We start from the raw sequence: 57,356 nt of genomic DNA on the forward strand, positions 1-57,356 counted from the left end.
GCGAAGGTCAAGGCCGCGTTCGCGCCGGCAGAAGGCGAAGAGGCCAAATACACGTCCGAACAGATCGGCACCGTGTTCAAGGAGCTCCAGGCCAAGGTCGTGCGCTGGAACATTCTCGACACCGGCTCGCGCATCGACGGCCGCGACCTGAAGACGGTCCGCAAGATCGTCTCGGAAGTCGGCGTCCTGCCGCGCACGCACGGCTCGGCGCTGTTCACTCGCGGCGAGACCCAGGCACTGGTTGTCGCCACGCTCGGCACCGGCGAGGACGAGCAGTATGTCGATTCGTTGACCGGCATGTACAAGGAGAAGTTCCTCCTGCACTACAACTTCCCTCCCTATTCGGTCGGTGAAACCGGCCGCATGGGTTCGCCGGGCCGCCGCGAAATCGGCCATGGCAAGCTCGCCTGGCGCGCCATCCGGCCGATGCTTCCGACCGCCGACCAGTTCCCCTATACGTTGCGCGTCGTTTCGGAGATCACCGAGTCCAACGGCTCGTCGTCAATGGCTACCGTCTGCGGCACCTCGCTGGCTCTGATGGATGCCGGCGTGCCGCTTGCCAAGCCGGTCGCCGGCATTGCGATGGGCCTGATCAAGGAAGGCGAGCGCTTCGCCGTGCTCTCCGACATCCTTGGCGACGAGGACCACCTCGGCGACATGGACTTCAAGGTTGCCGGCACCGCCTACGGCATCACCTCGCTGCAGATGGACATCAAGATCGGGGGCATCACCGAGGAGATCATGAAGATCGCCCTCGACCAGGCCAAGGATGGCCGTCAGCACATTCTCGGCGAAATGGCCCACGCGCTGTCCGGCGCACGTGCCGAGCTCGGCGAGTTCGCGCCGCGCATCGAGGTCATGCACATCCCGACGGACAAGATCCGCGACGTGATCGGCTCGGGCGGCAAGGTCATCCGCGAGATCGTCGAAAAGACCGGCGCCAAGATCAACATCGAGGACGACGGCACCGTCAAGATCGCCTCGGCCAATGCCAAGGAGATCGAGGCGGCGAAGAAGTGGATACACACCATCGTCGCCGAGCCGGAAGTCGGTGAAATCTACGAGGGCACGGTCGTCAAGACCGCCGACTTCGGCGCTTTCGTCAATTTCTTCGGTCCGCGTGACGGCCTCGTCCACATCTCGCAACTCGCCAATGACCGCGTCGCCAAGACCTCCGATGTGGTCAAGGAAGGCGACAAGGTCTGGGTCAAGCTGATGGGCTTCGACGAGCGCGGCAAGGTCCGCCTGTCGATGAAGGTCGTCGACCAGGCCACCGGCAAGGAAATCGTGCGCGACAAGAAGAGCGAAGGCGAAGAAAACGCCGCCTAAGCTGATCTAACTATGCAATCGAAGCGGGCGCGCCGGAAGGTCGCGCCCGTTTGCGTTTCAACAACAGCCTTGCAGTTCAAGAGTGGTGAATGTCCGCCGAGCCGCTGAAAACGCTTTTCCATCCGTTCGAGGCCGGTGCTGTTTCCCTGCCACGAAAGGATGAACGCATACTCTTTCTCGGTGCCGAGCCCGGCTTTCGCTTGCCGGAAGGGTTTGATGCCAAGCTTCATCTTGTCCAAGGCTTCAGGCCGCACTTTCGCGCCTTGCAGGCGTCCGGCTTCGCGGTCACGCCGCAGGTCGAAGGCGAGGCTTTCGACGCGGCATTTGTGCTCGCTGGCCGCCATCGCGGCCAAAACGAGTTGCGCGTTGCCGAAGCGGTCGAGCGCGCAGCACCAGACGGGTTGATCGTCGTCGCCGGCAGCAAGGACGATGGAATCGCCAGCCTGCGCAAGCATGTCGGCGCCCTTGTGCCGCTCGAAGGCCACCTGCCGAAGCATCACGGCATTGCCTTCTGGTTTCGCCGGCTGGCCGATACCGTTGCCGCGGCAACGCTTCGCACCGCCAATCCGGACTTGGTGGTCGAGGACCGCTTCCGCACGGCCCCAGGCATGTTTTCCTTCGACAAGATCGATGCCGGATCGAAGCTGCTGGTCGAAAATCTGCCCAACGATCTGCGTGGCAGCGTTGCGGATTTCTGTGCCGGTTGGGGCTATGTCGCCGCCGAAGTCGCCGCCCGCTCACCCGGCATATCGGCGCTTGACCTTTACGAAGCGGATTTCGAGGCGCTGGAGGCGGCCAAGGCCAATGTCGGCAACACAGGCGTGGAGCCACGTTTCTTCTGGATAGATCTTTTGAGCGAACCGGTCGAGCGCCGCTACGACGTGGTCGTCATGAACCCGCCCTTTCACCGCAGCCGGGCGACTGAGCCGGAAATCGGTGCCGGCATGATCCGCGCGGCAGGCAAGGCGCTGAAGCCCGGCGGCCGGCTGTTCATGGTGGCAAACCGTCAGCTTCCCTACGAACCGGTGCTGGCGGCCGCCTTCTCCAGCCATGCGGAGCTCGCCCGCGACGGCATGTTCAAGGTCTTATCGGCGCGACGCTGAAATCCTGCGGGGCAAGCCGGCGATACGTCGCTCGCGCTATTCCCGCCCGCCGTCGGTCTGCTTCAATTCGTCAAGCGTCGGCATGGAAACGATGTGATAGCCGGAATCGACATAGTGGATTTCGCCGGTGACGCCGGAGGACAGGTCGGACAGCAAATAGAGCGCGGAGCCGCCGACTTCGTCGATCGTCACTGTACGGCGTAGCGGCGAGTTGCGCTGCTGGTAGGAGAACATGTGGCGTGCGTCGGAAATCCCGGCGCCCGCAAGCGTCCGTACCGGTCCCGCCGATATGCCGTTCACCCTGATGCCGCGCGGGCCGTAGTCGTTGGCGAGATAGCGGACGCTGGCCTCCAGCCCCGCCTTGGCGACACCCATAACGTTGTAGTTCGGCATGACACGGACCGAACCGGCATAGGTCAGCGTGATCATCGAACCGCTATCCTTCATCAATGTGGCGGCGTGACGGGCGATCTCGGTGAAGGAGTAGCAGGAGATCACCATTGTGCGGATGAAGTTGTCGCGGCTCGTGTCGGCGTAGAGGCCTTTCAGCTCGTTCTTGTCGGAAAAGCCGATGGCATGGACGACGAAATCCAGCCCGCCCCACGCCTTCCCCAAAGTCTCGAAAGTCGCGGCGACCGACACGCTGTCCTCGACGTCGCAAGGCACCACCAGGGATGCGCCCAATTTCTCGGCGAGCGGCTTGACCCGGCGCCCGAAGGCCTCGCCCTGATAGGTGAAGGCGAGGTCCGCGCCATGTTCGGACAGTTTGCGGGCGATACCCCAGGCGATCGAATGATCGTTGGCAACACCCATGACAAGCCCGCGCTTGCCCTTCATCAATCCGTCCATGGTCGGCAAATCCTTATGCGGAATAGCGCTGGAAAATCAGCGTTGCGTTGGTGCCACCGAAACCGAACGAATTGGACAAAACGGTGTCGATCCTTGCATCGTCGATGCGCTTGCGCACGATCGGCATGCCCTCGAATTCCGGATCGAGGTTCTCAATGTGGGCGCTCTCGCCGATGAAGCCGCCTTGCATCATCAGGATCGAGTAGATCGATTCCTGCACGCCGGCGGCGCCCAGAGAATGGCCGGTTAGCGATTTGGTCGACGCGATGAAAGGCATCTTCTCGCCGAACACCTCGCGGATGGCGCCCATTTCCTTGGAGTCGCCGACCGGCGTCGAGGTGCCGTGCGTATTGATGTAGTCGACCGGCGAGGACACCGTTGCGAGCGCCTGCTTCATGCAGCGCGCCGCGCCTTCGCCCGACGGCGCCACCATGTCGTAGCCGTCCGATGTCGCGCCATAGCCGACGATCTCGGCATAGATCTTGGCGCCGCGTGCCTTGGCATGCTCGAGCTCTTCAAGAATCAGCACGCCGGCGCCGCCGGCAATGACGAAACCGTCGCGATCGACGTCGTAGGCGCGTGAGGCGACCGATGCTCTGTCGTTGAACTTGGACGACATGGCGCCCATGGCATCGAAGAGATCCGACATCGTCCAGTCGAGATCCTCATGGCCGCCGGCGAAGACGATGTCCTGCTTGCCCCACTGGATCAGCTCGTAGCCATTGCCGATGCAATGCGCAGACGTCGAGCAGGCTGATGAGATCGAATAGTTGACGCCGTGGATCTTGAACCAGGTGGCAAGCGTCGCCGACGCGGTCGACGACATCGCTTTTGGCACCGCGAACGGTCCGATCCGCTTGGGGCTGCCGTTTTTGATCGTGGTCTCGGCCGCCTCGACGATTGCACGGGTCGACGGTCCGCCGGAGCCCATCACGATGCCGGTGCGCTCGTTGGTGATGTCGGCCTCGTCGAGGCCGGCGTCTGCGATCGCCTGGTCCATTGCGACATGGTTCCAGGCAGCACCCTGCGACAGGAAGCGCATGGCGCGACGGTCGATCATGCCCGATGGGTCCAGCGTCGGCGCACCCCACACCCGGCAACGGAAGCCATGCTCGGCGAAAGAGTCGGAGAAGCTGATGCCGGACCTGGCATCGTGCAGCGAGGTCTGCACCTCGTTGGCATTGTTGCCTATCGACGACACGATGCCGAGACCTGTGACTACGACCCGTCTCATTCGCAACTCCTTCCAGCGCGGACCCCGAACCTGAAATCAATTTCCGGAATGGAACCATGCGCAAAATTAAAAGTGCTACAGCGTTCATCAGACGTCCAAGACGTCGTACTGTAGGGTCTTCGTTCAGACGGCGGCCGATTGCTTGGACAGACCGACCTTCAGATCCGTTGCCGCGTATATGGGCTCGCCATCTGCCTTCAGCCAGCCATCGGCGATGCCAAGCACAAGCCGACCGCGCATCACTCGCTTGAAGTCGACGCCATACTCCACCTTCTTGACCGAAGGCGTGACCATGCCTTTGAACCTCACCTCACCGGTCGACAGCGCCATCCCCTTGCCGGGTTCACCGAGCCATCCGAGATAGAACCCCGTCAACTGCCACATGGCGTCCAGGCCTAGGCATCCTGGCATGATCGGATTACCGATGAAATGGCAGGCGAAAAACCACAAATCCGGCTTGATATCGAATTCCGCGCGGATGAAACCCTTGTCGAACGCACCGCCGGTCTCGCTGATCTCGGTGATGCGGTCGAACATCAGCATCGGCGGATAGGGCAGCTGCGCATTTCCCGGTCCGAACAGCTCGCCGCGGGCGCAGGCAAGCAATTCCTCGTAACCGTAGCTGGATTTCGAACCCGCCATCAATCTCGTCCCCGTGATCGTCCCGGGCGATAGGCGCCCTTGTCGGTGGTTTCCTAACACAATCTGTTTCAGGCCGGAAACCGGCGCTTGCGCTTAACCTGCCCGTCTGCCCGGGTCAATGCGCGCTATTGATCGCATTCGGTCGACAGAATATATGTCAGGACACGTCCAGTTTCGGCAGATGCTCAATTTCTGCCATTTTGGACCTGTCTGAGGCGGAACTGTGAGCGCGACGGATAGATGGATCTGGGTTGCCGGAAGGATAATGTCGCTGTGGACAAGCGGGTTCGCGAGGCCGGTCTGAGGCCGACACGCCAGCGCATCGCGCTGGCAGATCTGCTTTTCGCCAAGGGCGACCGCCATCTTTCGGCCGAGGAACTGCACGAGGAGGCGCTTGCCGCCGGCGTGCCGGTGTCTCTGGCCACCGTCTACAATGCTCTGCACCAGTTTACCCAGGCCGGTCTTCTCCGCATCCTTGCCGTCGAGGGATCGAAGACTTATTTCGACACCAACACCTCCGATCACCATCATTTCTATATCGAGGGCGAAAACAGGATCTTCGATATCGACAGCGGCCCGGTGACGGTTTCCAACCTGCCGGAACCGCCGGAGGGCATGGAGATCGCCAATGTCGATATCGTGGTGAGACTGCGTCCGAAACGCTGCGACTGACCGGCGCCTTATGAAATTCCTGGATTTGACGCTCCGGCTCGAATGGGTCGCCGTCGCGGTGGCGGCTCTTGTCTTCTATGCAATCGCCGGTGTTTCCTGGTGGCTGTTTGCCGTGCTCATTCTGGCGCCCGACCTGTCGATGCTGGGTTACATGGCCGGGCCGCGCGTCGGGGCCGTCGCCTACAACGCCTTGCACATACTGATCTTGCCCGTTCTGCTGGCGCTTGTCGGCAGCGTCTTTGACAATGCAATGGCGATAGCTGTCGCGCTGATCTGGATCGCCCACATCGCCATCGACCGCGCTCTGGGCTATGGTTTGAAGCTGTCAAGCAGTTTCCAGGATACCCATCTCGGCCGCATCGGCCGCTAAACCATCCCCGAACCGAAGATCAGCGAAACAAATGCCGGATCCGGTGCTTGCAGCGCTGGCCCGACCTCCGGTTCGGAAAAGTCAGTTCTTGACCTTTTCGCCGGGATAGGCACCCCAGACCAGCGACTGCGCGAGCCAGCCGGTATGGCCGTCGAAGGTCATTTCGCACCACTGGCCATCGCAGGACTTGATCGTGCCCATTACCCCCGGTTCGAGGATCGCGATGACGCCTGCATCTTTTGCCGGGTCGTCAAGGAGGTTGACGCGAGCGTCCTTGCCGCGCTGCCAGGGGGCGACGATCGCCGTGCGACGGCCCGAAAGCAGCGACTGATTGATCCAGCCTTCCGAGCCGTCGGCATCACGCACACGGCGCCACGTATCGAACTCCTGGATGATCTCCATCGGCAGGCCTGGCTTCATATACATCCAGTCGACGGAATAATTGACGCCCGGCCCAACGCGCGAGTTGACGCGGCCGGATTTCAGGCTGACGAAGCGCGGCAGCGGCAAGCCGCTTGGTCCGAGCGTGACGCTCTGGGCGGGTGCGGCGGCACTTTGCGCCATCACCAGTGGGCTATGGATGAGAGCGCCGAGGAATGCTGCACTGAGGGTCAGGCGGAGCGACGCGAAACCAGACACTTTCGTTCCTTTCGGCGCCCGCCAATCGGCCTTCGCGCCCATTTTTCTTTGTCTTCGGCGGAACCGCTTGTTACATGGATGACCGGTACCGCGATCGGCTCTCAGTTTCGCCGTTCTTGGTTAAAGAGGTCTCAACGAGATCGGGTTCGAGGAAACAATGGCAGGCAAAAAGAAGCCCCTCGTCGTCATCACGCGCAAGTTGCCCGACCTAGTCGAGACCCGCATGCGCGAGTTGTTCGACGCCCGCTTGAATGTGGAGGACAGGCCGATGACGCAGCCGGAACTGGTGGCGGCGGTCAAGGAGGCCGACGTGCTGGTGCCGACTGTGACCGACAATATCGACGCGGCGCTGATTGCCCAGGCCGGCGACAACCTCAAGCTGATCGCCAACTTCGGCAATGGCGTCGACAAGATCGACGTTGCGGCAGCGGCCAAGAAAGGCATCACCGTCACCAACACGCCGAACGTGCTGACCGAAGATACGGCCGACATGACCATGGCGCTGCTGCTGGCCGTACCGCGACGGCTGGCCGAAGGCGCCAACGTGCTGACCGGCGACAAGAAATGGGCGGGATGGTCGCCGACCTGGATGCTCGGCCGTCGCATCTGGGGCAAACGGCTCGGCATTGTCGGCATGGGTCGCATCGGCACTGCCGTCGCCAGGCGCGCCAAGGCGTTTGGCCTCTCGATCCACTACCACAACCGCCACCGCGTGCTGCCGGCAATCGAGGACGAGTTGGAAGCCACGTATTGGGAAAGCCTCGACCAGATGCTTGCCCGTATGGACATTATCTCGGTCAATTGCCCATCGACACCGGCAACTTTCCATCTGCTTTCGGCACGGCGGCTGGCGCTTCTGCAACCGTCCGCTTACATAGTCAACACCGCGCGCGGAGATATCATCGATGAGGAATCGCTGATCAAGCTCATCCATGACGGCAAGATCGCCGGCGCCGGCCTCGACGTCTACGAGCACGAGCCGGCGCTGAACAGCAAGCTGCTGAAGCTTGCCCACAAAGGCAAGGTCGTGCTGTTGCCGCATATGGGTTCGGCGACGCTCGAAGGCCGTATCGACATGGGCGAGAAGGTGATCATCAATATCCGCGCCTTCTTCGATGGTCATCGCCCGCCCGACCGCGTGCTGCCGTTGAGGGCGTGACCTGCCGTCACGCCGGCACGGTCTTGCCGCGGCAACCGCGCGTTCGTCGTTGGATAGCTTTGGCTTACGAAAACGCCTTGCGCATGGTGATTGAGGTCGGCCGGTCGTAGCCCTTGTGCGCTGTCCGTTCGGTTTCACGAAAACCGAGGCGGGCAAAGGCTGCGTGATTTCCGGTCAGCTCGATCCGGGTCTGGAGCTCGATGGCGGTCCTGTTGTGGCTGCGGGCAAGATCTTCGACGGCCTGCATCAGCTGTTTTCCAATGCCTTGTCCCTGAAGAACCGGCTCGACCGCGAGCTTTCCAACATAGAGCTCGTCTGCGCGCTTCAGGATGAAGACGCAACCGACGATCTCGTTTTCCTTCAGCGCCAGGAATGCTGTCTCCTCCAGCGCTCTAGCCCTGAGATTTTCAACGGTGAGCCGATGCGCCGAGGACGGCGGGTCAATAACCCCGTCCATAAAGGCGAAGGCCCGCATGACCAGCGCCAGCACCTCGTCCCAACAGTCGAAATCGGCCGCAAGCTGCACGATGGAAACGTCGGCAGGCAGGCTCACGGGCTGGTTCGCTTGTAGCGGATCGTGTCGAAGCGTGCCGCCAGCGCATCGTAGAGCAGCAGTCGTCCGACCAGCGGCTCGCCAATCCCGGTGATCAGCTTGATCGCTTCCATGGCTTGCAGCGTGCCGATGACCCCGGTCAGCGCGCCGACAATGCCGGCCACCGCGCAGGATGGCACCAGTCCCGGCGGCGGCGCCTCGGGAAAGAGATCGCGGTAGCTTGGGTTCAACTTGCCGTCCGGGCCGGTTTCGAATGGCTTCAGTACGGTGACCGAGCCGTCGAAGCGGCCAACGGCGGCATGCACGAGCGGCCGGCTTTCCGCGGCGCAGGCGTCGGCCACCGCGTAGCGTGTCTCGAAATTGTCGGAGCCGTCAACGACGATGTCATAACGGGCAATGAGGGTAGGGGCGTTGTCCAGGGTCAGCCTGAAATTGTGCTCTTCCACGACGACGTTTGGATTGATGCGGATGATCGCCGCTCTGGCGCTGTCGGTTTTCGCCACCCCGACATCGCCCGTGGCGTGGATCACTTGTCGTTGCAGGTTGGAAAGCGAAACGATGTCGTCGTCGACGATACCGAGAGTGCCAATCCCTGCGGCGGCGAGATATTCGAGCACCGGCGCTCCCAATCCGCCGGCGCCAATGACGAGCACCCGCGCCCGCTTCAGCCGCTGCTGGCCCGCGCCGCCGATCTCGGGCAGCACGATGTGGCGGGCGTAGCGTTCGAGCTCTTCATCGGTGAGGGCGGCTGTGATCATCGCCGGACCATATAACGGAGGAAAAAACTTGTCAGGCGTCAATGCATGCAGCTCAGAAATGCGCCATGGACGAAATTCAAATGGTCGGCCTGACCGTGCCGTGATCGACGGTCAGGAATTGCGCGCGTCCCTTGAGGCTGTCAAACAACGCGGCATCGGTCCCGGTCATGAAGGCCTGGCAGTTTAGTTCCTCCAGGATCGAGAACAAGGCCGCCCGTCGACCGCCGTCGAGATGGGCGGCGATCTCGTCGAGCAGCAGGATCGGTGTCATGCCCGACATCTCGCCGGTTAGCCGCGCATGCGACAAGACAATGCCGACCAGCAGCGCCTTCTGCTCGCCGGTCGAACAGAGCTCGGCCGGCATCGCCTTGGGCCGGTGGCGCACCACGAGGTCGGAACGGTGCGGGCCGTCGAGCGTGCGTCCGGCGGTGCGGTCGCGGTCGCGCCCCTGGGCAAGCGCACGACGGAACCGTTCCTCTACGTCGACGGCCGGCAAAATACCGAGTTCGCCTTCCAGTTCGCCAGAGATGCCGATGTCGGCTTGCGGAAACGGTCCGTCGCCGGGCAGCCGGTCGATCATGGCGGCGAGCAGGCGCACCAGTTCGGCACGCGCCGCGGCAATTGCCACGCCGGTCTCGGCCATTTGCATCTCGATCGCATCGAACCAGGCACCGTCGCGTGAACCGTCGGCGAGCAGTCTGTTGCGGCCGCGCATTGCCTTTTCGTAGTCAAGCGCGCGCTGGCCGTGGCCAGGATCGATCGCCAGCACCAGCCGGTCTAGGAAGCGCCGGCGGTCGGCAGCCGGCCCGGGGAACAGGCCGTCCATGGCCGGTGTCAGCCAGACCACGCGCAGCCATTCCAGCATGTCTTCGGCTGAGCGTGCCGTCGCGCCGTTGATCCGCACCCGCCGGCCGGCTTCGCCGTCGCTGCCCGATATTCCGGTACCGATCTCGACCTGGCCTTCCGGCCCGTCAAGCCGGGCATGCAGCGCAAAGCCACCGTCGCCGCCTTCGCGCGCCACCTCGGAATAGGGTGCGCGGCGCAGGCCGCGGCCCGGCGTGAGCAGCGAGATCGCTTCAAGCAGATTGGTCTTGCCGGCGCCATTGTCGCCGGAGAAAACCACAGCACCGGGATCAAGGTCGATTGCCAACGCCGCATAGTTGCGGAAATTCGTAAGTGTGAGCTTACTTATGTACGTCTGCTGCGGTTTTGCAGATCTGGTCACGACAGCAAGATGGCCCCGTTCGGGCCCTACACCCGCATCGGCATCAGCACGTAGAGCGCGGTCTCGTCGGCCATGTCGTGGATCAGCGTCGGGGAACCGGCATCCGCCAGCATGAACTTCGCCTCCGTGCCGGTCAGTTGCGCGGCAACGTCGAGCAGGTATTTGGCGTTGAAGCCGATTTCGATCGGATCGGACGAATAGTCGGCCGCCAGTTCCTCGGTGGCACTGCCCGAATCCGGGTTGTTGACCGCAAGCGTGACCTGCCCTTCGGCGATCGAAAGCTTCACCGCCCGGCCGCGTTCGGACGAAATGGTCGAAACGCGATCGACGGCAGCGGCGAAACTCTGGCGATCGATAATCAGCTTCTTGTCGTTGCCGGTCGGAATGACGCGCTGGTAGTCCGGGAAAGTGCCGTCGATCAGCTTGGAGGTCAAGATAACGCTGCCGATGGTGAAACGGATCTTGGTGTCGGACAACTCGGTGGTGACTGCAACATCGGGATCGTCGACCAGCTTTTGCAGCTCGCTGACCGTCTTTCGCGGGATTATGACGCCAGGCATGCCCTCAGAGCCTGCCGGCGCATCGATCTCGGCGCGCGCCAGCCGGTGGCCGTCGGTCGCGACAGAGCGCAGCTTCAGCTTGCCGCCGGCCTCGTGCGTGTGCAGATAAATGCCGTTCAGATAATAGCGCGTCTCCTCGGTCGAGATGGCGAACTGGGTCTTTTCAATGAGGCCCTTTAGTCCGACGGAATCGAGCCGGAAAATATGCGAGAACGACCCGGCTGAAAGCTCGGGAAAGTCGGACTGCGGCAGGCATTGCAGGCGGAAGCTCGAGCGCCCCGACGTCACCGTCATGGCGTTGCCGTCTTCGTCGGTCTTCAGCGCCACCTCCGCGCCGTCGGCAAGCTTGCGCACGATGTCGTAGAGCAGATGTGCCGGGACCGTCGTCGCCCCGCCACGTTCGACCTTTGCCGGCGTTGCTTCGGTCACCTCCAGGTCGAGGTCGGTCGCCTTCATTTCAAGGCTGGCCCCCTCGGCGCTGAGCAGCACGTTCGACAGGATCGGAATGGTATTGCGCCGCTCGACCACGCGGTGAACATGGTTGAGCGACTTCAGGAGATTTGACCGTTCCAGGATAACACGCATGACGAAACAGGCTCGCTTGAATGAATGAACGGGTCTCCGGCAAGCGGCGCCCCGCGAAAGGTCTGAACAGGCTCAGAATCTGCGTAAACTGACAGGAAAAACCCGGCAAACGCAAGCCCGCGCCACCGGTTCGGACCGGCTGCACGGGCTTTCTGGGGATAAAAAGGCCGGAGTCCGCGAGCCGGCGTTTTTCGGGCCGTCAGGCCTGGTCGTTGATCAGCCTTCTCAGCAATTCGAGTTCCTGCGCCAGTGTGTTGTCGGCACCGGAAAGATCCTCGATCTTGCGCACCGCATGCAGCACGGTCGTATGGTCACGACCGCCGAACCGCCGCCCGATCTCCGGCAGCGAGCGCGGCGTCATCACCTTCGACAGATACATGGCGACCTGCCGTGGCTTGACGATGGTGCGTGTGCGCCGGTTGGACAGAAGTTCGGTCTTCGACACGTTGTAGTGGCGCGCGACGATGCGCTGGATGTCCTCGATACGCACCCGCTTGGGTTCGCCCGAACGATAGATGTGGCCAAGGATCTCGTCGATGCGGTCGATGGTGATCTGCGGTTCGAAGGATTGGCGAAACAAAAGCTGGTTGAAGGCACCTTCGAGCTCGCGTCCGCTGCCGGTCACCGTGCGGGCGACGTGGTTGAGGATCTCTTCGGAAATATCGAGCGACGCATCGTCGAGCTTGGCGGTGGCAAGCCTGAGCTTGAGCATACCGATACGCATGGCGAAATCCGGGGCTGACATTTCCAGCGCGACGCCGCCGTTGAGGCGCGAGCGGACGCGTGGCTCCAGCGACTCCAATTCCGACGGCGGCCGGTCGGCAGCGACCACCACTTGCTTGGCGCTGTCGAGCAGCATGTTGATCAAATGGCAGAATTCGTGCTGGATCGACTTGCCCTGCAGGAACTGCATGTCGTCGATGATGAGGAGGTCGATGTCGCGCAGCTGTTCTTTCAGCGTCAGTGCGTTGTTGTCGCGGATCGCGGTGGCGAACCGCCACATGAAATATTCAGCCGTCAGATAGACGACCCGCGATTTCGGATTCTGCTTCAGCGATTCTGCGGCGATCGCCTGCAACAGGTGCGTTTTGCCCAGCCCGACCGTCGCGTGAAGAAAGAGCGGATTGAAACGCACCGCGCTCGACTGCGATTCCGCGACCGCCTTGGCGGCGGCAAAAGCCACTCGGTTCGATGGTCCTTCGATGAAGGAGGTGAAAGTATAGCGTGGATCGAGTGGCGAACCGAGAACATTGTGCCGGAACTCGGTTTCTGCCGGCATCCCCGGGCGGGGTACCGGGACCCGTTCGACCCTACTGGGGCTCGCCGTGCCCGCAGAGAGCGCGGTTTGCGTCTGCCTGGTCATCTTGCGCGCCGGGGCCACTTCTGGCTCGACGCTGTTGCGGCCCTGCCGTGTGGCGGTGCGAACCACGATCTCGATCTTGAGGATCTCCGGATCCTCGTGCTTCCACAACTCGGTGATGAGATCGAGATAGTGGCCGTTGATCCATGAACGCAGGAATGCGGTTGGCACTGAGATGCGGACAATGCCCTTAGAGGATTCAGCGACCTTCATGCGCCCGAACCAGCTCGAATAGACCTCGGTTCCCAGACGCGCCTTCAACTGGGCCTTGACCCGATCGAACTTCTGTTCAGCTTCATTGGAAGCCGCCATGTCGTTCCTTCCGATTAACGTTCCAGGAAATGGGAGGTCGCCTGTAAGCTCCCTTTCGATGCCGCCGCTCTGCATGATCGAGTTCCTTGTCTCTTGTACCTGTTTTCCGCCGGGGATGCGCCTCCTGCATCCATGTTTCCGGCGACCGTGTCTTCGCTGCGACACCATCGCCGCCGCCGGCTGATGAATCGCCTCGTTGTCGGTCCGGCGCCGAAGAGCCGATCCGCTTTGGTCATGTCAGGGCAACAAAATGCCGTCCGGCGAAAAACCGCCGGCGCACCGTCGACCTGCCATGTACAATTACGCCAGTCCCCTACCGTATCGAAAAGACAAACCAACCCCGTCCGCGGAGTTGAATCCGCGGTGTAAACTCTGCCAATTTGAGCTGGCCGGTTTCAGGCTGGTCAAGGGCCAAGGGCCCGTCCCTTCGATGGACAGACATTACCGAAATCGCTGTGGATAGGGCAAGGCCACCCCTAACGGATTTTTAAGGAATCTGACTAGCAAGGGACGTTTCGAACGCCATGCTGCAACAGTTGATTTTGACAAAGCCATTGTGATTCAAACCCTTTTCCGGCGAATATGAAAAAGGCCACACAACGCGAAATTTTCTGAAATAATTCACTTGACAGCCAATTGTCGCCTATCGGCCGCAGCTGATGTGAACAAGCTGTGGATCACCATCGGTAAGCTTCTGAAAAGAAAAGGTAATCTGTGACGCTCGGAAATTTTCGTATTGGCGGTTTCGGAGGCTCCGAATATGAGCGGGCATGTATATGCCGGCAAAGCATTTCGAACTTTGAAATGCTCGCGGAGCGCCATTTTGCGGGCTTTCTTTTAAGTACTTGCCGGCAAACGAAAAAACCCGGCGCGATTGGCCGGGTTTGAAGAAGCGCAGTTCAGGAATGGATATATCAGGCTGACAGCACCTTGACCCGTTGGGCCAACCGCGACACCTTGCGCGATGCCGTGTTCTTGTGCACCACGCCCTTGGTCGCGGCGCGCATCAATTCCGGCTCGGCCACCTTGAAGGCAGCCTGTGCGGCCGCCTTGTCGCCAGCCGCGAGCGCCTCTTCGACCTGGCGGATGTAGGTCCGGACGCGGGAGCGGCGGTTCTTGTTGATCGCTGCGCGACGGGCGATCTTGCGCGTTGCCTTTTTGGCCGAGGATGTATTGGCCATGGTGCCTCTCTTCTGATCTGGTGGGCGCTTGCGGGATACCGCAGGGCGCAAAAAACAAACGGGCAGCCACAGGGCCGCCTCGATTGGTGCGGCTTATAGTTCAGCTTTTCCGGCGCGTCAACGCTGCAGCGCTTTCTTTTTGACCGGCGCCTTCGTCATCTCATCGGTTCGTGAAATTCGGCTTCCGCTTGCCGGTGAAGGCCGCCATGCCTTCCTTCTGGTCATCCAGCGCAAACAGCGAATGAAACAGCCGGCGCTCGAACCGCAGACCCTCGGTGAGCGTCGTCTCATAGGCGCGGTTGACGGCCTCCTTTGCCATCATCACCGACGGCAAGGAAAAACCAGCGATCTTGGACGCTGCCTTAAGCGCTTCCTCGATCAACTCGCCGGCTGGCACCACGCGCGAGACAAGGCCGGAACGCTCGGCCTCGGCTGCGTCCATCATTCGACCCGTCAGGCACATATCCATCGCCTTTGACTTGCCGACAAAGCGGGTCAGGCGCTGCGATCCGCCCATGCCGGGCATGACGCCCAGCGTGATCTCGGGTTGGCCAAACTTGGCGGTGTCGGCGGCGATGATGAAGTCGCACATCATCGCCAGTTCGCAGCCGCCCCCCAGCGCATAGCCCGCCACCGCCGCGATGATCGGCTTTCGTGCCCGCGTAAATTCTTCCCAGCCGACGAAGAAATCCTGCAGATAGGCATCCACATAGGAGATGGACTGCATTTCCTTGATATCGGCACCTGCCGCGAAAGCCTTTTCCGAACCAGTGATGACCATGGCGCCGATGTCGGCATTGGCGCCCATGCTATTCACCGACGCGACCAGTTCCGCCAGCACTTGTGAATTCAGCGCGTTGAGCGCCTGCGGCCGGTTCAGCGTAATCAGCCCGACCTTGCCGCGGGTTTCGACGATGATGGTTTCATAGCCCATGCTTTGCTCCTCCTCGCTTCTGGTTCAAGCCTGACAGGCCCGGCAGTGGAAAGTCGAACGACCGCTTTGCACGATACGCTCGATGTGGCCGCCACAACCAGGCTTGGAGCAGGCTTCCCCCTCGCGATCGTAAACCGCGAAGGAATGCTGGAAGTAGCCCAGCGATCCATCGGTCTGCATATAATCGCGCAACGACGAGCCGCCGGCGGCGATCGCATCGGCGACGACCGAGCGGATTGCTTCGGCCAGGCGTTCGCTCTGCTCTTTGGCTTTCTTGCCGGCTCTCGCGAGGGTGCCCGCTTCGCGCAGCGGCGACAGGCCGGCCCGCCAAAGCGCTTCCGAGACGTAGATATTGCCTAGCCCGGCAATCAGCCTCTGGTCCAGAAGTGCCGCTTTCAGCGGTGACTTGCGACCTTTCAGCAACGAAGCGAGCAGCGCGCCGTCCAGTGCGTTGCCTGTAGGCTCGACGCCTAATCCCGCCAGCATCGGATGCATGTCGGGCTCGCCTTCCGAAAACAGCATGAACCCGAAGCGGCGCGGGTCGTTGAAGATCACGCGAGAGCGGACGCCGGCAGGGGATGCGATGTCGAAGACGACGTGATCGTGAGCAGTGTTTTTCGAACGTTCGTGGTGGAACGCGCCGGGCGTTGCGCTCTCGTCGGCCGTTTCGATGCGAAACGAACCCGACATGCCGAGATGGCAGATCAGAACCGGGCCGTTGTCCATGTGCATTGTCAGATATTTGGCACGGCGGCCGAGCGCCGCAATCGTCTTGCCGGTCAGCCGCTCCGAAAATCTCTCGGGGAACGGAAACCGCAAATCCGGCCGGCGTGCCTCGACACCGACAATGCGGGCACCTTCAAGGGCCGGCTGCAGACCGCGCCTGACTGTCTCTACCTCCGGCAGCTCAGGCATGGCCACCTATCGTGGCATGGAAGGAGGTGCCGTGACGGCCGCGCGCCAGCCCGAGATGTTCGGCCACGGTTTCGCCGATGTCGGCAAATGTTGTCCTCAGTCCGATCTCTGCGCCTTTGAAACCCGGCCGTGTCCCGATAATCGGAATACGCTCGCGCGTGTGGTCGGTGCCGCGCCACGTCGGATCGTTGCCGTGATCGGCGGTCAAAATGAGCAGATCGCCTGGCCTCAGCCGTGCGAATGCCTCGGGCAGGCGCCGGTCGAAAGCTTCGAGTGCGGCGGCATATCCCGCAACGTCGCGCCGATGCCCGAACTCGGTGTCGAAGTCGACAAAGTTCGCGAAGACGAGGTCGCCGTCGCGGGCGTCTTCCATGGCACCAAGCGTTTTGTCGAACATCGCCATGTTGCCGGCAGCCTTGCGGACTTCCGAGATCCCCCGATGGGCGAAAATGTCGCCGATCTTGCCGATCGCGATAACCCGGCTGCCGCGCGCCGTCAGCCGATCGAGCAGCGTCGGTTCCGGCGGCGGTACGGCATAGTCGCGACGATTATGCGTTCGCTCGAACGTGGCGGCGGTTTCACCGATAAACGGCCTCGCGATGACGCGGCCGATATTCAGCGGATCGACGAGCCTGCGCACCACTTTGCAGAACTCGTAAAGCCGTTCCAGGCCGAAATGAACCTCATGCGCGGCGATCTGCAGGACGGAGTCGATCGAGGTGTAGCAGATCGGCTTGCCGGTGCGGATATGGCCTTCGCCGAACCGTTCGATAATCTCGGTGCCCGGAGCATGGCAATTGCCGAGGATGCCAGGCACCTTCCCTTCACGCACCATTGCGTCGGTCAACTCGGCCGGAAAGGCGGGAATCTTGTCTGGGAAGTAACCCCAGTCGAAACGGACCGGCAGGCCGGCTATTTCCCAATGGCCCGATGGCGTGTCCTTGCCGCTCGAAACCTCTTGGGCCGCGCCGTGAAAGGCGGCGGCAAGCGGCGCACTGCCGGCATTCTCGAACCTGAAACCCGTCGCCGTTGCCGCGGCCTGGCCGAGGCCGAGCGCGAGCATGTTTGGTACAAGAAGGGGTCCGGCACGCAGGCCTTCGCGATCGGCGCGGCCTTCTGCGCAGGCCCGCGCGATGTGTGCGAACGTATTAGAGCCGGTGTCGCCATAACGTTCGGCATCGGCCGCGCCGCCGATGCCGAAGGAGTCGAGGACAAAAAGGAAGGCGCGTGCCATCGAAAGGTTCATCATTGCCTGTGTGTTGGCTCAGACATAGGGTTCCGCGCCGCCATTGGCAATTCGGAAACCCAACGGCACGGCTTGGCGTGCTGGTCCCGGAGAGACGAATCGCGGCATGGTCGATCTGCGGATGGAAATGCGCGGCGCGGAGCTCGCATGAGGCTTGCCCTGACGGCATTCGCCGCCGTACTGGCTTTGCTGCTGGATGCGTCTTGCACAAACCTGGCGCGAGCCGATTGGCGCGATGTTATCGGAACGTTCCGTATCGGTATCGTCGCCGAACCGTTGCCGGTCCGAGGGACTATGTGCTGGCTGCAGCCATCGTGCGTCTAGTCTCGGCCCGCGGTCGCAAGCAATAGCAACAGACCGGTTAGCGGGCTTCAGGCGTCAGCAATCGCTGCACGGAATGGTCGGGCTCCTGCGCGGCCGCAGATAATAAGTTTCCGCCATCGATATCGAATTGAAGACCGAGCTCAACCCGAACCGGCTTTGGCCGTCCGCCGACCAGGTGATGATTGGCTTGTAGGCGAGATCGCTTTCGACCCGAATGAGGAACGTGCCTTTGATCTTGAGCGCGCTCGGGACCGTTGTGGTGGAATCCTTGACAGCGTCGACGCTAGAGACGCCATCGACCAGTTTGCGCGACCACACGACCAGGACTTTCGGCGTCGTCTCGTTCGTCACCTGTATCGCCGTGATAATGATCTTCGGTTTCGAGCGGTTGTAGGGCTGGAGCGTGGAACTGCCGATCGCCATGATGGCATCGACATCGGCCGCCTTGACGGTCTGCTGCTGCGTGACGAGGTCCGCTACCATGCTGCCGATGCGGCTGACCTTCTTGCTGGTCTCGATGGCTTGCGAGGCCTCCATTGTCATAAAGTACATGATCAACAGGACAGGCACGATGAGGGCAAACTCGACAGCCGCAATACCGCGGCGGTCCGAGCAAAGCCGGACTGCTCTTGTACAAATCCCTGCGATGCCCAGCTGTGCCCCCGCACGAATCATGGCTTTGCCCTTTTCAAGCGACTACGTGGTTCAGTTGTCGAACGGCTCGTTCTGCCAAGTGATCGAAGCAAAATGCAGCGTTTTGCCGTCCTTCAGGTTGGCCATCGATTTGGCCATGAAGTCGGTCATCACCGGCCATTTGTAAAAAACACGCAGCATGTTTCTCGACTCCGCCAGGCCAGGTGCGACGGTGAAGGTCTGTGTGCTCGTGCCCTTGGTCAGCACGACATCGCCATCCTGAATCTTGAAACCGGCCAGCGCCGCATCGGCGAAGGTCGGATATTCCCGCAAGTCCACCAGCAATCCGGGACAGGTCTTGGCGACCATGATCTCCAATTTGGTGCAGATCATATCCCGCAGCTTGGTCCCGGACACATCGGCCGGTCTTAGTTGGCCGGTACGCAGCTGGCGCGCGATGTCGTCGGTGGCGTTTGCCATCACTTCCTGTGCGGCAAAAGAAATGCAGCTCTCCAGGATGGCGAAGACAAGAAGCGCGAAAGGAATTGCAAGCATGGCGAATTCGATCGCCGTGCTTCCGCGGCGGTCGCCCAAAAACCGTCTTGGAGAACCTGCTCGTCCTGCCTTGTTCATGTCCTCTGCCCGCCGATGCCGCTTCTGTATCGGTCCCACCCTTAGTCGGAACCGATTGAAGTCCGGTTGGAATGACCGTTAAATTCAACGGGAAGGCCTTAACCCGGCGATAACCGAAGCACGTTCCCGCCAAAGGCGGACACGTCGGCTAGCTAATGCCCGGCGCTCATTTCGGCTTCAGAGGCCTTCTCGGCATCGCTCTTATACGAGCTTTCGCAATATGGCGCGCAGGACATGGTCTGTACTTCGGAACGCCGATAGATGCGCACCGACGACGCTGCCTGGCGCACGACGGTTATTTGCTCATCGACGATCGGGTTACCCTCCTGGTCGAGGACGACGAGATTGGTGACGCCAAATCCCTTGCCGGTCAGTACGATCGTCGATGCGTCCTGCACGGAGGCGTCGGCGATCGCCGGATTGCCGACGACAATCGTATCGGCGGCGCGCGACAATTTGATGATCTTTGCCTGGTTCATCGTCACCTCGATGCCGGCGCCGGCCTTGGCTGGAAAGGCGAAAGCCGCTGCGGCAAAAAGCACGGCAACTGGAAATGATGATCTCGGCCCGGCCATTGAGGCGCCCCCTGGCAAACTGTTCAACGGAACATGAACGAGATTGGTGAACCAACCGTTAAGCGGCTGGAGTTCAGGATCAAGCCGGAACCGGCATTGGGCCTAGCCGGCACGGCTGGAACGTCTTTGCCGAATTGCGCCTTTTGCGCCTTTTGTCAGCCCGGGCGCCTAGCGGCGGGTATTTTAGTTCTGGGTTAACCACGCAATCTCGTCGAAGCGGGAAAGGAATCGGTAAGCCTGTTTATTAAGCCGATTGAAACAGCTTCTCCTTAGATTCGCAGTATCCGATCAGCCACCAAGAGAAGTTGACGGAAGTGCTGTAACAATTGGAGTAGGAGCTCGAATGTCTAACCTCATCGCACGTTTTGTGAAGGACGAATCCGGCGCGACCGCTATCGAATACGGTCTGATCGCCGCTCTTATCGCACTCGCCATCATGGTCGGCGCCGGCCAGCTCGGCAACTCGCTGAACGCCAAGTTCACCGCCATCTCCACTAAGGTGAACGGTAGCTGACCGTAACGGGTTCGGTTGTTCTGAAATAAGGGCCGCCGCACTGGCGGCCCTTATTTAGTCCTGGTATGATTTGAAATTTAGGCCTCATCAGTCGTTAATCGAATAGGATTAGGCTGGGGCCAGATGCAATTGGGTCATAGGCGCGCCGATGCTTGAAGCCGTGATCTTCGTCGTGTTTCCGTTCTGCATGCTTTTTGCCGCGATCTCCGACATGCTTTCGATGACGATCGCCAATCGCGTGCCGGTGTTGCTTGTGGTTGTCTTCGCCTTGGTTGCGCCTTTGACCGGCATGGACTGGGCCACCTATGGCTGGCATTTCGCCGCCGCCGGCCTGGTTCTCGCGGTGACGTTCGGCCTGTTCGCGCTGGGCGGCATGGGCGGCGGCGACGCCAAGCTTCTGGCTGCCACTGCCATGTGGATGGGACTGAACATCCATCTCATCGAATACCTCGTCGCCTCGACATTCATCGGCGGCCTGCTGACGCTAGCCATCCTCGCCTATCGAAAATCGCCGCTTGCCGCCGTCACAAGCCACAATCCGTTCCTGCGCCATTTCGCCGATGAGGCGACCGGCGTTCCGTACGGCATTGCGCTTGGCATTGGCGGTCTGCTCACCTATTCCGACTCGCCGTTGATGGCCTGGGCACTTACCAGGCTGGCGGGCTGAATTTCGCTTTACGCCATTGGCGCCGAGCAGGCGAGTTGGCCACGTTTTCCTTCGGGCCGGGCTTGTCGGTCCAATTTATGTAAACGTTAAATTAATCACGATCGTAAGTATAACATTAACCTTGTTTTGACGATTGCCGCTGCAAAGTCCCGCTTGGCTACGTGGTTTGCCAAGGCGAGGTTCGGACAGATGCCAGCATCCCGATTGATTATTCTGAGCGTGGCGATAGCCGCGGCCGGTGGTGCAGGCTATGTCGCGAAGAACATGGTCGTGGCTCCGCCGCCTCCGGTTGTCGATTCCGGTCCTCAGGCGCCGGCGATCGCGCTGCAGGATGTGCTTGTTCTTTCCGGCGACGTTCCGATGGGCAGTCCGCTTGAAAACAACATTTCCTGGGAGTCATGGCCGTCCGCAGGCATCAACGCAAATTTCATCACCCGCGCCGCCGAGCCTGAAGCGCTGGACAAGCTGAAGGGCGCCGTCGCTCGCGTGGCGCTCTACGCCGGCGAGCCGCTGCGGCGCTCGAAGCTGATCGGTGAAGGGCAAAGCTTCATGTCGTCGATCCTGCCCTCCGGCATGCGGGCCGTTGCCACAAGCATCTCGGCCGACACCTCGGCCGGTGGCTTTATTCTTCCCAACGATTTCGTCGACGTCATCATGACCCGCAGAGCCGATCCCGCCAATGGCGGTGGTCCGGGCTTCACGACCGAAACTATCCTGAAGAACATTCGCGTCCTGGCGATCGACCAGACCATTCAGGAGGACGAGGAAGGTAAGAAGACCAGGGTTGGCCAGACCGCCACCCTGGAACTGACGCCGCAGCAGTCCGAGATCATCACCGTCGCACAGCAGATGGCGGATCGCCTGACATTGGCGCTGCGCTCGATCAAGGACAGTCAGGACAAGAATGTGGGCGAAGCCGATTACCTGGTTTCCGGCAATGGCCGGCGCGGAACCGTGCGGTTGATCAAGTCGGGCGAAGTTTCCGAAGTGGGGGCGAGGAAATGAGGCTAAAAACCAAATTGCCGGTCACGCTGGCTGCGGCGATCGGCCTGCTTTTCCTTGGAACGAATGCATATGGCGTTCTCTGTGCCAGCGCAGCAGGCGACAACGCCAGGGTCACGGCTTCGACCGCCACCCAGCGGGTCAAGCTCGGACTGAACAAATCGGTGGTCATCGACCTGCCGAGCGATGCCTACGATATTCTCGTCGCCAACCCAGCTGTAGCCGACGCGGTGACCCGCACTGCCAGGCGCATCTATCTGTTCGGAAAGGCGGTCGGCGAGACCAACATCTTCGTCTTTGGCCCGAATGGCGAGCAGATCGTCAGCCTTGATCTGGCGGTCGAACGCGATGTTGCCGGGCTGGAGGACTATATCAGGCGCTTCATCCCGTCATCGACCGTCAAAGTCGAACTCCTGAACGACAATGTCGTTCTGACCGGAACCGTGGACACGCCCCTGGATGCCAAGCGGGCGGAACAGCTGGCCACCATCTTCGTGTCGGGCGGTGAAGCGACCACGGGACAATATTCGCAGACTGCCGCCGGCGGTTCGGCCGAGGCTGGCGTCGCCATTGACAACCCGGATGCCGAGCGTCGCGTCAGCCAGATCGTCAACCTGCTGCAGATCATCGGCGACGACCAGGTCACGCTGAAGGTGACGGTTGCGGAAGTCAGCCGCTCGGTGATGAAGCAGCTCGGCGTCAATATGATGGGCAGCGGCAGCAGCAACGGCATCAGCTGGGGTGCGGTAAGCGACAATTTCACCGGTTTGGGCAAGTCGCTGTCGAACTCGGGCCTCGCCATCGGCAGCTCGACGCTGCAGGCCTACATCAACGCCATGGAACAGTCAGGCGTCATGAAAACCCTGGCCGAGCCAACACTGACAGCGGTATCCGGCGAGAAGGCGACCTTCAAGGTCGGCGGTGAATACAATATGGTGACCAGCGTTTCCCAAGCCGTATCCAACGATAACCAGACAGGTCTGAAGACCTATTCAATCGAGAAGATCGAATATGGCATTGGCCTGGAATTCCAGCCGGTGGTGCTGTCTCCCGGCCGCATCAGCCTGAAGGTCAGGACCTCGGTCTCCGAGCCGACAACGGAGGGATCAGTATCTTTGTCCGAAGGCGTAACAAGCCCCGGCATGAACGCCCTGTCGCTCCGCAAGCGCTTGGCCGACACAACAGTGGAACTGCCTTCGGGCGGCTCGATGATGATTGCCGGCCTTGTCCGCGATGATCTCAGGCAAGCCGTCAACGGCTTGCCCGGTCTGACAAAGATTCCAGTGCTTGGCGCGCTGTTCCGCAGCAGGGATTTCGTTCGCAACGAGACCGAGCTCGTCATCATCATTACGCCGTATCTGGTGAAGCCGGTGGCGCGCAACGATCTTGCCAAGCCGGATGACAATTTCAACGCCGCCAGCGATGGTGCCGGCATTTTCCTTGGCCGCGTCAACCGTGTCTACGGCACCATGCAGACCGACAAGCCCAACGGCCGTTACCACGGCGTTGTCGGCTTCATCTACAAGTAAGCGGGGAAGCGGTCATGTCTAAGGCAGCATCGAAGGCACGGGCGATCACCGCGACGCGGTCGGTCCATTCGCGAATCTGGCGGCCGGCCGTTCCCATTATGGCGATCGCGGTGGCGGCATTGCTGGCCGGCTGCGCCAATCGCGACAGCGTCACGGTGGGTGCCATACCGGACGATTATCGCACCACCCATCCGATCGTCATAGCCGAGAAGATACAGAAGATCGACCTTCCGGTCGGCGCCGGCGACCGTGGCATGACCAGATCCCAGCGCGACACGCTCCTGGGCTTCCTGGACGGATACGACAGGAGCGCGGCTCCGGTGCTGACGATCGAGATTCCGAGCGGTTCGGCCAACGAAATCGCGGCGGCCGCCGCCGGCCGCGATTTCGCCAGGCTTGCCATGGCCAGCGGCATCAGCCGGAAGCGGATCGCCATGCGGTCCTATCAATCCGGTTCGGTCGAAGCGTCCGCCCCGGTCCGTGTCGCCTACGTCTCGGTGAAGGCTCAGACGGATAAATGCGGGCGCTGGCCCGAAGACCTGCTGGAGACTTCGGAAAACAAGCACTATGCCGATTTCGGCTGTTCGTACCAAAACAACCTTGCCGCCCAGATGGCCAATCCGGTCGATCTGATCGGACCGCGCAAACAGACACCCATCGACGCGGCAAATCGGAGCGCGGTGATCGACGTCTATCGTGACAGAGGTATTTCGGACGAATTCCTCGGCAATTCGGAAGTCGAATATTAACGAGTGTTGAGGCTCAACAAACCCTAAGCCGCGCAAGTCACGGAAAGTGATGACAATGAGCAATCTTGCCTACGACACAGAGGTACCGGGCGGCGAAACCTCGGAGCAGGATATTGCCGCGATGCAGGCGTTGCGGCCGATCCCGCGCATTTCGATCCAGGCATTTTGCGAGACCGAAGGCGTAGCCAATCCGGTCGAGCGCGCCGGCGAGGATCGCCGCATGGCCAAGGCCCATCTGAAAGTGCATATGGGGGGCATCCCTACCGCTATCGAATTCTATCAGTCGGCGCCGACACCGAACCTGATCCTGCTTGAATCGCGCAGCGAGCCGAAGCTGTTGCTGGAACAACTCGCCCAGCTCTCCGGGCATTGTGACCCGACCTCCAAGGTGGTGGTTGTCGGCCACTACAACGATGTCGGCTTGTACCGCGAACTCATCCGTTCGGGCATTTCCGAGTATGTCATCGCGCCCGTATCGATGGCCGACATCGTCAGCGTGGTGTCTTCGATCTTCGTTGATCCGGAAGCTGAGCCGATCGGCCGCTCGATTGCCTTCATCGGCGCCAAAGGCGGCGTCGGCTCCTCGACCATAGCCCATAATGTGGCCTGGGCCATGTCGTCCCTTTTCAAATCCGAAGTGGTTGTCGCCGATCTCGACCTCGCCTTCGGAACGGCCAATATCAATTTCGACCAGGATCCGGCGCAAGGCATTGCCGAGGCAGTCTTCTCGCCGGAACGCGTCGACGAGGTCTATCTCGACCGGCTGCTCGCCCAATGCGCCGAGCACCTGTCGCTGCTTGCGGCCCCTTCGACGCTGGAGCGGGTCTACGATTTCGATCCCGACGCCTTCACCCAGCTTATCGACATAGCCCAGCGTAGCGCGCCGCTCCTCGTGCTCGATGTTCCCCACGTGTGGGCCGGCTGGACCAAGAACACGCTGGTCAAGGCCGACGAGATCGTCATCACGGCGACGCCCGAACTGGCCAATCTGCGCAACACGAAGAACCTGGTCGACATGCTGAAGCGGCTTCGTCCGAACGATCCCGCGCCAAAGCTTGTGATCAACCAGGCCGGTGTGCCGAAACGTCCTGAGATTACGCCGTCCGACTTCTCCGAATCGCTCGGCCTTTCGCCGATGTCGGTCATCCCGTTCGAGCCGCTTTTGTTCGGAAATGCTGCCAACAACGGACGTATGCTCGGTGAGATGGATGCCAAGAGTCCGGTTGTCGCCACGATCAACGAGATCGCCCATGTGCTGACAGGGCGCAGCGAAATCAAAGTGAAGAAAAAGGCTGGCCTCGGCAATCTGATCGGCAAGCTTTCGCGCAACAAGAAGTGATGCCTCAGCGGTGGAATTGGTAAGCGATCATGTTTGGTAAAAGAGGCAGCGACGACGGCAACCGGACCATTCCGGAATTCCGTCAGCCAGCACCCGCACCTGCTGCGCCGGCGGCCGCGAACCCTGTGGAAGCGGCTGTAACTGCCAGGTCGGCGGCGCTGCCGCCATCCGGCGCGCCTGCCGCGCCGGCGGTTCGCCGTGCGGTCGAGCCGCCGCCATTGGCCCCGGAGCCGAAAAGTATCCAGCGCCAAAAGAGCGAAACCTACTACGACACCAAAAGCCAGGTCTTCGCCGCACTCATCGATACGATAGATCTGTCGCAGCTCGCCAAACTCGATCCCGAAAGCGCGCGCGAGGAAATCCGCGACATTGTCAACGACATCATCGCGATCAAGAATTTCGCGATGTCCATCGCCGAGCAGGAAGAGCTTCTCGAGGATATCTGCAACGACGTTTTGGGCTACGGGCCGCTGGAGCCACTGCTTGCCCGCGACGATATTGCCGACATCATGGTCAATGGCTCCAAGAACGTCTACATCGAAGTCAACGGCAAGGTCGAGCAGACCGGCATCCGTTTCCGCGACAACCAGCAGCTCCTCAACATCTGCCAGCGTATCGTCAGCCAGGTTGGCCGCCGCGTCGATGAATCAAGCCCGATCTGCGATGCGCGTCTTCCTGATGGCTCCCGTGTCAACGTCATCGCACCGCCCCTGGCTATCGACGGCACCGCACTTACCATCCGCAAGTTCAAGAAGGACAAGCTGACGCTCGACCAGCTGGTCAAGTTCGGCTCGATTTCTCCGCAAGGGGCCGAGATTCTCAAGATCATCGGGCGTGTCCGCTGCAACATTGTCATCTCGGGCGGTACCGGCTCAGGCAAGACGACGCTGCTCAATTGCCTGACCAACTATATCGACCGCGAAGAACGCGTCATCACCTGCGAGGACTCAGCTGAGCTGCAATTGCAGCAGCCGCATGTGGTGCGTCTCGAAACCCGTCCGCCCAACCTCGAAGGCGAGGGCGAAGTGACCATGCGCGACCTGGTCAAGAACTGTCTGCGCATGCGCCCCGAACGTATTATCGTCGGCGAAGTGCGCGGACCCGAAGTGTTCGACCTGCTGCAGGCGATGAACACCGGCCATGACGGCTCGATGGGAACGATCCACTCGAACAGCCCGCGCGAATGCCTCAACCGTATAGAGTCGATGATCGCCATGGGCGGCTATACGCTGCCGCAAAAAACCGTGCGCGAAATCGTCGTCGGCTCCGTCGACGTGATCATACAGGCTGCACGCCTGCGCGACGGATCGCGGCGTATCACCCACATCACCGAGGTGATCGGCATGGAAGGTGACGTCATCATCACCCAGGACATCGTTCTCTATAACATCAAGGGCGAGGACGCGAACGGCAGGCTGCTGGGCGAGCACGTGTCGACTGGGATCGGCCGTCCGCATTTCTGGGAGCGCGCCCGCTACTACGGTGAGGAGCAGCGCCTCGCGGTTGCGCTCGAGGCGATGGAGAAACGCGCTGATTGATCCGTCTGGAAGCGTGGGGGCCAGGGTCGATGTTCGGAATTGACGGCACCGTATTGGCATTCGTTGTGCTCGCCGGCTTCAGCGCCGGCGCTGTGGCCTATGCTTTCCTGTTCAACCGGATCAGCACCGAGAAGCAGGTCGGCAAGCGGCTTGAATCGATCAAGACCGCCGAGACGGATCGATCCGTCGTCAAGGCGTCGCGCGATCGCGTGGCGGAAGCGGCCAAGCGTCGCAAGTCCGTCCAGGATTCGCTGAAGGATCTCGATCAAAAGCAAAAGTCCAATCAGAGCCTGGTCAAGAAACCACCGCTGAAGATCCAAATCCGTCAGGCCGGCATGAAGATCTCGCTCGAGCGCTTCTATGTCTACTCGGCGGTCTGCGGCGTCGTCTTGACGGCTCTTGTTTATTTCATCGGCGCACCGCTGCTGGTCTTGCCGGCTGCGCTGCTGGTCGGCGTCTTGGGTCTGCCCCGCTGGTTCGTCTCGTTTCGCCGCGCGCACCGCGTCAAGGCGTTCCTCAACGAATTTCCGAACGCGCTCGATATCATCGTGCGTGCGGTAAAATCCGGCCTGCCGCTGAACGACGCCGTGCGCCTGATCGCCAACGAATCCCCCGAGCCGGTCAAGACCGAGTTCCGCCGCATAGTCGATTCGCAGCAAATGGGTTTGTCGATCCCCGACGCGGCCATGCGCATGCCAGAAACGATGCCGTGCACCGAGGCGAGCTTCTTCGGCATCGTCATCCAGATCCAGTCTCAGGCCGGCGGCAATCTTTCCGAAGCGCTGGGCAATCTTTCGCGCGTGCTTCGCGACCGCAAGAAAATGAAAGCCAAGGTCCAGGCATTGTCCATGGAAGCCAAGGCATCCGCCGTGATCATCGGCGCGTTGCCTTTCGTCGTCGCCTTTCTCGTCTATTTGACGAGCCCGAACTACATCATGCCCCTCTTCATCACCAGCACCGGCCATCTGATCCTCGGTTGTTCCGGCATCTGGATGTCGATGGGCGTCCTGGTAATGCGCAAGATGATGAATTTCGAAGTCTAGGACTCGCGTATGACCGATCACGTCATCAGAACTCTCACCGACCCGTCCCTGCTGATCGCACTGCTGGTCGGCATCGCGGTGTTTGCGACCGTCTTCACGCTGCTGCCCGCTTTTGGCGGGAACCAGCTCAAGGCGCGCATGAAATCCGTAGCGCTGGAGCGCGATGAGCTGCGCGCCAAGCAGCGCGCGCGGCTGGCAGTCGAAGCCGACCGCCGCCGCAAGGGCCTGCGCGAAGAACAGTCGGTCGGCATGCGCAATATTGTCGATCGCCTGGATCTCAGGCGTGCGCTGGCGGATGAAGGTACCTTGCAGAAATTGAAAGTGGCAGGTTTTCGCGGGCAAAATCCGCTGACGCGCTTCCTTTTCTTCCGTCTCGTCCTGCCCTTCATCGGCTTTGCATTGGCGGCGATGTATCTGTTCGTGCTCGGCGGATTGCCCGAGCAGCCGCTTTTCGTGAAGCTGTTCGTGTGCATCGTGGTAGCCTATGCGGGATTCTACGCGCCGGTGCTCTACGTCAACAACCGCGCTACCAAGCGCAAGCAATCGATTCAGATGGCGTGGCCGGACGCGCTCGACCTGTTGCTGATATGCGTCGAGTCCGGCATGTCGGTGGAAGCGGCGCTTCGCAAGGTCGCCGATGAGATCGGCGCGCAATCGGTGGCATTGGCGGAAGAATTCATCCTGACAAACGCCGAGCTTTCCTATCTGCAGGAGCGCAAGCAGGCCTATGAGAACCTTGCAAGCCGAACTGGCCTGGAATCCGTCAGGTCGGTGTCCCAGGCGTTGGTTCAGGCCGAGCGCTACGGCACGCCCGTGGCGCATGCGTTGCGGGTGCTTGCCAGTGAGAGCCGCGACATGCGCATGAATGCCGCCGAGAAGAAGGCGGCCGCGCTGCCGCCGAAGCTCACCGTGCCGATGATCCTGTTCTTCCTGCCGGTGCTGTTCGCCATCATTCTGGGTCCCGCCGGCATCCAGGTGAGCCAGCGCGGCATCTTTGGCGACCAGCCGAAATCCAGCAGCGAGTAGCGCCAGCGGCGTTGCCAGAAACGCTGATACGATTCAGAGCCACGCTGCCGGTGCAGCGCGGCTCTTTGCGTTAGACATGTTGCGGAATTCGCGCGCCGGTTCGGCGCTCGAAGCGGTCAGTTGGTGGCGGGCTTTGCCTTGTCCTGGTCCTTGAGCTGGCTCCAGGCATTCTGCTGCGCCAGCATCTGGCGAAGGTAAGCGACGTTAGCCTGCGCCTGATCCTGCGACAGCTCTTGCGAGGCGATCTTCTCAGCCTCGTCGAAACGGCCTTGCAGACCGACGACCAGCGCAAGGTTCTGGCGGACGCGGCTATCTGCATTCGGCTGCTGGGCGGCTGAGCGCATATAGGTTTCGGCCGTGCGCAAATCACCTTCCAGCACGTACGACATGCCGAGATTGGAAAGGATCGACGGTTCGTTCGGCCTGAGGTCAAGCGCCTTGCGATAGCCTTGGCGCGCCTCGTCCTTCTGGCCGAGCTGGTCGAGAATAGCAGCTTCCGCCGATACCAGTTTCCAGTCAGGATATTCGGGCGTCTGGGCGCGGCGCACGGCATCGAGAGCCGGTTCGAACTGTCCGTTGGCGGCAAGCGCCTTGCCATAGGCGGCGAGCACGTCGCGGTCCTTCGGCAGGGCGATCGCCAGCTTGCGCATCACCGCAAGCGATTGGTCTGCGTCGCCGTCCATCTGCAGCGCCGCGGCATAATTTGTCGCGATCCGCTTGTCGCTGGGGTTTTTCGAATAGGACTGGCCGAGCGCCATCGTAGCGTTGTGCAGTTCGCCCGCCGACATTGTTTCCAGCGGCTTGCCGCTTGGACGAGAAATCGAGCCAGTCGTCAATTTGCTGGTTCCGCAGCCGGCGACGCCTGCGGCAAGCGCCATCATCAACGCCGTGCTGATCAGCCTATTTGCGCTGGCGTTCATCCTGCGGTTGGTCGGCATCGGCACCAGGGCTCCGTTCATGCGCGTGACCATTTGCGAGGTCATCTTTCCTCCCGCAGAAATATTCTGTTAACCCTAACGGAGAGTTAAGAAACGCCGACTCGGAAGCCGGAGGCCAGCGAATGCCTGTCGAACTCGTCGAGAAAGAATTGAGCAATGCGCTGCCGGTCCATCTGGTGGCGAAGGATGCTCTGGCGGCGGCGGGCCTTGCGCCATCGTCGGTCGCCTGGGCCAAGGCCAACGGCTTTTCCGGCGAGGCCGGCAGGACGCTGATCGTGCCTGGCGACAACGGCGCGATTGCCGGAGCCCTGTTCGGCACCGGTGATGGCGAGGGCGCACTGGCCATCGGCGCACTAGCGAGAGCCTTGCCCGAAGGCGAGTGGCATTTTGCGTCCGCACCGGCCAAGCCGGAGCTTACGGCACTCGCCGTAGCGCTCGGCGGCTATGTCTTCACCCGCTACGGCAAGAAGCCAGGCAAGACGCTTCGCCTCGCGCTGCCGGCAGGCACCGACATTGCCCGCATCCGCCGCATCGCCAATGGAGTTTTCCTGGCGCGCGATCTGGTCAACACGCCGACCAGCGATATGGGCCCCGATCAGCTGGAAAAAGCCGCCCGAACCTTGGCCGCGACGCACAAGGCCGAATTATCGGTGACCAAAGGCGACGATCTTCTTACCGCCAACTTTCCGATGATCCACGCCGTCGGTCGGGCTTCTGCCGACGCGCCGCGCCTGATCGACATGATTTGGGGGCCGAACAATGCCCCCAGGATAACGCTGGTCGGCAAGGGCGTCTGCTTCGATACAGGCGGTCTCGACATCAAGCCGTCCTCGGGCATGCTTTTGATGAAGAAGGACATGGGCGGCGCTGCCAACGTGCTGGGCCTCGCTTCCATGATCATGGCCACCGGGCTGAAGGTCCGGCTTCGCGTGCTCATCCCGGCTGTCGAGAATTCGATAGCCGGCAACGCCTTCCGGCCAGGCGACGTGCTGGTGAGCCGCAAGGGCATCACCGTCGAAATCGGCAACACCGACGCCGAAGGACGGCTGGTGCTCGCCGATGCCTTGGCCTTGGCCGACGACGAAGAGCCGCAGATGCTGGTCGATATGGCGACGCTGACAGGCGCTGCCCGTGTTGCGCTCGGTCCCGACCTGCCGCCGTTCTACACCGGTGACGAGGCGCTTGCATCCGAGCTGGCGGACGCCTCCGTTGCGGTCGAGGATCCGCTATGGCGCATGCCGTTGTGGAAGCCCTATGACGCCAAGCTGGCGTCGAAGGTGGCCAACATCAACAACGTCACGTCGGACGGTTTCGCCGGCTCGATCACCGCGGCGCTTTTCCTGAAGCGCTTCGTGGAAAAGACCGCCGGCTGGGCGCATGTCGACATCTTCGCCTGGAACCCGTTCGACCGCCCGCACGGCCTTGCCGGTGGCGAAGCGCAAGGCATCCGGGCGCTGGAGCAGGTCATTTCGAACCGCTACGGCTGATTCTCGGGCATAGCCGACGAAGGTATTGACTGAAACGGAACCGAAACAATTTTCCGTCATGCTGGACGGATGTCGATTATCATGCGTCCAAGCCAGGCCTTGCGACTATGGCAACAGGTGGTGTTATCCGAGGTGCGTGACGACGCGCCCGATCTCACTATGCGCCAGACGGCGATCCTGTTCACCATCTATCTCGATCCGCCGCCGCACACGGTGCGGGGGTTAGCCGCCCGACTCAACGTCACCAAGCCGGTGATCACCCGTGCGCTCGATACGATGGGGGCGCTGAAACTGGTGTCGCGCCACCGCGACGAGCTCGACAAGCGCAACGTGCTGGTCAGGCGCACGGTCGAAGGCGCGCTCTTTGTCGAGCGCTTTGGCGATGTTATCATTGCCAGAGCCCAAGAGTTGCCCATTTGAACGAGTTGCCGATTTGACCGCCAGGGATGCCCGCCTCCATGCCTTCCGCTCCGATCTCGCCGACGCCAGGCTGACAGGCGAGGTCGCCGCCGACCGTTTCGTCGCCGGCCGGCCGGCTCGCATATCAGCCTCCGCGGCCGATGTCCGCAAGGCTCCGCGCCCGGATGCCGGCGTCGATACCCAGCTTCTGTTCGGCGAAGACGTCCTCGTCTTCGAGGACGTTGAGGGCTGGGCCTGGATACAGGCCGAGCGCGACGGCTATGTCGGCTATGTCGCCGACACTGTGCTGGGCGGTCGGGACCATGCACCCACGCATGTTGTCTCGGTGCCGCGCACTTTCCTCTATCCGGGACCGGATTTGCGGTTCCCGGTGAGCGGGGAGCTCTCGATGGGGTCAGCGGTAACAGTGAAAGGCGCGGCTGAAACACGCCGCACGTACTATGCTCTGCTGCCATCCGGCGAGGCGGTCATATCTGACCATCTCAGGCCTGTCGCCGAGGTTGCCCCCGACTACGTCGCGGTCGCCGAGGCGTTTCTCGGCACGCCCTATCTATGGGGCGGCGTTTCCGGCTTCGGCATCGATTGTTCCGGTCTCGTGCAACTTGCAATGCACATGGCTGGCAGGCAAGTGCTGCGCGACACCGACATGCAGGCGGCGACCGTCGGTGAACCGCTCGACCTCGGGCCGGATTTTGCCGGGTTGCGGCGCGGCGACCTGGTCTTCTGGAAAGGCCACGTCGCGATCATGACGGATCCGGAGACCATGATCCACGCCAACGGCCACACCATGCTGGTGTCGCGTGAAGGACTGAGGGAGGCGGTCGCCCGTATCGGCTATCTCTATGGCGGACCGACCGGGTTTCGCCGGCCGTAACGCGAATCGATCACCTTTTGTTCTGATTCTGCTTGGCGATTGCGCGCCGCCGCGCTACGTCTGGCGCGTGACAGAGCAGCCGCGCCTTGCCGAACAGAATGCCGCCGTCGTCCTGCCCGAGCCATTTGTCAAATGGTTTGAAGAAAAGGGCTGGTCGCCGCGCGCCCACCAGATCGATTTGCTGGCCAAAGCCCAGGGCGGCCGGTCGGTATTACTAATCGCCCCGACCGGCGCCGGCAAGACGCTGGCCGGGTTCTTGCCATCGCTGACCGAACTGGCCGGCCGGCCGAGGAGAAGGCCGGGGCAGGCGCATCGAGGCATCCACACACTCTACATCTCGCCGCTGAAGGCGCTGGCCGTCGACATCGAGCGCAATCTCGGCAAACCCGTCGCAGAAATCGGGCTGCCGGTCACCGTCGAGACGCGCACCGGCGACACGCCCGCACACAAGCGCCAGCGGCAGAAGCTGGCGCCGCCCGACATTCTCCTGACCACGCCCGAGCAATTGGCGCTGCTGATTGCCGCGCCCGATGCCAGGCGCTTCTTCGAGGACCTGCGCTATGTCGTGCTCGACGAATTGCATTCGCTGGTGACCTCGAAGCGCGGGCATCTCCTGTCGCTCGGGCTGGCCCGGCTGCGCTCGTTTATGCCCGCCCTGCAGACGATAGGCCTGTCGGCGACGGTCGCCGAGCCTGACGAATTGCGGCGCTGGCTGGTCAGCCAGAATCCACCGGGGCCGATGGCCGAACTGATCGTCGTCACTGGCGGCGCCAAGCCCGACATCTCCATTCTCGATTCGGAGGAGCGCGTGCCGTGGGCGGGACATTCGGCCCGCTACGCAACGCCGGAAATCTACAACGAGATCAAGCGCCACAAGGCAACCCTGCTGTTCGTCAACACGCGCAGCCAGGCGGAGTTGCTGTTCCAGGAGTTGTGGCGGGTCAACGAGGAGACCTTGCCGATCGCGCTGCATCACGGCTCCCTCGACGTCGCGCAGCGCCGGCGTGTCGAAAAGGCAATGGGCGAGAACGCCCTGCGCGCCATCGTCGCCACGTCGACGCTCGACCTCGGCATCGACTGGGGCGATGTCGACCTGGTCGTCCATGTCGGCGCGCCGAAAGGTGCCAGCCGGCTGGCGCAGCGCATCGGCCGTGCCAACCACCGTATGGACGAGCCGTCCAAGGCGATCCTGATACCGGCCAACCGCTTCGAGGTGCTGGAATGCAGGGCGGCGCTCGACGCCAATTATCTCGGTGCCCAGGATACGCCGCCGCTGGTCGATGGCGGGCTCGACGTCCTGGCGCAGCACGTGCTGGGCTGTGCCTGCGGTGCGCCGTTCCATGCCGATGCGCTGTTCGAGGAGGTGCGGACGGCAGCACCCTATGCCGATCTCGATCGCCCGACATTCGATCGCGTCATCGATTTCGTCGCCACTGGCGGCTATGCGCTAAAGAACTACGAGCGCTATGCCCGCATCCGGTTGAACAAGGACGGACTGTGGCGGGTCTCAAATCCTCGCGTCGCCCAGCAATACCGGCTCAACGTCGGCACCATCATCGAAGTGCCGGCGCTCAACGTCCGCTACGTCCAGGCCGGCAGCAGAGGCGCGGCTTCGCGTGGCGGCCGGGTTCTGGGCAAGATCGAGGAGGCGTTCCTCGAAACGCTGACGCATGGCGACACCTTCATGTTCGCCGGCAAGGTGCTGCGCTTCGAAGGTATCCGCGAGAATGAGTGCTTTGTCTCGAATGCACCCGGCAGCGACGCCAAGGTGCCGTATTACGGTGGTGGCAAATTCCCGCTTTCGACGTACCTGGCCGAACAGGTCCGCGCCATGCTGGACGATCCGCAGCGCTGGAAGAAGCTGCCGGAGCAGGTCGCCGACTGGCTACGCTTCCAGGCCGACAAGTCGGTGCTGCCGAAACGCGACGATCTGCTGATCGAGACCTTTCAGCGCGGCAACCGCCACTATCTGGTGGCCTATCCGTTCGAGGGCAGGCTGGCGCACCAGACGCTCGGCATGCTGCTCACCCGCCGCCTCGACAGGGGGGGAGCCAAGCCGCTCGGCTTCGTCGCCACCGACTATGCGCTTGCCATATGGTCGCTGGCCGATATGGGCCATATGTTCAGGGCGAAGAAACCGTCGCTGGCTGCGCTATTCGATCAGGACATGCTGGGCGACGACCTCGAAGCCTGGCTCGCCGGCAGTTGGTTGTTGAAGCGCACCTTTCGCAATTGCGCGCTGATCTCGGGATTGATCGAGAAACGCCACCCGGGGCAGGAGAAGAGCGGCCGCCAGGTAACCGTGTCGACGGATCTCATCTACGACGTGCTGCGCAGCCACGAGCCCGACCATATCCTTTTGCAGGCGACGCGTGCCGATGCCGCGACCGGTCTCTTGGATGTCAGCAGACTTGCCGAGATGCTCTCGCGCGTCCAAGGTCGAATCATGCATAAGAACCTCGAGCAGATATCGCCGCTCGCCGTGCCGATCATGCTCGAGATCGGCAAAATGCCGGTGCACGGCGAGGCCGATGACACGCTGCTGATGGATGCAGCCACGCTGGTCGAGGAGGCCATGGGGACGAAATGACTGTCGCGCTGGCCATGGCTGCGCCTCTGGCGGATGCGGGCGCTGTCCGTATCGCCGGCGAACGCGCGATCTGCGACCGTCGCGGCGTGCTCTATTTTCCCGAATTCCGGCTTCTGACCGTATCCGACCTGCATCTGGAAAAAGGCTCATCACTGGCCAGGCGCGGCACGCTGGTCCCACCTTACGACACCGGTGCGACGTTGCTCCGGCTACAGGCGGTGATCGCCGATTATCAGCCTGCGATCGTTATCAGCCTGGGCGACAGTTTTCACGATGGCGGCGGCGCCGCACGTATGCACGCGAGCTTTCGCCAAAGGCTGGAAGGGCTGATGGTCGGGCGCGACTGGTTCTGGGTCGCCGGCAATCATGATCCAGAAGCGCCGGCCGACTTGCCAGGCGAGACCGTGCGCGAGCTGGCCATAGGCTCGCTACTCTTCCGGCACGAGCCTTCGGCGGTGAGAGTGGAAGGCGAGATATCAGGCCACCTGCATCCTTGCGCCCGCATCGTGCAGCAAGGCCGTTCGGTGCGGCGTCGTTGCTTTGCCGGCGATGGCGGCCGCATGATCATGCCGGCTTTCGGCGCCTATACCGGCTCGCTCAACGTGCTCGATCGCGCCTATGCCGGGCTGTTCCGCCGCGAAACGCTGATGGCCTATATGCTTGGCACAGAGCGCATTTTCGCGATTTCCCACGCGATGCTCAGGCCGGGCTGAACCTACCTGCCGTAGTACAAAGTGACCGTGTGCTTGGCCTCGGCGAAGAACAGCCAGCGCTCGACCAGCATTCCGGCGAGTTGGGCGATTGCGGCGAGTATCGACAGTGCTGCCGCATAGGGCCACGGCAAGGCGAACGCCGCGACCAGCAGCAACGCGGGCAAAGCAAAGGCCAGCACCTGCGTGATCTGGCGGAGTTTAGCGCTGTGCTTGCGCGCAATGCGAAAGCCCATCTCCTTGAGCAGATAGTTTTCCTCGGTATGCGGCCATTCCAGCGACCGCACCGTGCCGCCGGAAAGCCCGGTTGCGGTGTTGGCATTGGTCGGGATCTCCAGCCTGTCATTGTATCGCCAGGTCGCCAGCTTCAAACCCCAGCCGAGCGCGGTCAGCAACAGGGCAGCCGCCAGAAGCATATTCGAGCCTGCGGCAAATCCCTGCAGCAGGGCGTTGAGCAGTACGCTGCCGGTCATCGCCGAAAAGACCAGGTAGGCGGGCAGGGTGAAGCGGCTGTGCCACTGGGCAATCGGCTTCAACGACGCGTAGATCATGCCGGTGGTGCAGACGGTTGCGACCGCGCCGATGGCAGCGAGCAGCCCGGCGACAGCCGCCCAGCCGCTCGTACGGCCGAGGACCACCCAGCCAATACCGAACAACCCCGCCGGCACGAAGGTGGCGACCGAGGCAACACCTTCGCGCGACAGCCATGAGCTACGCCATTGCGAGAAGGCACGCCAGGCGCGTTCGGGCCGGCCGAGATGGCCGGCCGACGACAGCAGGCCTGTCGAGATCAGGCCAAGCGCCAGCCCCATGCCGGTGAGGCCAAGCCAGAAATCGGGCGGGATAAAGCCCTGTCCGGCGAGCACGCCAAGCAGCGCGAGCAGGCCGTAACCGGCGCCCGTGGCCGTGGTGAAAAAGACGACGGAGAAGGCTGGATGCATGAAGGCACGGGTCAGTTCGAAAGCATGCGGTCGACCCAGCCGAGGAAGCCGCCTTCAGCCTGCACCGCTTCAAGCGCTGGCGCCGGCACCGATGCGGCGCGGGTGGTGTGGGCACGTGGCGGCAGATATTTGTTGGTCGGCTTATAGCCCATTTCCGGCATCAGATCGACACCGCCGCGCTCGGCCACCAGTTGCGAGATAGCGGATGCCGGATCGCCCAGATCGCCAAAATGCCGCGCGCTGGTCGGGCAAGCAGCGACGCAGGCGGGCACGCGATCTTCTTCCGCCAGATTGTCGTTGTAGATGCGGTCGACGCACAACGTGCATTTCTTCATCACGCCGACATTGGTGTCGAATTCGCGCGCTCCGTAGGGACAGGCCCAGCTGCACAGTTTGCAGCCGATGCATTTGTCCTCGTCGACCAGCACGATGCCATCCGACGCCCGCTTGTAGGAGGCGCCGGTCGGGCAGACCGTGACGCACGCCGGCGTCTCGCAGTGCAGGCAGGAGCGTGGGAAATTGACCGTGCGCCCACCCATCTCGGTCATGTGCTCATAACTGTGCACGCGGTTGAACCAGACGCCGTCGACATTGCCGCCATAGGGGTCGATGTCGGTCAGCGGCGCCATGTGGCCGCCGGTGTTCCATTCCTTGCAGGCGGTAACGCAGGCCTGGCAGCCGACGCAGGTGTCGAGATCGATGACAAGGCCGAGCTTCTTGTCGGTGTGGGTGGGAAGGCAAGTCATTTGGCAGCTTCTCTTTCCCGACGGAATTCGGCGCCGAAACTAAGCTTATCGGGCGGGGGTTCAAAATGCGGCGGCTGTCGGAACCGCTCGAACTGCGGTTCGGTGAAGCCTGCTTCCTCGTCTGCGCATTTGACGATGCGCACGCGCAGGTCGAACCATGCCGCCTGGCCGGTGACAGGATCGGAATTCGAATAGTGTTTGCCATTCGCATCGGCAGAGGTCTGGTCGCCGATGATGTGGTTGAGTAGAAAGCCGCGATTGGATTCGGCCGCCTCATCCTTCAGCCCCCAGCTGCCGCGACGCTTGCCGATCGCATTCCAGGTCCACACCGTATTGGCGTTGACGCCGTCGACCAGCTTGATCTGTCCTTTGACCTTGCCGTTGATGCTCTCGATCCACACCCAGTCATCATCGACAAGCCCGAGGCTGGCGGCGGTCCGATTGTGCACGAACAGCCGGTTCTGGCTGGTGATCTGCCTTAGCCACGCATTCTGCCCGCCCCAGGAATGGTACATGTGCATCGGCCGCTGCGTCAGCGCGTGGAGCGGATAGGCTTGGCTATCGACGGCAGCCTCTTCGAAGGGCGCGTACCAGAACGGCAGCGGATCCATATAGGTCTCGATACGGCTGCGCTCCGCCTCCGGCGGCAGCACCCCGCCATGGCCGCGCGCCGCAAGGCGAAAGCGCTGCATCGGCTCCGAATAGAGTTGGAAGACGATCGGCTCGGCCTTCGGCATGAAGCCCATGCTCTCAGCGAATTCGAGATACGAGCGGTTGGCCATCTTGTAGTAGCGCTGATCGGCGGCGAAATCCTGGTGCCAGAAGCCGCCATTATCGATGTAGCGCTGCAACTGGTCGGGATTGACCTCGCCCTTGCCGACCGAGGCCCCGTCCTTGCCGCGCCAGCCGGCGAGCGGACCGACACCTGGCGTGCGCTCGTGATTGACGATGTAGTCGGCATAGTCGCGGTATTTGGCGGAGCCGTCGTCATGAACGAAGCCCGGCAGACCGAGCCGCGCGCCGAGTTCGATCAGAACCGTCTGGAACGGCCTGACGTCGCGATCCGGCTCGACAACGGGATGGCGGATAGCGTCGCCCGGACCGTCGGCGTGGCTGATCGGCCGGTCGAGCAGACTGATACAGTCATGACGCTCGAGATAGGTCGTGTCCGGCAGCACCAGATCGGCAAAAGGTACGGTCTCGGAATAATAAGCGTCGGAATAGATGATGAACGGGATCTTGTGCTCACCTGACGCATCGATATCGGTCAGCATTGCCATCGTCTCGACGGTGTTCATCGACGAGTTCCAAGCCATGTTGGACATGTACATGAACAGAGTGTCAATCGTGTAGGGATCCCCGGCCCAGGCGTTGCGGATAACCGTGTGCATGAGCCCATGGGCGGCCAGCGGCGCGTCCCAGGAGTATGCCTTGTCGATACGGATCGGTTTGCCGCCTCCGTCGATCAGCAGGTCTTCCGGCCCGCAGACGAAGCCGAGCGGCATGCCTTCGAGTGGTGTCATCGGCTTCACATTCTTGCCGGCGGGCTTTGGACCCGGCGGCGCGGACCGCGGATAAGGCGGTTTGAAGCGGAAGCCGCCCGGCACGTCCACCGTGCCGAGAAGCACCTGAAGCAGATGAATGGCGCGGCAAGTGTGAAATCCGTTCGAATGGGCCGAGATGCCGCGCATCGCATGCATCGACACCGGCCGACCCTTGATGGTCTCGTGCCGGCGGCCGGCCCAGTCCGTCCAGGCCACCGGCAGTTCGATTTGCTGTTCGAAGGCGACATGAGCGAGTTCTGCGGCAATGCGTCGGATGGTGTCGGCGGAGATGCCGCACCGGTCAGTGACGGCGTCCGGTGAATAGCTCTCGTCCAGATAACGGTCGGCGACGAGTTGGAAGACCGGCACGCAGCGGCGGCCGTCGACGAGAACGCTGCCGGTCAATGCGGGCTTCGCGTCGGCATCGCTGGCATTGACAGGCGTCTTCGCCACCCTGTCCCAAGCCAGCGGATTGCCGTCGCCATTGCGCATGAACAGCCCGTCATCGACAGCTCCAGGCTCCTGAACGACCAGGATGTGGGCATTGGTGTACCGCAAGAGGTACTCGAGATCGATGCGGCCAGCCTTCAGCAATTCATGGATGAGGGCGAATACGAACAGGCCGTCGGTGCCGGGCCGGATGCCGATCCAGTCGTCGGCAATTGCATTATAGCCGGTGCGGCAGGGATTGATTGAAACCACCTTGGCGCCGCGCGCCTTGAGCTTGCCGAGTCCGATCTTGATCGGATTGGAATCATGGTCTTCGGCAACCCCGAACAGCAGGAAATATTTGGTGTTGTCCCAGTCGGGCTCGCCGAACTCCCAGAACGAGCCGCCAATCGTGTAGAGGCCGCCGGCTGCCATGTTCACCGAGCAGAAACCGCCATGGGCGGCGAAGTTCGGCGTGCCGAACTGGCTCGCCCACCAGCCGGTCAGCGATTGCGACTGGTCGCGCCCGGTGAAGAAGGCGAGTTTCTTCGGATCGGTCTGGCGGATGTTCGAAAGCCGTTCTGTCGCGATCGACAAAGCTTCCTCCCACTCGATCTCGCGGAACTCGCCCGAGCCGCGCAGTCCGGTGCGCAGCAATGGTTTCGTCAGCCGGGCCGGGCTGTAATGCTGCATGATGCCGGCGCTGCCTTTGCCGCACAGCACGCCGCGATTGACCGGATGATCCTTGTTGCCGTTGATGTACCGAACCTTGCCGTCCTTGATATGGACGTCGATGCCGCAGCGGCAGGCGCACATATAGCAGGTGGTCTTGGCGATGCTGTCGGAGACATCAGGCGAAGTATCGACGCCGTCGCGTTCAGCGGGCGCGCGCGTATCGGCAAGCGGCCGTTGTGATGGTGCCGAATTGGCTCCGCGCAGCAGGTTGTTGGTCATGATCCGGTGATGCTCTTGCGCTCCGCGAACTTGGCTCTCGTCTTCGGGCCTGGGCCGCGCATGTAATGCTCTTCCGGCCGATAGCGTTCACCCAAGAGCCGCCGCCGCAGGCTGCGGGTCCAGTGCGCAAACACGGATTTGAACCGCCCCACCAATTCTACCCTCGACTGCTCTGGCGCGACTTTTTTCCAATTTCGGGCCAAAATTTAGAACAAAGTGACCGATCCGTCTAACAACTTGCTCTTGTAATTCCAATCGGATTTGCTTCTTAGTATCGGAATGACCCTGGACCAGTTGCGGATCTTCGTCGCCGTCGCCGAACGGGCGCACATGACCAAAGCGGCCGAGTTGCTGGGCATCTCACAGTCGGCCGCATCCGCCGCGATCCGCTCGCTCGAACAGCAGCATGGCGTCCAGTTGTTCAACCGCGTCGGCCGCAACATCGAGCTCGCCGAGACCGGACGCCGATTCTTGCCCGAAGCCAAGGCGGTCCTCGAGCGGGCTGCGGCGGCCCACAATGTGCTGGAGCATGTCTCGCAGACGATATCAGGCAGTCTCTCGATAGCTGCCAGCCAGACCATCGCCAGCTATTGGCTGCCGCGCCGGCTCGCCTCTTTCCACGAAGCCTATCCTGCCGTCAGGCTGAGTGTGAGCATTGGCAACACCAGGCAGGTCGAGACCAATGTACTTGATGGCGCAGCCGATTTTGGCCTGGTCGAGGGGCGCACCGAATCCGACATTTTGCGGCGTGCCAAGGTCGATATCGATCGCATGATGCTGGTCGTGGCGCGCTCGCACCCTGAGATCGCGGAAGTTTCGCCTGGACATCCCGACCTTGGCGGGCTTCGCTGGATCATTCGCGAAGGCGGGTCGGGCACACGCGAGGCGCTGGAGGACCTTGCCCGACGCGACGGGGTTTCGTTCGCGGACCTGCAGATATTCCTGGTATTGCCGAGCAATGAGGCTATTCGCCAGGCGGTCGAGGCCGGCGCCGGCGCCAGCATCATCTCGGAACTCGTCGTCGCCCGCGCGGTCGCCGAAGGCAGCCTGCGTTCTGTGCCGGTCGATCTGCCGAAGCGCGAATTTGCCATGATCACGCATCGCGACCGGCAGCCAAGCCTGGCCCAGATGGCGCTCAAGGCGCATCTTGGCGGCAAAGCTGAGAGATCCGCGCCGCTTTAAGCCGATCAGCCGAACTTCCGCTGCGCGTCGAGCGCCAGTCCAAGCCCGACCGAGCCGAACACATCGCCTTCGATTACCGACGCCTGCGGCACCAGCGCCAGGATCTGCTGCCTGGCCAGCGGGATCGCGGTCGATCCGCCGGTCAGGAACACCACGGTGATGTCCGAGGCCTTCACCTGTGCGTCGCGGATGGTCTGCTCGACCGTAGCCGCAACACGCTCAATGTCCCTGACTATGGTGGCTTCGAGACCCTTGCGCGTGATTTCTGCCGTGAACCTCACCTCGGGCAGCGCGACCTCGACATCGGCCGACGATCGGTCCGTCAGCTCGATCTTGGCCTTTTCGACCAGCGCCGCCAGCGCATGGCCGTAACGATGCTCGACGATGTGGATGAAGCGCTCGACCAGGTCCGGGCGCTCCGCCTCGTAGCGGATCTGGCGCAGATGCGTCATCGCCCTCGCTGTGTAGACCAGGTTGATGCGCTGCCATGTCGCCAGCTCGATGAAGTAGCTCGCCGGCAGATTGCGCTTGCCGTCCTTGGTTGGCGTCAAATAACCGAGCTGCGGCATTACATGGGCGATGCTCAGCAGCCGGTCGAAATCGGTGCCGCCGATGTGGATGCCGCGGCTGGCCAGTATGTCGTCCTTGCGGTCGAGCGAGCGGGCGCGCTCGGGCGAGACCCGCACGATCGAGAAGTCGGACGTGCCGCCGCCCATGTCGACGATCAGCGCCAGTTCCTCGCGCGTCACCTTCTGTTCGTAATCGAGTGCCGCCGCGATCGGCTCGAATTGGAAGGCGATATGTTTGAAGCCTTGGGCGCGAGCGGCGTTTTCGAGTTGGTGCTCCGCCTTCGCATCGGCCTCGGCATCGTCGTCGACGAACTGCACGGGCCGTCCCAGCACGACGCTGTCGACCGCGTCATGGGCTTCTTCTTCCAGCTTCTTTTTCAGGTGGCCGACAAATAGGCCGACAATTTCCATGAAGCCGATCGAGCGCACCTTGATGCGCGTCTTTTCGTGAGCGAGCGAGCTGCCGAGCACGCTCTTCAGCGAGCGCATCAGGCGGCCTTCGATACTGTCCGTATAGTTGGCAATGGCGCGTCGCCCGAAATAGGTGAGGTTGTCCTCGAAATTGAAGAATACCGCACTGGGCAGCGTGACCTGGCCGTCTTCCAACGCCACCAGCCGCGGCTGCCCGTTCCTGACCACGCTCACGGTGGAATTCGAAGTGCCGAAGTCGATACCGGCAAATGCTGGTCGCATCGTGCGTTCCTGTAGTTCTGATTTGGGGAGCAGCAGCTCGTATCCGGTCGGGCCGGGGGTCGCGGTCTAACCCATACCCTCGGAAAGGGAAACCACTTTTACGAGAGTTCAGTCTTTCCTGAACACCAGTCTTCCGAGCCAGCCGGTCAGCATGGCCAGCGATACGGCAAAGACACCATAGAGGAAGGAATAGTCGTGCGCGACGCGGAAGATCGACTGTTCGAAACCGGACTTGCGGATTTCGAGCTGGGCGGAGCTTTCCTTGATGAACAAGCCGCTCTTGAACAGGAAGGCGCGGGCCTTATGGGTGCCGACCGGAACGTTTGGGGCGAGCCTGACGGTGGCGCGGAACAGGTTCTGCGACAGAAACTGCACACCGCCGACATTCTCGCTGTAGAGGCCGGTCGCCGCCTTGCGTTCGCGCAGCGCGGCGGTGAACTCCTCGATTGTCGCCGGGCTGTCCTCCGCGTCGGCGGGCTGCAAATAGAGGTTGGAGGCGCCAAGCGACAGCTGCTTGTAGCTGTTCGGATCGGTGACGTCCTGCAGCGGCCGCGTCGTCGCCACCGAATAGGAGACAGGTACGTTTTTGAAGGTCTCCGACTCCAGATTGACCCAGACGCCGAGCACCCGGTCCTTGCGGCGCACGACGACCGGCCGAGCCGGGCCTTCCAGCACGACGATCACGTCGTAGCGCCCTTGCCGCGCGACAAGCGGATCGGCATTTTCCAGCGAGCCGAAAATGGTCAGGTCGGCGCCGGAAAAGCCGGCGGTAATCGAGACATTGTCGGTGGAAAGGCCGATCTGGATGTTTTCGGTTAGTGGCGCCTGCGCCTTCGCCGATGGCGCAGCAGCCAGCAGCGACAGCAAGGCGGCGGCCGCGAGCGTCCTTAGGCCGGCCATCAGCTCAGGCCCACGCCGGACAGAGAATAGAGATTGGGCGGCGTGACGAAAAGATCGATGGCAAGCCGGATGGCTACCGCCAGCACGAGCAGCGCCAGCAGCGCCCTGAGTTGCTCGCCCCGCAGCCTCTGACCAGCCTTGGCGCCATATTGCGCGCCGGCGACGCCGCCTGCCATCAACAGGAAGGCGAGCATGACGTCGACCGTCTGGTTGGTGGTGGCGTGGACCAGCGTGGTGTAAGCCGAGGTGAAGATGATCTGGAACAGCGAGGTGCCGATGACGACGTTGGTCGGCACCTTCAAAAGGTAGATCAGGGCCGGCACCATGATGAAGCCGCCGCCGACGCCCATGATCGAGGACAGGAAGCCAATCGCCGCGCCCAGCCCAAGCACCGGAATGACGCTGACGAAGAGCTTCGAGGCCCTGAACCGCATCTTCAGCGGCAGGCGGTGGATCCAATTATGCTGGCCGGATTTCTTCAACACCGGTGCGGCGCCGCTGCGAGTGGCGCGCAGCGCATTGACGCTCTCGACCAGCATCAGTCCGCCGACGGTGCCGAGCAGCACGACGTAGAGCAGCGAGATGAACAGGTCGAGCTGGCCGAGCCGGCGCAGGAGCGCAAAGACATAGATACCACCGGTCGAGCCGACGATGCCGCCGGCTAAAAGCACGCCGCCGAGCTTGAAATCGAGCGTGCCGCGCTTCATGTGCGACAGGGCGCCGGAGAAGGAGGAAGCGATGACCTGGTTGGCGCCGGTGGCGACCGCGATTGCCGGCGGTATGTTGTAGAAGATCAGCAGCGGCGTAATGAGAAAGCCGCCGCCCACGCCGAACATGCCCGACAGGAAACCCACCGCCGCACCCATGGCCAGCAGCACGAAGATGTTGACGGAAATTTCCGCGATCGGGAGATAGATGCCCACCCGTCAGTCTCGATCAGTTTGCCTCCTGGCGAATGCAACCGTTGCGGGCATTTTTGCGTCAGAAGGCTATCTCGTTCTTGCGCCGGCCGGGCCGTGAAGTCAAACTTCGCAGCACCGCCGAAACAAAAAACAACTCAATCAGTTAACAGGCAAATCTGTGGCAAAGGCGTCGCGGAAACGACGCATCCGCCGTTATTTACGCGCAAGCAGCGCCTTGACCAGCTTTTCGTCGATCGCGCCGGTTGCCTTCATATCGTTGTCGGCCTGGAAGGCCATGATCGCGTTCTTGGTTTTCTGGCCCATCATGCCGTCGGGATTGCCGGCCTCGTAGCCGTTCTTGTTGAGAATGCGCTGGATGTTCTGGACCGCTTTCTTCATGTCGATGCCGGCGGTCGTCTGCGGTGTGCCGTCCTGCCACGATTCAGGAACGTCGGCCGAATTGGCGGCTGGATCGAGCGGCTTGGCCTTCCACAGTTCAGCCGCGGCCCGCGCACGCTCCAGCTGGTCGGGCCTCAGCGCCTTGGCGATCTCGTCGCGCTTGGCCGCCGCATCCTTGTCGCCGGTCTTGGCGACGAGTGCGAACCATTTGTAGCTCTCCTCGAGGTTCTGCTTCATGCCGACGCCCTTCGCCGCGAGGATGCCGAGATTGAACTGGCTATCCTTGACACCGAGATCCGCCGCCGCCTGGAACCAGCGCGCTGCCGATTCATTGTCGGTCACGCCATCCGTCGCCATCGCAAACAGCACGGCAAGATTGTGCATCGCGCTGGCATTGCCCTGCGCTGCGGCAAGCTGGTACCAGGTTTTCGCTTTCTTGATGTCGCGTGCGACGCCGACGCCCTTCTCGTAGAAATTGCCGATGCGGTATTCTGCCGGTACGAAACCGAGTTCGGCAGCTTTCTCATACCATTTGGCCGCCGCCGCCATGTCTTCTTTGACGCCGCGAGACTCGGCGTAGCGCGAGCCGATCTCGAACAGCGCCTTGGCGTCGCCGCCGGCCGCTGCATCGCGCAGGGCGGCCGGACCCGCATCGGCCGGAACGTCGATCTTGGCAACGCCTGCCGCGGCAGCATCCGCCGGCGGCACCGTGCCGGTCGTGTCCTGCGTCGCAGTGGTGGCTATAGCAGGCGCGGCAGCCATTGGCTCGGCGTCGCTGGCCGTCGCCGCTGCCGGCGCGGGCACTGCGGCCGCGGTGTCTTGCGCCGCCAGGTCAGCAGGCGCCGCGGAAGCCGAGGGCGCCGTCGATGTCTCGGCTGCCGGTGTAGCGGGGCCGGTTTGCGCCGCCGTGTCGTCCTTGGTCATCGATGCGGATGGCTCTGCCTGCCTGACGGTGGGCGACGGCGCGCTCTCCTGTGTTGTCGTCTGCGCGTCCGCCTTCGGCTCGCTGGCAACGCTGGCCAAAGCGGTTTCCACCGGCTGTACGGCCACGGCCGGTGCCGCCTCATTGTTGGTGACTTCGACCGGGTCGGAGAAGAAGGCTTTGCCCAGTTGCAGGCCGGCAAGCGCCAGCATGATGGCGATTGCCCCCATCAGGATCGGCTTGCGCCGCGCCTTGAGCAGGTCGCCGATCCTGAGTGCCTTGACCGGGCCTTTCATCGTCGACTGGCGCTTGAGGGCGTCCGCCTCGGCGGCCGCCGCTTGCGCAGCCCGTCTGGCTGCCGCGATGAAGTCCGATTTCGCCGCCTCAGCGCCGCCTTCCCGGGTCGGCTGCCCGCGCTCGTCGCGCACGCGCTTCATGATGGCGCTGAGGTCGGGTGCGCCGGAGCCGGGTTCCAGTGGCCGGTTGGCGAGCTTGGGGTCGAGGGGCTCGTCGAGATCGACGCTCGGTATCTCGGCGCTCTGCGCCGAGCCTGCAAGCGGCGGCATCTCGGCGTCCTTCTTGCCCTTCAAGGCGCGCGCCAGCCCGCCTAACATCGATTTCCTGCCGCCGCCTTGCTCGGTTTTTTCACGCGTCGTGTCTGAACCGAGAGCCGCCAGGGCTGCTGCGGCGGCGGCCTCGGCTGGCGTACGCGGACCTGGCTCGTCGCGCACGAGCGCCGCGGCGCGGCCGTCGAGATCGGCCATGCTGCCCGTCAACGGCAGCGGCTGGTCGAGGTCCATCGACGGTGCGTCCTGCACCGAGATCTTGGATGGCCGGCCGAAACGCTTGCTCAACTCCGCGCTTGCCGGTTCGCCCGTCTCCAATGAACCAAGCCTGTCAACGATCTTGAGCAGCGTATCGTGGATAGCCTCGAACGTTCTCGAATTGCGCTCGTCCGAACGGCGCGTCAGTGCCTCGAGCGTCTTCAGGTCCTGGGCGAGGCCGGTAACGGCCGCCGTGTTGGCGCTTGATCCGGCCAGTGAGCGGACGGCGCTCTCAGCCGCCTCGCGCGCCGCGCCGAGGATGGAATCGCGGGTTCCGGCCAGCGACTTCTCGATTTCGTTGAGACGCGGGCTGATGTCGTCGAATTCCGGCAGCGGCGTGCCGGGCTTGGAAAGATGCGCCGTCAGGCCGGCGACCTGCGCTTCAAGGCTGCGGATCAACGCCGGGTCGATGCTGGCGACCTGCGCCGCGGACGAATCCAGCCGGCTTGAGATGTCTTCGAGCCGGCTCTCCAGGCCACGGATCGCCGCCTCGTTGGCGGGATCTGGAACGCGCGTCTCAATCCGCTTGGCCAGCGCGGTGAAGCGGGCGTCGATAGCATCCATAATGCCGGCGCTATCGACCTGCGGCATGCGCTGGTCCAGCCTGTCGGCGACCTCGTCCAACCGGCGCTCAAGGTCGCGAAACAGCATGTTGCCTTGTTCGATTGCGTCGCCCTGGCGACGTTCCATCATGCTGGACAGCACGTCGAAGCGCTGCTCGAGCCCCTGGAAGATGTAGTCGGCGTCGGGCATGGCAGGCGCGTGGTCGATCTTGTCGGCAATAAGCGCGACTTGCCTGGCAAGGCGCTCCATCGCCTGTTCCGGCAGATTGGCTCGGCCGGCCAGTTCATCCACGCGGCTCGACAATGTGTTGAGACGGTCGATGACCTCCCGACCCGGACGATCCTGCGACACTTCTTCGATTTGCTGGGCCAGTGAATCGATCCGCTTCTCGATGCGTTCGAAGGGCTCGGGGTCGAACGAATTGGCTTGCGCGGCAACCGTCGAGGCGACGATCGCGCGGGAAATCTCGTCGAGCCGCTCGTCGATCTGACTGAATGTGTCGCCGCCGCGATTGTCCTGCTGGCGGGCGAAATGGTCGACCGCTCCGGCAAGCGTGCGGACCTTTTCCTCGAGCGAGCGCAGCGACAGCGATTCCGGCAGATTGCTGACGGCATTGCTGATCTGTTCGAGCCGCTCCGTCAGCGCCGACAGGCCGGGTGCATCGGAACGCTTGCGCTGATCGGCCTCGACGCGATCCTCGAAAGCGTTCCAGCGGCGGTCGAAATCGTCCCAGCGGCGTCCGACCGCCTGCACGCTCTCCTCGCGCGCCAGCGTATCGAGCGCGGCTTTGACCTGCTCAAGCTCGAGCCGCAGCATATTGACGCTTCTGTCGTCGCTTTTTTCGGCCAGTGTCTGGATGGCGCCGGAAAGCCGCTCGAATTCGACGCTGAGTTCGGCGCTGCCTTTGCCGCCGCCATTTGACTGGAAGGCTCGCCCAATATTCTTGCGCAGTACCTCGAACTCGCGTTGCAGGCCGGAGGTCATCTGCTGGCGCAAGTCTTCGCGCAGGCCGCGCAATTCCCCGGCGATCTTGCCGGCTAGGGCGACGCTGTCCTCCTGGCCGCGTACCCGGTCGATATCGCGGGCGATCGCCTGGTAATTCTGGTCGAAAGCCGCTGCTGGACCTTTCGGCCGCTGCGCGCGTGGATCCTCATACCGGCGCTGCTGGCCATAGGGTTGGGCGCTGGGATAGCGTGGTTCTGCCGCTGGTCGGCGCGGATCGGGGTGGCTTGCCGTCTCCTCGCGCGTCCGCTCCAGCCGCTGCTCCAGAGTTTCCAGGGAGCGGTTGAGCTCTTCAAGCGTCGTGTGCGGCCGGCGTTGCCTGCCGGCGTTGAGTGTATCGAGGTAGGACCGCTTGCTGTTCATCAATACGCCCGTTTCAGAATTGCTGGCTTTCACCAGGTTCCCAAAGTCCTGCCGGGACGAAGGCGACTGCTTGGCTTGTTGCAGTGGAAGACGAGCTTCCCGGGTCTCATCCGCGCTCCGAAAAACCGTGAAAAATTCAGTACAGGATAGACACGGGTAACCGACATGCGCACATTTCGCCCCAACGTGGTAAACAACGCGTTAACCAAGCTTAAGAAGTTGCAACTTTGTCGGCTGGCCGCCGACGGCGCCGGGTGTCTTTTTTGGACGCGCAAAAGACGTTGTAGAATTTTGATCAGCCGCATGATCGCTCCCGAAATCGGCAACGACCTTTTAGGTTGTCCGCTGGTGCTGCGGCATAAAGTTGCAAGACCAGAACGCTCTTGCGTGGTGAGGCGGCTATCGATATAGAATTGACGTAAACGTAAATGAGCGGATTACGCCGTTTGCGATTTGTTTGTTGAAACCACGAGTGGAAGCACGCCCCCGCTTTCACTCAGGCGACGCAAGGTCCGCGACCGCGACGCCACCAGACGGGGAAAGCCAGTGACCATGAAACTTATTTCGCCCGGCCAAGCCGCGGCCAACACCAACGATATGTCGAGCGAAGCCGGTGAAGAGCTTGTCCGCATCGGCGAAATGGCCAAGAAATACGGAGTGACGCTGCGTACGCTGCGTTTCTATGAGGACAAGGGTCTGCTCAACCCGCAGCGCGACGGCTCGACCCGTCTCTATACACGCCGCGACAGGGCCCGGCTGAAGCTGATCCTGCTTGGCCGCAAGGTCGGGTTCTCGCTGCGCGACGTCAAGCAGATGATGGACCTCTATGATCCGAACGGCTCCAACACCAAGCAATTGCGGCTGGCGCTCGACAAGTCGGAGAAGCAGCTTGCCCGTCTGCAGAAGCAGCGGGCGCTGATCGACGACGCCATCAGCGAACTGAGTGCTTCGATGTCGACCGTCCGGCAAATGCTGATCGAGCGCTCGACGCCGCAGGCCAGCGTAGCGAGCTAAACTAAGCTTTCGATTTGTGACGAATAAGAGCCGCGTGGCTTTCGCTGCGCGGTTCTTCGTCGTTTGCCGTGCTTTGTCGTTTGTCGTCCTGGCGCGCGGGGGAAAATTTGACGCACCGCCGAATTGACGTTTACGCAAACGTCAATATTTGTTATCTCGACCACAACGTTGGTCCGTCTGCCATCCTCATATGCTGGGGCTGATTTCGGGGCCAAGACCGCATGGTGGAGGAAACGCATGCCGATCTACAGAGCGCCGGTCCGGGACACGCTGTTCGTGCTGAACGAAGTGCTGGGATATCGGCGTTATTCCAATCTTCCCGGATTTTCCGACGCGACGCCGGATGTGCTCGAGGCCATCCTTGCCGAGGGCGCGAAGCTCGCCGAAAACGTGATGCAGCCGCTGAACCGCGTTGGCGACGTGGAAGGCTGCATGCGCCATGACGACGGTTCGGTAACGACGCCGAAAGGCTTCAAGGAAGCTTTCGACCAGTATCGCGAAGGCGGCTGGATGGGGCTCGCGGCACCTGTCGAGTTTGGCGGGCAAGGCTTGCCCTACGCGGTGCACACTGCGGTTGCCGAATACATGGTGTCGGCCAATATGTCGCTGATGATGTATGCCGGCCTGACGCAAGGCGCGATCGCTGCGATCATCACCCATGGCACCAAAGAGCAGAAGGCAACATGGTTGCCGAAGCTGGTCGAGGGCGCCTGGACCGGCACCATGAACCTGACCGAGCCACACTGCGGAACCGATCTTGGCTTGCTGCGCACCAAGGCCGTCCCAAATGGCGACGGCACCTACAGGATCTCCGGTCAGAAGATCTTCATCTCGGCCGGCGAGCATGACATGTCGGACAATATCGTCCACCTCGTGCTGGCCCGTATCGAGGGCGCGCCGGATGGCGTGAAGGGCATCTCGCTGTTCATCGTGCCGAAGCTCAAGCTCGATGCCTCAGGCAATCCGGGCGAGAAGAACACCGTCTCCTGTGGCTCGATCGAGGAGAAGATGGGTATCCATGGCAACTCGACCTGCGTCATGAATTACGACGACGCTGAAGGCACGCTGCTCGGCGAGGCCAATGGCGGGCTGAAAGCAATGTTCACCATGATGAATGAGGCGCGGCTTGGCGTCGCCCTGCAGGGACTTTCGCTATCTGAGGTTGCCTACCAGAATGCGGTTTCCTACGCCAAGGATCGTTTGCAGGGCCGCTCGCTGTCAGGGCCGAAGGCGCCGGACAGGAAGGCCGATCCGATCATCGTCCATCCGGACATCCGCCGCAGCCTGATGACCATGAAGGCTTTCAACGAGGCCGGCCGCGCGCTGGCGCTGTGGACGGCGATCAAGTCCGACATCGCTCACCGCTCCGGTGACGACAAAGATCGCCAGGTCGCAGACGACTACACCGGCCTGATGACGCCGGTGGTCAAAGGCGTGCTCACCGACAAGGGGTTCGATCATGCGGTAATGGCGCAGCAGGTCTTCGGCGGCCACGGCTATATAGAAGAGCACGGCATGAGCCAGTTCGTCCGCGATGCGCGCATCGCCATGATCTATGAGGGTGCCAACGGCATCCAGGCGCTCGACCTCGTCGGCCGCAAGCTGGCCTTGAATGGCGGCCGCGCGGTCCAGGCTTTCTTTAAGGAAGTCGGAGAGTTCTGCGAGGAAAACCGCACCGACGAGACGATGGCGCCCTTCACCAAGGCGCTGAAGAAGGGCCTCAACGATCTGCAGACGGCGACGATGTGGCTGGTGCAGAACGGCATGGCCAAGCCCGATAACGCCGGTGCCGCCTCGACCGATTACATGCATCTCTTCGGCCTGGTGGTGCTGGGCTATATGTGGGCGCAGATGGCCAGGGTGGCCGCAGCGAAATTGGCGAATGGCGCCGACGGCGCTTCGTCTTTCTACGACAACAAGCTGGTGACGGCGCGCTTCTTCTTAGAGCGGATCATGCCGGAGACGTCGGCGCATCTTGCCCGCATTTCCAGCGGTGCCGACACATTGATGGCACTGCCGGCGGAAGCGTTCTAGCTTCGGCATTCCTCTCCCCCTCGAGGGGAGGGTGGCCCGAAGGGCCGGGAAGGGTCCTGCGTGCAGTGCGCCGACCTTCATTCTGATGCATGCCTTGGAGGAAAATGATCGCAATGCCGTGGCACATGGCGCAGGTTGTAAAAGATAAGGTCGAGCAAGTCATCGGCGACCCCACCCGGCCGCTTCGCGGCCACCCTCCCCTCGAGGGGGAGGGGAACGTCGGCGCGAGGGAGAAACCATGACCCACCCCGCCGAAATCCTTGGCCTTCCCAAGCCCGCCTGGGCGGCGGACGAGGTCGGCATGCTTTACGACATGGCGCACCGCTTCATGTCGGAAGAGATCGCGCCGCGTTACGACGAGTTCGAGAAGAACGAAATGGTCGACCGCGAGAGCTGGCTGAAGGCGGGTGCTGCCGGCCTGCTCTGCGCCTCTATGCCGGAGGAATATGGCGGATCGGGCGGCACCTTCGCGCATGAGAGCGCCATCATCGAGGCGATCGGCCATGTCGGCGTCGACGGGTTCGGCATTGGCCTGCACAATTCGATCGTTGCCCCCTATATCCTCCACTACGGCTCGGAGGAGCAGAAGAAGAAGTGGCTGCAGAGGCTGGCGACCGGCGAGCTGATCGGCGCCATCGCCATGACCGAGCCGGGTGCGGGCTCCGACCTTCAAGGCGTCAAGACGCGCGCGGAAAAGGACGGCAACCGGTACAAGCTCAACGGCTCGAAGACCTTTATCACCAACGGCCAGCTCGCCAATTTCATCATCGTCGTTGCCAAGACCGATCCTGAGAAGGGCGCCAAGGGCATCTCGCTGATCGTCGTCGAGACCGACGAGGTGGAGGGTTTCGAGCGCGGCCGCAACCTCGACAAGATAGGCCTCAAGGCCAACGACACGTCGGAACTGTTCTTCAACGACGTACGTGTGCCGACCTCGAACCTGCTCGGCAACGAGGAAGGCCAGGGCTTCGTCCAGTTGATGCAACAATTGCCGCAGGAGCGGCTGCAGATCGGCACCACTGCTATCGCCATGGTCGAGCGGGCCCTGGCGCTTACCATCGACTACGTCAAGGAGCGCAAGGCCTTCGGCAAGCCCATCATCGAATTCCAGAACACCCAGTTCAAGCTTGCCGAATTGAAGACCGAGGCGACCATCGGCCGCGTCTTCTATAATGACTGCGTTGCCCGCCACATTAACGGCGGCCTCGACCCGGTGACCGCGTCTATGGCCAAATACTGGCTGTCGGACCTGCAAGGAAAAGTCGTCGACGAATGCCTTCAATTGCATGGCGGCTATGGCTACATGAATGAATATCCGATTGCGCGCATGTTCCGCGACGCCCGCGTCCAGCGCATCTACGGCGGCACCAACGAGATCATGAAATTGCTGATCGGGCGCTCGCTCTGAGCGAGTTTCAGCAAACCCAAGGAGCAGGAAAATGGCCGAAGCTTATGTCTATGATGCCGTGCGCACGCCGCGCGGCAGGGGCAAGAAGGATGGCTCGCTGCATGAAGTGCCGGCGGTGCGGCTCGGCGCCAAGGTGCTCGAGGCCATCCGCGACCGCAACGGGCTGGACACCGGCACCGTCGACGACATCATCTTCGGTTGTGTCGATCCGGTTGGCGAGGCGGGTGCGGTCATTCCACGTGCCGCCGCTTTCGAGGCCGGCTACGACACCAAGGCGCCTGGCATGCAGATATCGCGCTTCTGCGCCTCGGGCCTCGACGCCATCAATTTCGGCGCCGCCAAGATCGCGCAGGGCGCCGACGAGATCGTCATTGCCGGTGGCGTCGAATCGATGTCGCGCGTCGGCATGGGCGCCTCCGGCGGCGCCTGGTTCATGGACCCATCGGTCGGCCTGCCCGGCTGGTTCGTGCCGCAAGGAATCTCGGCCGACCTGATCGCCACCAAATACGGCTTTTCGCGCGACGACGTCGATGCCTACGCGGTCGAAAGCCAGAAGCGTGCCGCCAAGGCGTGGGGCGAGGGCCGCTTCAAGAATTCGGTGATCTCGGTCAAGGACCAGAACGGCCTGACCATCCTCGACCATGACGAACATATGCGGCCCTCGACCGACATGCAGTCGCTGGCCGCGCTCAACCCGTCCTTCGTCATGCCCGGCGAAATGGGCGGCTTCGACGCCGTCGCCGTGCAGAAGCATCCCGAGGTGGAACAGGTCAACCACGTCCACCATGCCGGCAATTCCTCCGGCATCGTCGATGGCGCGGCGGCCGTGCTGCTCGGCTCGAAAAAGGCGGGAAAGACGCTCGGCCTCAAGCCGCGCGCACGCATCCGTGCGTTCGCCAACATCGGCTCGGAACCGGTGCTGATGCTGACCGGCCCCGTCGACGTCACCGAGAAGCTGTTGAAGCGGGCGAAGATGAAGCTGTCGGACATCGACCTGTTCGAGCTCAACGAGGCCTTCGCTTCGGTGGTGCTGCGCTACATGCAGGCTTTCGACATTCCGCATGACCGGATCAACGTCAATGGTGGGGCCATCGCCATGGGCCATCCGCTCGGCGCCACCGGTGCGATGATCTTCGGTACGGTGCTGGACGAATTGGAACGCCGCGACCTCAACACCGCGCTGGTGACGCTTTGCATCGGCGCCGGCATGGGCACTGCAACGATCATCGAACGCGTCTGACGGAGAGAGATGATGAGCTACACCAATTTCACCCTCGACATCGACGCCGACGGCATTGCGCTGGTCACCTGGGACATGCCGGACCGTTCGATGAACGTCTTCACCGAGGAGGTGATGCTCGAACTGAATACCATCGTCGACAAAGTGGCGAGCGATGCAGCGATAAAGGGCGCGGTGATCACCTCCGGCAAGGATACATTCTCGGGCGGCGCCGACATCACCATGCTGCAGAAGATGCTGGCGACCTTCGCCGCCGACAAGGCGAAGGACCCGGAGAAGGCGACCAAGGCGCTGTTCGACAATGCGGGCACCATGAACGGCCTGTTCCGTAAGCTGGAAACTTCGGGAAAGCCATGGGTTTCGGCGATCAACGGCACATGCATGGGTGGCGCGTTCGAATTGTCGCTCGCCTGCCATGGCCGTGTCGCGGCCGATTCAGACAAAGTGAGGATGGCGCTTCCCGAAGTGAAGATCGGCATTTTTCCGGGCGCCGGCGGCACCCAGCGCGTGCCACGGCTGACCGACCAGCAGCAGGCGCTGCAAATGCTGACGTCCGGCCAGACGCTGTCGCCTCAGAAGGCCAAGTCGATGGGCCTGATCCATGAGATTGCCGAGCCGGACAAGCTGGTCGAAACCGCCAAGGCGATGATCAGGAACGGCTTGAAACCGGTGGCGCCATGGGATGAAAAGGGCTTCAAGCTGCCCGGCGCCCCGATCTATTCGGTGGCCGGTGCCAATCTGTGGCCGCCGGCCATCGCCATTCTGCGCCGAGAGACCTATGGCAATTATCCCGCCGCTGCCGCCATCCTGAAATGCGTCTATGAGGGCCTGTTGGTGCCGTTCGACACCGCCTTGCGGATCGAGCAACGCTATTTCACCGAGATCATGCAGACCAGGGAAGCGGCAGCGATGATCCGTTCGCTGTTCGTGTCGCTGCAGGAACTGAACAAGGGCGCGCGCCGCCCGGCCGGTGTGCCGGAAACGAAGTTCAAGAAGATCGGCGTACTCGGCGCCGGCTTCATGGGCGCTGGCATTGCCTATGTGACGGCCAAGGCCGGTATTCCGGTGGTGCTGCTCGACCGCGACATGGAGTCCGCCGCCAAGGGCAAGGCGCATTCCGACAACCTGATCTCGGATCAGGTAAAGAAGGGCCGTGCCAAGCCGCAGGACAAATATCAGTTGCTGTCGCTAATCACGCCGACGGCCGACTATGCGGATCTCGCCGGCTGCGATCTTGTGGTCGAGGCGGTATTTGAGGATTCGGCCGTAAAGAAGGGTGCCACCGAACAGGCCGAGGCTGTGCTCAAGCCGTCGGCGATCTTCGCCTCGAATACGTCGACCATACCGATTACATCGCTGGCCAGGAATTCGGCGCGGCCGAAGAATTTCATCGGCATCCATTTCTTCTCGCCGGTCGACAAGATGATGCTGGTCGAGATCATCCTCGGCAAGAAGACCGGCGACAAGGCGCTGGCAACCGCGATCGACTTTGTCCGTGCCATCAAGAAAACGCCGATTGTCGTCAACGATACGCGCGGCTTCTATGTTAATCGCTGCGTGCTGCGCTACATGTCGGAGGCCTACAAGATGCTGATCGAAGGTGTTCCGGCGCCAATGATCGAGAACGCGGCCAAGGCCGCCGGCATGCCGGTCGGTCCTTTGGCGTTGACCGACGAGACGGCGATCGACCTTGCCCAGAAGATCATGAAGCAGACCATGCGCGACCTCGGCGACAAGGCGGTCGATCCGAAGCAGATGGCGCTGATCAACACGATGGTCGACACGCATGGTCGCTTGGGCCGCAAGAACGGCAAGGGCTTCTATGACTATCCGGCAAAACCGGCCAAGAAGAAGCTGTGGCCAGGCCTCAGGGATCTCTACCCGCAGCTGGCGCCGGAGCAGGTCGATTATGAGGAACTGAAGCAGCGGCTGCTGGTCACCATCGCGCTTGAGGCGGTACGGGTGATGGAAGAGGGCATCGTTACCGACCCACGCGAGGCCGATGTCGGCTCGATCCTGGCCTTCGGCTTCGCGCCCTATACAGGCGGTGCACTGTCCTACATCGACGGCATCGGCGCGAAGAAATTCGTCAAACTCGCCAAGCGCCTGCAGAAGAAATACGGCACCGAGTTCAAGGCGCCGAAGCTGCTGCTTGATATGGCCGAGAAGGGCGAGACCTTCTACGAGCGCTTCGATCCCTATACCAGGGACGAGGCCAAGGAGGCAGCCTGACGCCGTCTTCGGCGGTGGACAAGATGGCGGCCAAGGGGTAAAACAGGGAAGGTATTTTTTCCTGTTTCGAAGGAAGAGCAAGGTGCTCTCGCACGACCGCGTTTGGGCCGCCATCGACGCTCTTGCCGAGCGTTATTCGCTTTCGGCCTCTGGGCTGGCCAGGCGCGCTGGCCTCGACTCGACCGCCTTCAACAAATCGAAGCGGCTGTCCTCAGATGGACGGCCGCGCTGGCCGTCGACCGAATCGCTGGCCAAGATCATCGAGGCGACCGGCGCC

General features: G+C 62.1%; 50 protein-coding genes and 1 pseudogene (2 of these 51 cut by a window edge). 27 read left to right on the plus strand and 24 right to left on the minus strand.

Annotated elements, in window-relative coordinates; genetic code table 11:
• Positions 1–1,329: the 3' portion of a polyribonucleotide nucleotidyltransferase gene (pnp, locus tag NKJ32_RS04445; protein ID WP_352826894.1), read on the plus strand. Its footprint begins 819 nt before the window's first position; 1,329 of the gene's 2,148 nt are visible here — the last part of the coding sequence; its start codon lies beyond the left edge, outside the window; its stop codon occupies positions 1,327–1,329.
• Between the two features lie 89 nt (positions 1,330–1,418).
• Entirely contained in the window at positions 1,419–2,432 is a 1,014-nt protein-coding gene (locus tag NKJ32_RS04450; protein WP_352589081.1) for a class I SAM-dependent methyltransferase, read from the plus strand.
• A 36-nt stretch (positions 2,433–2,468) separates the two neighbouring features.
• Here the strand turns inward: NKJ32_RS04450 and fabI are convergent, their stop codons facing one another.
• The 3 genes from fabI to fabA all read right to left on the minus strand — a co-directional run bounded on the left by fabI (position 2,469) and on the right by fabA (position 5,157).
• Positions 2,469–3,281 carry an enoyl-ACP reductase FabI gene (gene fabI / locus NKJ32_RS04455; protein WP_023676910.1) on the minus strand — a complete coding sequence of 271 codons (813 nt, stop codon included), beginning with the start codon at positions 3,279–3,281 and terminating at the stop codon, positions 2,469–2,471.
• A gap of 13 nt (positions 3,282–3,294) precedes the next feature.
• Positions 3,295–4,515, minus strand: a complete 1,221-nt coding sequence (gene fabB, locus NKJ32_RS04460; RefSeq protein WP_352826895.1) for a beta-ketoacyl-ACP synthase I — start codon at positions 4,513–4,515, stop codon at positions 3,295–3,297.
• Between the two features lie 123 nt (positions 4,516–4,638).
• Entirely contained in the window at positions 4,639–5,157 is a 519-nt protein-coding gene (gene fabA / locus NKJ32_RS04465; RefSeq protein ID WP_023676912.1) for a 3-hydroxyacyl-[acyl-carrier-protein] dehydratase FabA, read from the minus strand.
• A gap of 240 nt (positions 5,158–5,397) precedes the next feature.
• Between fabA and irrA the strand changes: the two genes are divergently transcribed.
• Positions 5,398–5,829, plus strand: coding sequence for an iron response transcriptional regulator IrrA (irrA, locus tag NKJ32_RS04470; protein WP_023676913.1), 432 nt, complete (start codon positions 5,398–5,400; stop codon positions 5,827–5,829).
• A 10-nt stretch (positions 5,830–5,839) separates the two neighbouring features.
• A complete protein-coding gene (locus tag NKJ32_RS04475; RefSeq protein WP_023676914.1) occupies positions 5,840–6,199 on the plus strand; it encodes a DUF4260 domain-containing protein in 360 nt (119 codons plus the stop codon).
• An 81-nt stretch (positions 6,200–6,280) separates the two neighbouring features.
• On the opposite strand, the gene NKJ32_RS04480 is transcribed toward NKJ32_RS04475, so the two are convergent.
• Positions 6,281–6,838 carry an SH3 domain-containing protein gene (locus NKJ32_RS04480; RefSeq protein WP_023676915.1) on the minus strand — a complete coding sequence of 186 codons (558 nt, stop codon included), beginning with the start codon at positions 6,836–6,838 and terminating at the stop codon, positions 6,281–6,283.
• Positions 6,839–6,995: 157 nt separating this feature from the next.
• Between NKJ32_RS04480 and NKJ32_RS04485 the strand changes: the two genes are divergently transcribed.
• A complete protein-coding gene (locus tag NKJ32_RS04485) occupies positions 6,996–7,997 on the plus strand; it encodes a 2-hydroxyacid dehydrogenase (RefSeq protein WP_352589090.1) in 1,002 nt (333 codons plus the stop codon).
• A 64-nt stretch (positions 7,998–8,061) separates the two neighbouring features.
• On the opposite strand, the gene NKJ32_RS04490 is transcribed toward NKJ32_RS04485, so the two are convergent.
• From NKJ32_RS04490 to NKJ32_RS04530, 9 genes are all read right to left on the minus strand, one after another.
• The gene (locus NKJ32_RS04490) at positions 8,062–8,550 is read right to left on the minus strand and encodes a GNAT family N-acetyltransferase (protein ID WP_352589093.1); all 489 of its coding nucleotides are present in this window, start codon (positions 8,548–8,550) and stop codon (positions 8,062–8,064) included.
• Positions 8,547–9,308 (minus strand): molybdopterin-synthase adenylyltransferase MoeB, encoded by a 762-nt coding sequence (locus NKJ32_RS04495; RefSeq protein ID WP_352635752.1) that lies wholly within the window; start codon positions 9,306–9,308, stop codon positions 8,547–8,549. The genes NKJ32_RS04490 and NKJ32_RS04495 overlap by 4 nt, the downstream gene beginning before the upstream one ends.
• Before the next feature lie 76 nt (positions 9,309–9,384).
• Entirely contained in the window at positions 9,385–10,533 is a 1,149-nt protein-coding gene (gene recF, locus NKJ32_RS04500) for a DNA replication/repair protein RecF (protein WP_352576939.1), read from the minus strand.
• Positions 10,534–10,559: 26 nt separating this feature from the next.
• A complete protein-coding gene (dnaN, locus tag NKJ32_RS04505) occupies positions 10,560–11,678 on the minus strand; it encodes a DNA polymerase III subunit beta (protein ID WP_023676920.1) in 1,119 nt (372 codons plus the stop codon).
• A gap of 199 nt (positions 11,679–11,877) precedes the next feature.
• Complete coding sequence (gene dnaA, locus NKJ32_RS04510; protein WP_023676921.1) at positions 11,878–13,350, minus strand: chromosomal replication initiator protein DnaA; 1,473 nt, start codon at positions 13,348–13,350, stop codon at positions 11,878–11,880.
• A 914-nt stretch (positions 13,351–14,264) separates the two neighbouring features.
• Entirely contained in the window at positions 14,265–14,531 is a 267-nt protein-coding gene (gene rpsT / locus NKJ32_RS04515) for a 30S ribosomal protein S20 (RefSeq protein WP_023676922.1), read from the minus strand.
• Between the two features lie 160 nt (positions 14,532–14,691).
• Complete coding sequence (locus NKJ32_RS04520) at positions 14,692–15,465, minus strand: enoyl-CoA hydratase (RefSeq protein WP_023676923.1); 774 nt, start codon at positions 15,463–15,465, stop codon at positions 14,692–14,694.
• 24 nt (positions 15,466–15,489) lie between these two features.
• A complete protein-coding gene (gene mutM, locus NKJ32_RS04525; protein ID WP_352448614.1) occupies positions 15,490–16,380 on the minus strand; it encodes a bifunctional DNA-formamidopyrimidine glycosylase/DNA-(apurinic or apyrimidinic site) lyase in 891 nt (296 codons plus the stop codon).
• Positions 16,373–17,614, minus strand: a complete 1,242-nt coding sequence (locus NKJ32_RS04530; protein WP_352826897.1) for a phosphopentomutase — start codon at positions 17,612–17,614, stop codon at positions 16,373–16,375. The genes mutM and NKJ32_RS04530 overlap by 8 nt, the downstream gene beginning before the upstream one ends.
• Before the next feature lie 159 nt (positions 17,615–17,773).
• Here NKJ32_RS04530 and NKJ32_RS35485 point away from each other — a divergent pair.
• A pseudogene (locus NKJ32_RS35485) lies at positions 17,774–17,902 on the plus strand (phosphate/phosphite/phosphonate ABC transporter substrate-binding protein); the annotation flags it as partial.
• 102 nt (positions 17,903–18,004) lie between these two features.
• Here the strand turns inward: NKJ32_RS35485 and NKJ32_RS04535 are convergent.
• From NKJ32_RS04535 to NKJ32_RS04545, 3 genes are all read right to left on the minus strand, one after another.
• Positions 18,005–18,625, minus strand: a complete 621-nt coding sequence (locus tag NKJ32_RS04535) for a TadE/TadG family type IV pilus assembly protein (RefSeq protein WP_023676926.1) — start codon at positions 18,623–18,625, stop codon at positions 18,005–18,007.
• A gap of 30 nt (positions 18,626–18,655) precedes the next feature.
• On the minus strand, positions 18,656–19,216 hold the full coding sequence (locus NKJ32_RS04540) for a TadE/TadG family type IV pilus assembly protein (protein ID WP_352455127.1): 561 nt from the start codon (positions 19,214–19,216) through the stop codon (positions 18,656–18,658).
• Between the two features lie 152 nt (positions 19,217–19,368).
• Positions 19,369–19,791 (minus strand): pilus assembly protein N-terminal domain-containing protein, encoded by a 423-nt coding sequence (locus tag NKJ32_RS04545; protein ID WP_352455128.1) that lies wholly within the window; start codon positions 19,789–19,791, stop codon positions 19,369–19,371.
• Between the two features lie 343 nt (positions 19,792–20,134).
• Between NKJ32_RS04545 and NKJ32_RS04550 the strand changes: the two genes are divergently transcribed.
• The 9 genes from NKJ32_RS04550 to NKJ32_RS04590 all read left to right on the plus strand — a co-directional run bounded on the left by NKJ32_RS04550 (position 20,135) and on the right by NKJ32_RS04590 (position 29,198).
• A complete protein-coding gene (locus tag NKJ32_RS04550) occupies positions 20,135–20,305 on the plus strand; it encodes a Flp family type IVb pilin (protein ID WP_023676929.1) in 171 nt (56 codons plus the stop codon).
• A gap of 148 nt (positions 20,306–20,453) precedes the next feature.
• Positions 20,454–20,972: an A24 family peptidase gene (locus NKJ32_RS04555; RefSeq protein WP_023676930.1), complete on the plus strand. Its 519-nt coding sequence runs from the start codon at positions 20,454–20,456 to the stop codon at positions 20,970–20,972.
• Between the two features lie 189 nt (positions 20,973–21,161).
• Positions 21,162–21,977: a Flp pilus assembly protein CpaB gene (gene cpaB, locus NKJ32_RS04560; RefSeq protein ID WP_023676931.1), complete on the plus strand. Its 816-nt coding sequence runs from the start codon at positions 21,162–21,164 to the stop codon at positions 21,975–21,977.
• The gene (locus NKJ32_RS04565) at positions 21,974–23,503 is read left to right on the plus strand and encodes a type II and III secretion system protein family protein (protein ID WP_352589099.1); all 1,530 of its coding nucleotides are present in this window, start codon (positions 21,974–21,976) and stop codon (positions 23,501–23,503) included. Before cpaB ends, NKJ32_RS04565 begins: the two co-directional genes overlap by 4 nt.
• Positions 23,504–23,517: 14 nt before the next feature.
• A complete protein-coding gene (locus NKJ32_RS04570; protein WP_352589101.1) occupies positions 23,518–24,252 on the plus strand; it encodes a CpaD family pilus assembly protein in 735 nt (244 codons plus the stop codon).
• 55 nt (positions 24,253–24,307) lie between these two features.
• On the plus strand, positions 24,308–25,591 hold the full coding sequence (locus NKJ32_RS04575; RefSeq protein WP_352826899.1) for a CpaE/TadZ family protein: 1,284 nt from the start codon (positions 24,308–24,310) through the stop codon (positions 25,589–25,591).
• A 29-nt stretch (positions 25,592–25,620) separates the two neighbouring features.
• Entirely contained in the window at positions 25,621–27,129 is a 1,509-nt protein-coding gene (locus tag NKJ32_RS04580; RefSeq protein ID WP_352455132.1) for a TadA family conjugal transfer-associated ATPase, read from the plus strand.
• A gap of 29 nt (positions 27,130–27,158) precedes the next feature.
• A complete protein-coding gene (locus NKJ32_RS04585; protein ID WP_023676935.1) occupies positions 27,159–28,172 on the plus strand; it encodes a type II secretion system F family protein in 1,014 nt (337 codons plus the stop codon).
• Between the two features lie 9 nt (positions 28,173–28,181).
• Positions 28,182–29,198, plus strand: a complete 1,017-nt coding sequence (locus NKJ32_RS04590) for a type II secretion system F family protein (RefSeq protein WP_023676936.1) — start codon at positions 28,182–28,184, stop codon at positions 29,196–29,198.
• Between the two features lie 116 nt (positions 29,199–29,314).
• Here the strand turns inward: NKJ32_RS04590 and NKJ32_RS04595 are convergent, their stop codons facing one another.
• On the minus strand, positions 29,315–30,136 hold the full coding sequence (locus tag NKJ32_RS04595) for a tetratricopeptide repeat protein (RefSeq protein WP_023676937.1): 822 nt from the start codon (positions 30,134–30,136) through the stop codon (positions 29,315–29,317).
• A 122-nt stretch (positions 30,137–30,258) separates the two neighbouring features.
• Here NKJ32_RS04595 and NKJ32_RS04600 point away from each other — a divergent pair, with 122 nt between their 5' ends.
• The 5 genes from NKJ32_RS04600 to pdeM all read left to right on the plus strand — a co-directional run bounded on the left by NKJ32_RS04600 (position 30,259) and on the right by pdeM (position 36,220).
• Positions 30,259–31,623: a leucyl aminopeptidase family protein gene (locus tag NKJ32_RS04600; protein WP_023676938.1), complete on the plus strand. Its 1,365-nt coding sequence runs from the start codon at positions 30,259–30,261 to the stop codon at positions 31,621–31,623.
• Positions 31,624–31,692: 69 nt separating this feature from the next.
• Complete coding sequence (locus tag NKJ32_RS04605; RefSeq protein ID WP_023676939.1) at positions 31,693–32,043, plus strand: MarR family winged helix-turn-helix transcriptional regulator; 351 nt, start codon at positions 31,693–31,695, stop codon at positions 32,041–32,043.
• Positions 32,006–32,917: a C40 family peptidase gene (locus NKJ32_RS04610; protein WP_084641121.1), complete on the plus strand. Its 912-nt coding sequence runs from the start codon at positions 32,006–32,008 to the stop codon at positions 32,915–32,917. The genes NKJ32_RS04605 and NKJ32_RS04610 overlap by 38 nt, the downstream gene beginning before the upstream one ends.
• 67 nt (positions 32,918–32,984) lie before the next feature.
• Positions 32,985–35,507, plus strand: a complete 2,523-nt coding sequence (locus tag NKJ32_RS04615; RefSeq protein WP_352826900.1) for a ligase-associated DNA damage response DEXH box helicase — start codon at positions 32,985–32,987, stop codon at positions 35,505–35,507.
• Positions 35,504–36,220, plus strand: a complete 717-nt coding sequence (pdeM, locus tag NKJ32_RS04620; RefSeq protein WP_023676942.1) for a ligase-associated DNA damage response endonuclease PdeM — start codon at positions 35,504–35,506, stop codon at positions 36,218–36,220. The genes NKJ32_RS04615 and pdeM overlap by 4 nt, the downstream gene beginning before the upstream one ends.
• Positions 36,221–36,222: 2 nt before the next feature.
• Here pdeM and NKJ32_RS04625 read toward each other — a convergent pair whose 3' ends face one another.
• From NKJ32_RS04625 to NKJ32_RS04635, 3 genes are read right to left on the minus strand one after another with little or no spacing between them, the layout of a single operon-like run.
• Complete coding sequence (locus NKJ32_RS04625) at positions 36,223–37,158, minus strand: dimethyl sulfoxide reductase anchor subunit family protein (protein ID WP_023676943.1); 936 nt, start codon at positions 37,156–37,158, stop codon at positions 36,223–36,225.
• Positions 37,159–37,169: 11 nt separating this feature from the next.
• Positions 37,170–37,904 (minus strand): 4Fe-4S dicluster domain-containing protein, encoded by a 735-nt coding sequence (locus NKJ32_RS04630; protein ID WP_023676944.1) that lies wholly within the window; start codon positions 37,902–37,904, stop codon positions 37,170–37,172.
• Complete coding sequence (locus NKJ32_RS04635) at positions 37,901–40,831, minus strand: molybdopterin oxidoreductase family protein (protein WP_352826901.1); 2,931 nt, start codon at positions 40,829–40,831, stop codon at positions 37,901–37,903. Before NKJ32_RS04635 ends, NKJ32_RS04630 begins: the two co-directional genes overlap by 4 nt.
• Before the next feature lie 279 nt (positions 40,832–41,110).
• Here NKJ32_RS04635 and NKJ32_RS04640 point away from each other — a divergent pair, with 279 nt between their 5' ends.
• Positions 41,111–42,013 carry a LysR substrate-binding domain-containing protein gene (locus tag NKJ32_RS04640; protein WP_023676946.1) on the plus strand — a complete coding sequence of 301 codons (903 nt, stop codon included), beginning with the start codon at positions 41,111–41,113 and terminating at the stop codon, positions 42,011–42,013.
• 5 nt (positions 42,014–42,018) lie between these two features.
• On the opposite strand, the gene NKJ32_RS04645 is transcribed toward NKJ32_RS04640, so the two are convergent.
• The 4 genes from NKJ32_RS04645 to NKJ32_RS04660 form a co-directional block, all read right to left on the minus strand.
• A complete protein-coding gene (locus tag NKJ32_RS04645; protein ID WP_352826903.1) occupies positions 42,019–43,275 on the minus strand; it encodes an Hsp70 family protein in 1,257 nt (418 codons plus the stop codon).
• 108 nt (positions 43,276–43,383) lie between these two features.
• Positions 43,384–44,175 carry a TIGR02186 family protein gene (locus tag NKJ32_RS04650; RefSeq protein ID WP_352589111.1) on the minus strand — a complete coding sequence of 264 codons (792 nt, stop codon included), beginning with the start codon at positions 44,173–44,175 and terminating at the stop codon, positions 43,384–43,386.
• A complete protein-coding gene (locus NKJ32_RS04655) occupies positions 44,175–45,098 on the minus strand; it encodes a sulfite exporter TauE/SafE family protein (RefSeq protein ID WP_023676949.1) in 924 nt (307 codons plus the stop codon). Before NKJ32_RS04655 ends, NKJ32_RS04650 begins: the two co-directional genes overlap by 1 nt.
• Before the next feature lie 192 nt (positions 45,099–45,290).
• The gene (locus NKJ32_RS04660) at positions 45,291–49,151 is read right to left on the minus strand and encodes a peptidoglycan-binding protein (protein WP_352646410.1); all 3,861 of its coding nucleotides are present in this window, start codon (positions 49,149–49,151) and stop codon (positions 45,291–45,293) included.
• A 552-nt stretch (positions 49,152–49,703) separates the two neighbouring features.
• On the opposite strand from NKJ32_RS04660, the gene NKJ32_RS04665 reads away from it, so the two are divergent.
• The 6 genes from NKJ32_RS04665 to NKJ32_RS04690 form a co-directional block, all read left to right on the plus strand.
• Positions 49,704–50,165: a MerR family transcriptional regulator gene (locus NKJ32_RS04665; protein WP_023677331.1), complete on the plus strand. Its 462-nt coding sequence runs from the start codon at positions 49,704–49,706 to the stop codon at positions 50,163–50,165.
• A gap of 237 nt (positions 50,166–50,402) precedes the next feature.
• Positions 50,403–52,199 (plus strand): acyl-CoA dehydrogenase, encoded by a 1,797-nt coding sequence (locus tag NKJ32_RS04670; protein ID WP_352826905.1) that lies wholly within the window; start codon positions 50,403–50,405, stop codon positions 52,197–52,199.
• Positions 52,200–52,437: 238 nt separating this feature from the next.
• Positions 52,438–53,607, plus strand: a complete 1,170-nt coding sequence (locus NKJ32_RS04675) for an acyl-CoA dehydrogenase family protein (RefSeq protein WP_352826906.1) — start codon at positions 52,438–52,440, stop codon at positions 53,605–53,607.
• Positions 53,608–53,638: 31 nt separating this feature from the next.
• On the plus strand, positions 53,639–54,847 hold the full coding sequence (locus NKJ32_RS04680) for an acetyl-CoA C-acetyltransferase (RefSeq protein ID WP_352589120.1): 1,209 nt from the start codon (positions 53,639–53,641) through the stop codon (positions 54,845–54,847).
• Positions 54,848–54,859: 12 nt separating this feature from the next.
• Positions 54,860–57,079 carry a 3-hydroxyacyl-CoA dehydrogenase NAD-binding domain-containing protein gene (locus NKJ32_RS04685; RefSeq protein ID WP_352589123.1) on the plus strand — a complete coding sequence of 740 codons (2,220 nt, stop codon included), beginning with the start codon at positions 54,860–54,862 and terminating at the stop codon, positions 57,077–57,079.
• An 82-nt stretch (positions 57,080–57,161) separates the two neighbouring features.
• Positions 57,162–57,356, plus strand: the beginning of a protein-coding gene (locus tag NKJ32_RS04690) for a S24 family peptidase (RefSeq protein WP_023677336.1). 450 nt of this gene lie beyond the right edge of the window; 195 of the gene's 645 nt are visible here — the first part of the coding sequence; it begins with the start codon at positions 57,162–57,164; the stop codon falls past the right edge of the window.

It is taken from the genome of Mesorhizobium sp. M0159, from assembly GCF_040322295.1.
Lineage (GTDB): Bacteria > Pseudomonadota > Alphaproteobacteria > Rhizobiales > Rhizobiaceae > Mesorhizobium.

Bases quoted from the DNA above. Each gene is read 5' to 3' on its own strand.
- NKJ32_RS04450 (WP_352589081.1), top strand. From the start codon at position 1,419: ATGTCCGCCGAGCCGCTGAAAACGCTTTTCCATCCGTTCGAGGCCGGT.
- fabI (WP_023676910.1), bottom strand. From the start codon at position 3,281: ATGGACGGATTGATGAAGGGCAAGCGCGGGCTTGTCATGGGTGTTGCC.
- fabB (WP_352826895.1), bottom strand. From the start codon at position 4,515: ATGAGACGGGTCGTAGTCACAGGTCTCGGCATCGTGTCGTCGATAGGC.
- fabA (WP_023676912.1), bottom strand. From the start codon at position 5,157: ATGGCGGGTTCGAAATCCAGCTACGGTTACGAGGAATTGCTTGCCTGC.
- irrA (WP_023676913.1), top strand. From the start codon at position 5,398: ATGGATCTGGGTTGCCGGAAGGATAATGTCGCTGTGGACAAGCGGGTT.
- NKJ32_RS04475 (WP_023676914.1), top strand. From the start codon at position 5,840: ATGAAATTCCTGGATTTGACGCTCCGGCTCGAATGGGTCGCCGTCGCG.
- NKJ32_RS04485 (WP_352589090.1), top strand. From the start codon at position 6,996: ATGGCAGGCAAAAAGAAGCCCCTCGTCGTCATCACGCGCAAGTTGCCC.
- NKJ32_RS04495 (WP_352635752.1), bottom strand. From the start codon at position 9,308: ATGATCACAGCCGCCCTCACCGATGAAGAGCTCGAACGCTACGCCCGC.
- dnaN (WP_023676920.1), bottom strand. From the start codon at position 11,678: ATGCGTGTTATCCTGGAACGGTCAAATCTCCTGAAGTCGCTCAACCAT.
- dnaA (WP_023676921.1), bottom strand. From the start codon at position 13,350: ATGGCGGCTTCCAATGAAGCTGAACAGAAGTTCGATCGGGTCAAGGCC.
- rpsT (WP_023676922.1), bottom strand. From the start codon at position 14,531: ATGGCCAATACATCCTCGGCCAAAAAGGCAACGCGCAAGATCGCCCGT.
- NKJ32_RS04520 (WP_023676923.1), bottom strand. From the start codon at position 15,465: ATGGGCTATGAAACCATCATCGTCGAAACCCGCGGCAAGGTCGGGCTG.
- mutM (WP_352448614.1), bottom strand. From the start codon at position 16,380: ATGCCTGAGCTGCCGGAGGTAGAGACAGTCAGGCGCGGTCTGCAGCCG.
- NKJ32_RS04530 (WP_352826897.1), bottom strand. From the start codon at position 17,614: ATGGCACGCGCCTTCCTTTTTGTCCTCGACTCCTTCGGCATCGGCGGC.
- NKJ32_RS04535 (WP_023676926.1), bottom strand. From the start codon at position 18,625: ATGATTCGTGCGGGGGCACAGCTGGGCATCGCAGGGATTTGTACAAGA.
- NKJ32_RS04540 (WP_352455127.1), bottom strand. From the start codon at position 19,216: ATGAACAAGGCAGGACGAGCAGGTTCTCCAAGACGGTTTTTGGGCGAC.
- NKJ32_RS04545 (WP_352455128.1), bottom strand. From the start codon at position 19,791: ATGGCCGGGCCGAGATCATCATTTCCAGTTGCCGTGCTTTTTGCCGCA.
- NKJ32_RS04550 (WP_023676929.1), top strand. From the start codon at position 20,135: ATGTCTAACCTCATCGCACGTTTTGTGAAGGACGAATCCGGCGCGACC.
- NKJ32_RS04555 (WP_023676930.1), top strand. From the start codon at position 20,454: ATGCTTGAAGCCGTGATCTTCGTCGTGTTTCCGTTCTGCATGCTTTTT.
- cpaB (WP_023676931.1), top strand. From the start codon at position 21,162: ATGCCAGCATCCCGATTGATTATTCTGAGCGTGGCGATAGCCGCGGCC.
- NKJ32_RS04565 (WP_352589099.1), top strand. From the start codon at position 21,974: ATGAGGCTAAAAACCAAATTGCCGGTCACGCTGGCTGCGGCGATCGGC.
- NKJ32_RS04570 (WP_352589101.1), top strand. From the start codon at position 23,518: ATGTCTAAGGCAGCATCGAAGGCACGGGCGATCACCGCGACGCGGTCG.
- NKJ32_RS04575 (WP_352826899.1), top strand. From the start codon at position 24,308: ATGAGCAATCTTGCCTACGACACAGAGGTACCGGGCGGCGAAACCTCG.
- NKJ32_RS04580 (WP_352455132.1), top strand. From the start codon at position 25,621: ATGTTTGGTAAAAGAGGCAGCGACGACGGCAACCGGACCATTCCGGAA.
- NKJ32_RS04585 (WP_023676935.1), top strand. From the start codon at position 27,159: ATGTTCGGAATTGACGGCACCGTATTGGCATTCGTTGTGCTCGCCGGC.
- NKJ32_RS04590 (WP_023676936.1), top strand. From the start codon at position 28,182: ATGACCGATCACGTCATCAGAACTCTCACCGACCCGTCCCTGCTGATC.
- NKJ32_RS04595 (WP_023676937.1), bottom strand. From the start codon at position 30,136: ATGCCGACCAACCGCAGGATGAACGCCAGCGCAAATAGGCTGATCAGC.
- NKJ32_RS04600 (WP_023676938.1), top strand. From the start codon at position 30,259: ATGCCTGTCGAACTCGTCGAGAAAGAATTGAGCAATGCGCTGCCGGTC.
- NKJ32_RS04605 (WP_023676939.1), top strand. From the start codon at position 31,693: ATGTCGATTATCATGCGTCCAAGCCAGGCCTTGCGACTATGGCAACAG.
- NKJ32_RS04610 (WP_084641121.1), top strand. From the start codon at position 32,006: ATGTTATCATTGCCAGAGCCCAAGAGTTGCCCATTTGAACGAGTTGCC.
- pdeM (WP_023676942.1), top strand. From the start codon at position 35,504: ATGACTGTCGCGCTGGCCATGGCTGCGCCTCTGGCGGATGCGGGCGCT.
- NKJ32_RS04625 (WP_023676943.1), bottom strand. From the start codon at position 37,158: ATGCATCCAGCCTTCTCCGTCGTCTTTTTCACCACGGCCACGGGCGCC.
- NKJ32_RS04630 (WP_023676944.1), bottom strand. From the start codon at position 37,904: ATGACTTGCCTTCCCACCCACACCGACAAGAAGCTCGGCCTTGTCATC.
- NKJ32_RS04635 (WP_352826901.1), bottom strand. From the start codon at position 40,831: ATGACCAACAACCTGCTGCGCGGAGCCAATTCGGCACCATCACAACGG.
- NKJ32_RS04640 (WP_023676946.1), top strand. From the start codon at position 41,111: ATGACCCTGGACCAGTTGCGGATCTTCGTCGCCGTCGCCGAACGGGCG.
- NKJ32_RS04645 (WP_352826903.1), bottom strand. From the start codon at position 43,275: ATGCGACCAGCATTTGCCGGTATCGACTTCGGCACTTCGAATTCCACC.
- NKJ32_RS04650 (WP_352589111.1), bottom strand. From the start codon at position 44,175: ATGGCCGGCCTAAGGACGCTCGCGGCCGCCGCCTTGCTGTCGCTGCTG.
- NKJ32_RS04660 (WP_352646410.1), bottom strand. From the start codon at position 49,151: ATGAACAGCAAGCGGTCCTACCTCGATACACTCAACGCCGGCAGGCAA.
- NKJ32_RS04665 (WP_023677331.1), top strand. From the start codon at position 49,704: ATGAAACTTATTTCGCCCGGCCAAGCCGCGGCCAACACCAACGATATG.
- NKJ32_RS04670 (WP_352826905.1), top strand. From the start codon at position 50,403: ATGCCGATCTACAGAGCGCCGGTCCGGGACACGCTGTTCGTGCTGAAC.
- NKJ32_RS04675 (WP_352826906.1), top strand. From the start codon at position 52,438: ATGACCCACCCCGCCGAAATCCTTGGCCTTCCCAAGCCCGCCTGGGCG.
- NKJ32_RS04680 (WP_352589120.1), top strand. From the start codon at position 53,639: ATGGCCGAAGCTTATGTCTATGATGCCGTGCGCACGCCGCGCGGCAGG.
- NKJ32_RS04685 (WP_352589123.1), top strand. From the start codon at position 54,860: ATGAGCTACACCAATTTCACCCTCGACATCGACGCCGACGGCATTGCG.